The following is a 56876-nucleotide window of genomic DNA, read 5'->3' as shown; positions in this document are numbered from 1 at the left end:
GGAATCCAGCCACCCTCGGGGCCGATGGCCAACGTCACCGGTTCGCTGAGGGCGCGGGGGCAGGGCGGGAAGTTGCCGGGATGGCCGACCAGGCCGAGGGTGCCTTCGGTGATCGCCGGCAGTCGATCCTCAACGAAAGGCTTGAAGCGCTTTTCGATGACGATCTCCGGCAATACCGTATCGCGAGCCTGTTCGAGCCCGAGGATCAGCTGCTCACGAATCGCTTCCGGCTCCAGAAACGGTGTCTGCCAGAAACTTTTCTCGACGCGGTAGCTGTTGACCAGAATCACCTTGGCCACGCCCATGGTCGCAACGGTCTGGAACACCCGGCGAAGCATTTTCGGCCGGGGCAGGGCCAGTACCAGGGTCAGCGGCAGCTTGGCCGGCGGTGGCTGATCGAGGCTGACACGCAGTTCCGCTTCGCCTGCCTCCAGGCGCAGCAACTCGGCCGAACCCATCAGCCCGTTGATGCGCCCGACACGCAGGCTGTCACCGACTTCCGAGCGATGGACTTCCTGCATATGGGTCAGGCGGCGATCGCGCAGGACCACGCGGTCGGCCGCAATGAAGTCGGCCTCTTCGAGCAGCAGCAGGTTCATGCCTGGGTCGCTGGCGGCTGGTCGTTGTGGTCGTCGGCCGGGGTTTCGTCCGGGCGTTCGCGCTTGCTGACCAGCGCGCCGAAGAGGATGCCGATCTCGAACAGCATCCACATCGGCACGGCCAGCAGAGTCTGCGAGAAGATGTCCGGCGGGGTGAGGATCATGCCAACCACGAAGCAGCCGATGATCACGTACGGGCGGATCTTCTTCAGGTATTTGACATCGACCACGCCGATCCACACCAGCAGCACCACGGCCACCGGAATCTCGAACGCCACGCCGAAGGCGAAGAACAGCGTCATGACGAAATCGAGGTAGCTGGCGATGTCGGTCATCATCTCCACGCCGGCCGGGGTGGCGGCGGCGAAGAATTTGAAAATCAACGGAAAGACGAAGTAATAGGCGAACGCCATGCCGATGTAGAACAGCAGGATGCTGGAGATCAGCAGCGGTACCGCGACGCGTTTTTCATGCTTGTACAGGCCCGGCGCGATAAAGCCCCAGATCTGGTGCAGGATCACCGGAATCGCGAGGAAAAGCGAAACCATCATCGTCAGTTTCAGCGGCGTCAGGAACGGCGACGACACGTCGGTGGCGATCATTGTCGCGCCGACCGGCAGGTACTGGCGCAACGGCGTCGAGACGAAGGTGTAGATCTGCTGGGTAAAGGCGAACAGCCCGGCAAAGATAATGAAGATCGCCGCCACGCAACGCAGCAGGCGGGTGCGCAACTCGGTGAGGTGCGAAACCAGCGGCATGTGCTGGTCGTTTTCCGGAAGATCGCTCATGGGGCTCGCGGCGGCAAAGTGGTGTCGTGAGGCGCAGGTGTAGTCGGCGCGGCGGTGGGAGCTACGTGTTCAACCGATGTGTCCGCGGCAACCGGCACCGGTGCTGGCGGTGTTACAACCGGTGCAGGTGCAGGTGCAGGTGCAGGTGCAGTCGGAGCGGCAGCGCTGTGAATTGTCTGCTCGCCCACAGGCTCAACCGGCGTTGGCTCCTGCTGGTTCGGATTGAAGATCTTCCGCGCCTCCTGCTCCAGCGACAGAATATGTTCGTTGTGCAGTTGCCGACGGATCTCGTCGGCGCCGATTTCACGTTCAACTTCCTGCTTGATCGCGTTGAAGCTGCGCTTCAGGCGCCCGACCCACAGACCGGCGGTGCGCGCAGCGCCCGGCAGACGCTCGGGGCCGAGCACCAGCAGGGCAACGAGGCCGACGAGCAGCAGTTCAGAGAAGCTGATACCAAACATTAGTCAGTGCTCACACGTCTTTGCGGATCGGCTCTTCGACTTTCTGCGCCTGCACGTCGATGGTGTGCGGCGGGTTGGCCTGAGCGGTGGTTTGCGGCTGCACCGGTGGCACTGGCTGCGCTGGCGGGGTCACGTTCGGCTCGGTCGGTTTTTCGTCGTCATTCATGGCTTTGCGAAAGCCTTTGATCGACTCGCCAACGTCGGTGCCGAGGTTTTTCAGTTTCTTGGTACCGAACACCAGCACCACGACAATCAGAATGACGACCCAGTGTTTCCAGTCAAAAATGCCCATGTGGCGATTCCTCTCTAAAAGTTGTTCAGGCGGACGGACGCGAGGCTTTCTCGACGTGTCCGGACAGGCCGAAGCGACGGTCCAGTTCATCCAGCACGGCCTGCGGATGCTGCCCCAGTTGGGCGAGCATTACCATGCTGTGGAACCACAGGTCGGCGGTCTCGTAGATCACATCACTGCAGTCGCCGCTGATGGCGGCATCCTTGGCGGCAATAATGGTTTCGACCGACTCTTCGCCGACTTTCTCCAGAATCTTGTTCAGCCCCTTGTGATACAGGCTGGCGACATACGAACTGTCGGCGGCTGCGCCTTTGCGCTCTTCGAGCACTTCAGCCAGACGGGTCAGGGTGTCACTCATGTGTGTGTCCTGCGGAATAAATGGCGTGCGGATCTTTCAGTACCGGGTCGACCGTTTTCCAGTCGCCGTTTTCGAAGAGCCGGTAAAAGCAGCTTTGCCGGCCGGTATGGCAAGCGATGTCGCCGATCTGTTCAACCATCAGGATGATCACGTCGGCGTCACAGTCCAGACGCATTTCATGCAGGGTCTGCACATGGCCGGACTCCTCGCCCTTGCGCCACAGCTTGCCACGGGAACGTGACCAGTAGATTGCACGATTCTCCGCTGCGGTCAGTTCCAGCGCATCGCGGTTCATCCAGGCCATCATCAATACGCGCCCGGTCTTGTGATCCTGGGCAATCGCCGGCACCAGGCCGTCGGCGTCCCACTTGATCTCGTCCAGCCAGTTTTTCATCTTCAGTTCCTGACAGAAGCAGCTTCGAGTTGCGAGCTTCAAGCTGCAAGTAAAAGCAGTTGCGGTGTGCTTGTAGCTTCAGGCTTGCAGCTGGCAGCTTATAACTTGCAGCCGATTCGTGCTATCGGCGAACGACCAGATACAAGCCGACCGCCAGCATGATTCCGGCGGGCCAGTGCGCCCAATCGGTCAGCGGGCCACCCGCAGCGAGGATCGCGCCGCCGGCCAGATGCGCGCAACCGAGCAGGCGCAGGAACCAGTCGTCCTTGCGTTTGCGCCATGGCGGCGGTGGATCTTTGGCATGGGGTTGTGACATGCGTTCGAGCAGATCGCGGGCCATGTTCGACAGGTGCGGAATCTGCTCCAGCTGGCTCTGCACGTTGCCCAGCAGGGCTTTCGGGCTGACGCGCTCGCGCATCCAGCGCTCGAGGAACGGCTGCGCGGTGTTCCACAGATCCAGATCCGGGTACAGCTGACGACCGAGGCCTTCGATGTTCAGCAAGGTCTTCTGCAACAGCACCAGTTGCGGCTGCACTTCCATGTTGAAGCGGCGCGCGGTCTGGAACAGGCGCATCAGCACCTGGCCAAATGAAATATCTTTTAACGGTTTTTCAAAGATCGGTTCGCACACGGTACGGATCGCCGCTTCGAATTCGTTGAGTTTGGTTTCCGCCGGCACCCAGCCCGAATCGATGTGCAATTGCGCGACACGACGGTAGTCACGCTTGAAGAAGGCGAACAGGTTGCGGGCCAGGTAATCCTGGTCTTCCGGGGTCAGGCTGCCGACGATGCCGCAGTCGATCGCAATGTACTGCGGGCTCCACGGATTGACCGTGCTGACAAAGATGTTGCCCGGGTGCATGTCGGCGTGGAAGAAGCTGTCGCGGAACACTTGAGTGAAGAAGATCTCCACGCCGCGCTCGGCGAGCATCTTCATGTCGGTGCGCTGGTCAGCGAGGGTCGCCAGGTCAGTGACCTGGATGCCGTAGATGCGCTCCATGACCAGCACTTTCGGTCGGCACCAGTCCCAATAGACTTGCGGTACATAAAGCAGCTGCGAGCCCTCGAAGTTGCGGCGCAACTGGCTGGCGTTGGCCGCCTCGCGCAACAGATCGAGTTCGTCGTAAATGGTTTTTTCGTAGTCCTGCACCACATCGACCGGGTGCAGCAGGCGCGCGTCGGCGGAGAATTTCTCGGCGGCGCGGGCGAGGATGAACAGCCACGCTAGATCCTGCGCGATGATCGGCTTCAGTCCCGGGCGAATGACCTTGACCACCACTTCTTCGCCGCTTTTGAGCTGCGCCGCATGCACCTGCGCCACCGAGGCCGAGGCCAGCGGCTCAACGTCGAAGCGGCTGAACACTTCACTGATTTTCTTGCCCAGCTGTTCTTCGATCAGCTTGACCGACACCTGCGAATCGAACGGCGGCACGCGGTCCTGGAGCAGCATCAGCTCATCGGCGATGTCCTCCGGCAACAGGTCGCGGCGGGTCGAAAGAATCTGCCCGAACTTGATGAAGATCGGCCCCAGATCCTGCAATGCCAGACGCAAGCGCGCGCCACGGTTGAGCTCCAGCGGCTTGCGCGGCAGCCAGCGCCACGGCAGCAGAAAGCGTACTGCCAAGAGAAACCAGGGCAGCGGCAGATCGAACAGCAGGTCATCGAGGCGGTAGCGGATCACGACGCGCTGGATGCGCAACAGACGGCGGACGGCAAGCAGCTTCATGCGTTATCGCTTGGGTCGAGGGATCGGGAAAGGCGCTCGAAACGCGCCTCGAGTCGTTCCAGATCAAGTTTGATCCGGTCCAGTTCGCTGAACCGCGCTTCGGCTTCGCGCTGCCCGACAAGGGTGCGTGATTCTTCGGCGAGGTATTCGGCAAGATTCTGGTTGAGGCTGGCAAATCCTTGTTGATACCAGCGCGCGCGGCTGCGCAGATGGCCACCGAGCAACTGCGTGGCGACCGGGCCGAGCCAGCGCGAGAGTTCGTACTCCCAGTCCAGCTCGAGGTCTTGCAGCACGCCGGCCAGTTCCAGTAACACGCCGCTGTCGCCATCGAGCTCGACTTCCGGTGCATGCAGCACGGCGGTCTTGTCTTTGCTCAGGGCCAGTTTCACCAGGCTCGAGGCCGGTGCGCGCAACGTGCAATCGACGTCCGCTGCCCACTGCGCAGCGAGCATCAGGCCTTCGTCACTGGGCAGGATGAAAAGTTGCAGTGCCGGGCTGCGGCAATCGACGGCAATCACCTTGCCGGTCAGATGCGCCAGGCGCGGCAGCGCCGTGCTGTCGAGACGCAGCACCCGGTTGAGGCCGAGTTCGACGCTGGCGAGCAGCCCGGTGAGCAACATCAGGGTTTGATGCCGCGGTGCAGGGCGACGATGCCTGCGGTCATGTTGTGATAGGTCACGCGGTCGAAACCGGCCTCGACCATCATCGACTTCAGGGTTTCCTGATTCGGGTGCATGCGGATCGATTCGGCCAGATAGCGATAGCTTTCCGAGTCATTGGTGATCAGCTTGCCCATCAGCGGCATGAAAGCGAACGAGTAGGCGTCGTAGGCTTTGGACATCAGCGCGTTGGTCGGCTTGGAAAACTCCAGCACCAGCAGGCGTCCGCCGGGCTTGAGCACGCGCAGCATCGAACGCAACGCGTCCTCTTTGTGCGTGACGTTGCGCAGGCCGAAGGCGATCGTCACGCAGTCGAAATGGTTGTCCGGGAACGGCAATTTTTCCGCGTCGGCCTGGACGAATTCGACGTTACCGGCAACGCCCAGATCGAGCAGGCGATCACGGCCAACCTTGAGCATCGATTCGTTGATGTCGGCCAGCACCACCTGGCCGCTCGGGCCGACGAGGTGCGAGAACTTGCGGGTCAGGTCGCCGGTGCCGCCAGCGATGTCGAGCACGCGGTTGCCGCTGCGCACGCCGGAAAGCTCGATCGCGAAACGCTTCCACAGACGGTGCATGCCGCCCGACAGAAGGTCGTTCATCAGGTCGTATTTCGCGGCTACGGAATGGAAAACCTCAGCGACTTTTTCCGCTTTCTGGCTTTCCGGAACGTTTTTGAAGCCGAAGTGAGTGGTGGGTTCGGCATCGCTGCCTTTGCGCTGATCAGTCATATCGCTGTCACCAAAAGAGAATGCGCGACATTCTAATCCCCAAGCCATGCTTTGTCTTGGAATGGCTAAAGGTAAGATGGGCAACCTTCGGGACGATTTGCCGCAGATGCGGTCAAGATTCAACGTCAGCCATTCAATCATCAGGAGTCATTCCATGGCCAAAATCAGTGTTGAGCGCGCCCATACCCTGGGCAAGGAAGCTGCCCGCGAGAAGGCCGACAAACTGGCCAAAAAGCTCAACGAACAGTACGGCCTGGAGCCGCAGTGGTCGGGCGACACCCTGAACCTCAAGCGCTCGGGCGTGAAAGGTGAAGTGCATGTGGCGGACGATTCGATCAGGGTCGATGTCGAACTGGGCCTGATGATGTCGGCCATGAGCGGCATGATCAAAGCCGAGATCGAGAAGGCCCTCGACAGAGCCCTGGCCTGATTTCCAGATTGAAATCCAATCCCCTGTGGGAGCGAGCCTGCTCGCGAAAGCGGTCTTTCAGTCAAATTATCAGTGACTGACAAACCGCTTTCGCGAGCAGGCTCGCTCCCACATTTGTTTAGAGTTGCTCCCGCTTGTTAGGGTGCCCTTTCTAATTTTTCTACCTACTTTGTGCCTGAGCCCGACACTCGTCCGGCAGTTCCTCAAACCTTCTGCGCGTGAGGTGCACCATGGCCAAAGTCATTTTGAAGAAAAAAATCGACGCTCCGACATCCACTCTGAGCGACGTCAAATCCTATGCCCGCAAGATCTGGCTGGCAGGCCTGGGCGCCTACACCAAGGTCGGCCAAGAGGGCAGCGAGTACTTTCAAGAGCTCATCGCCGCCGGTCAAACTGTTGAAAAGAAAGGCAAAAAAGCCGTCAGCGAAAAACTCCTCGCGGCCAACGCCGAGATCGATGACGCGGCCACTCAGGTCAGCTCGTTCAAGGGCCGCGTTGAAGTTCAGCTCGACAAGGTCGAGAAGGCCTTCGACAACCGTGTGGCCAGCGCCTTGAATCGGATCGGCATTCCGTCTAAACATGACGTTGAGGCACTCTCTGCTAAGCTCGATGAGCTGACGGCATTGCTCGAACGCGTCGCGCGAAAATCTTAAGGAGAACGGGATGGCTGGCAAAAAGAACACCGATAAAGAAAGCAGCTCGTGGGTCGGGAAGGTCGAGTCCTACTCCCGCAAAATCTGGCTGGCTGGTTTAGGCGTGTACTCGAAGATCGACACTGACGGCAGCAAACTCTTCGATGCATTGGTCAAAGACGGCGAGAAAGCCGAGAAGCTCACCAAGACTGCGGTCGGCAAAAAAGTCGAGGACTCGACCTCCTCGGCCAAGTCGCGCATCAGCGGCGTGAAAGACCGCGCACTGGGCAAGTGGGACGAGCTGGAGGGGGCTTTCGACAAGCGCCTGAACAGCGCGATTTCGCGCTTGGGTGTGCCGAGCCGCAATGAGGTCAAGGCGCTCAACGCCAAGGTCGATACGCTGACCAGGCAGATCGAAAAACTCACCGGTCTGAAGGCTCAGCCTGTAGCGGCGAAAACCGCTGCGGCGAAACCGGCCACCAAAACTGCGGCGGCCAAACCTGCGGCGAAAACCGCAGCCAAGCCACTGGCCAAAGCGGCGGCCAAACCTGCTGCGAAAGCCGCTGCCAAACCGGCCGCGAAAACCGCGGCAGCCAAGCCTGCGACCAAAGCTGGCGCCAAACCGGTTGCCGCCAAGGCCGCTGCGAAACCGGCAGCTAAGGCGGCGGCAAAACCAGCGGCTAAAACTGCAGCGAAACCAGCGGCCAAGCCAGCAGCGAAAACCGCTGCCGCCAAACCTGCTGCGAAGCCTGCGGCCAAACCGGCTGCGGCGAAAAAGCCGGCAGTGAAAAAACCGGCCGCGCCGAAAGCCGCTGCGCCGAAACCGGCCGCCGCGCCATCGACTGCTCCAACAGCTCCGGCCAACGCGGCAAACTCCGCTGCGGCACCTACGGCAGCAGCTACCCCGACTGCAGCATCGACACCGTCGACGCCATCCAGTCAGTCCTGATTTCAGGGCAAATCAAAAACGCCCGGCCTGTGAAGGTCGGGCGTTTTTGTTTGTGGAGATTATCTCGATCATTGTGAGTTCCTGTGGGAGCGAGCCTGCTCGCGAAAGCGGTGGATCAGTTACACAGGCATCAGCTGAAAGTTTGCATTTCGCGAGCAGGCTCGCTCCCACATTGGATTGTGAGTAGGCGCAGCGCTCGGATCAGTCGTGATCCTCAAGGTATTGCAGGGCCATTCGCTCTGTCGCCACCTTCACCGGCGGCAGCAAATGCGGCGCCACCAGCATCATGATCTGATAAACCACCAACCGAACCTCGCCCTCACGATCGAGAATCCGCTGGTAATCCAGCGAGAACAGCAACGTCATCGTCACCTGCTCCACCAGTTGCCCCAGCGCCTGGGTATCGCTGACCAGTTGCCCGGCAGCCTTCAACCGCGCCAGCAGCGACGCCAGCGTTCTCTTCAACGCGTTAAGCAGATTGCGAATCCCCTTGGCCAGTTTCGGCAGGCGTCCGGCGAGGTTCGACAGATCCTGGAACAGGAACCGATACTGCGCCAGGCGCTCGACGATCAGATGCAAAAACAGCCAGTAATCCTCCGGTGCCAGTTCCACCTCCGGCGGTGGGTCGAGCAGTGGCGCGAGTTCATGCTGGAAGCGTTCGAACAGGCCGAGAATCAGCGGTTCCTTGCCGTGGAAGTGGTAGTAGAGATTGCCGGGGCTGATCCCCATTTCGTTGGCCACCTCCATGGTGGAAACGTTCGGCTCACCCTTTTCGTTGAACAGTTGCAGCGCACATTCGAGAATCCGGTCGCGGGTTTTCATCCAGTCTTCTTAGATAAATTCGGTTGAGCGTCAGCGCACATGCACATAGGTGCCCGGTGCCGCTTCCATCGGTGGATAGTTCGGGCTGCCGAGGGTGGTACGGGTTTCGTGCAGGGCGCCGGAACGCTGTGCGACCCACTCGAGCCACTGCGGCCACCAACTGCCTTCGACATGTCTGGCGTCGTAGTACCAGGCGCGTGGGTCGCTGCTAAGTTTGGCGTTCTCCACGTAGGTCGCTTTCGGGTTGCTCGGCGGATTGAGGATGCTTTGCACATGACCGCTGTTGGACAGCACGAAGCGTCGCTCGCCACCGAGCAGCAGGGTTGAACGGTACACCGCGTCCCACGGTGTGATGTGGTCGTTCATGCCGGCGACGCTGAAGCTGTCGACGTTGACCTTCTGCAGATCGATCGGCGTGCCGCACACTTCGAGGCCGCCAGCGTGGGTCAGTGGGTTGTGCTTGAAGAAGTCCAGCAGATCGCCGTGCAGCGCCGCCGGCAGACGGGTGTTGTCGTTGTTCCAGTAGAGGATGTCGAAGGCTGGCGGCTCTTTGCCCAGCAGGTAGTTGTTGACGAAGTAGCTCCAGATCAGATCGTTGGGGCGCATCCAGGCGAAGACCTTGGCCATGTCGCGACCGTCGAGCACGCCTTTCTGATACGAGCGACGCTTGGCCGCTTCCAGTGTTTGCTCGTCGGCGAACAGCGTGGCCGGGGTGTCGATCTGGCTGTCGAGCAGACTGACCAGATACGTCGCGCTGGCGATCCGACGCAGTTGCCGTTTGGCCTGCAAATGCCCTTGCAGGGCGGCGATGGTCAGGCCACCGGCGCAGGCACCCATCAGGTTCACTTCACGCGCGCCGGTGATCGCCCGGCAGATGTTCATCGCTTCTTCGACCGCTTCGACATAACTCGACAGGCCCCACTCGCGATGGCGCACATCGGGGTTGCGCCAGCTGATCATGAAAGTCTGCAGGCTGTTTTTCAGGGCGTACTGGACGAAGCTGTTCTGCGGGCTCAGGTCGAAGATGTAGTACTTGTTGATTTGCGGCGGCACCACCAGCAACGGCTTGGCGTACTGCTTTTCGCTCATCGATTTGTACTGGATCAGTTCGAACATTTCGTTGCGAAACACCACCGCTCCGCTGGTGGTCGCCACGGTCTTGCCGACCTCGAACGCTTGCTTGGTCACTTGCCGTGGCAGGCCGTCGTTGTGCAACAGATCATCGAACAGATGGCTCAAGCCACGCACCAGACTCTGTCCCCCAGAGTTGAACAACTCCTTGACCGCTAGAGGATTGAGCAGGGTATTGGACGGCGCTACGGCGTCATTGAGCAGGGTGAAAGCGAAGTGCGCGCGGGCGCGATCTTCGGGGCTCATGTCGCCTTCGTCGATCCAGCTCTTGACCTGTTTCTGCCAGGCCAGATACGCCTGCAGACTGCGTCGATAGAACGGGTTGAGGCTCCACGCCGGATCGGCGAAGCGGCTATCTTGCGGATTGGTCGGATGCAGGGTTTCGCCGAGCAGCACGCGGCCCAGCTGTCCGCCGAATTTCAGTGCGTGCCTGGCGCTGTGCAACGGATTGCGCAAGCCGTGGGCGGCGACGCTGCGCAGTGTCGACAGCAGATCCCTGCCGCGCAGACCGGCGATCGCACTCTGGGCGTTGATAAACACGGCGGGGCTGGGCACCACGCCCGTCGCTGGTTTTTCGCGCATGACTCAACACTCCTTCGTCTTCAGGGCAAAAACACACTCACCGAACCAGAACACCATAGACGCTGTTACCGGTTGCTGCCTGCGCGGCGTCCTGCCGCGCGCTTGATTGAAAAATCCTGCATAAAGCCTGCCGCCGCGATCAGCCGCCCAGCGGCGTCGGATGCGGGTGCATCACTGCGCGCAAACGCTCTTCCTCGAGAAACTTCATGATGATCGGCGCCACCGCTTCGGCGCGGGTGATCAGGAACAGATGGCCGTCATCGATGATGTGCAGTTGCGCATTGGGAATACGCCAGGCAAGCACGCGCATGTTGATCAGCGGGATCAGCGGATCGTCATCGCCGGCCAGCACCAGCGTCGGCTGATGAATCTTGTGCAGCCAGTGGATGCTGGTCCAGCCGAGGCCTGCGAACAGCTGCCAGTAGTAACCGAGCTTGCCCGCCGAGCGCACTTTTGCCGCATGGCTGGCAGCCAGCGTCGGGTCGCGGCGGAACGAGCCGCCATAGATCATCGGCGCGATGCGAATCACGTGGGACGGCTGAATGTAGCGGCGCGGGCTGGCCATCATCCACAGCACTTTCGGTTTGCCCGGCACCATCACCGCACCGGCCGCGGTCGCCGCCAGCACCAGTTTCTTGCAGCGCTCGGGGTAGTCGTAGGCGAACTGCTGCGCCAGCGCTCCGCCCCACGACACACCGATCACATTGACCTGACCGTAGTCGAGATAATCGAGCATCCGCGCCGTCAGTTTGGCCAGACCGGGAAAGCGATACGGCCGGTTTGGCGTCGAAGAACCGCCGACCCCGGGTACGTCGAAGGCAATCACTTCCAGATCCGGGTCCAGCGCTGCGACAAACGGAAACACCAGCTCCAGGTTGGCGCCGATGCCATTGAAAATCAGCAGAGGCGTCAAATGAGGCTTGCCGGGACGCACCGCCGTGCGGAGGGTCTGGCCATCCAGATCGACGGTGCGGAATATGAACGGTTGCGGCATGGGTCAAACCCTTCGGGTCAGTTGGGAGCAGCTGCAAGCCGCAAGCTTCAAGCAGAACCCGCTCAGCTTGTCGCTTGCAGCTTGAAGCTTGCCGCTATCTTTCATGTACGTAGGTGCCCGGCGACGCCTCGCCCGCCGGATACGCCTTGTTGCCCAGTTTCGTCGGGGCCTTTTTCAGGTTGCCCGAGCGCTCGGCCAGCCATGCCTGCCAGTACAGCCACCAGGAATCGGTATGTTTGGTCGAGTTTTCCTGCCAGTCATCGGCTGTCGCTGCCATCTCTTCGCCGGTCATGTAGCGCGATTTCGGATTGCCCGGCGGGTTGAGAATGCTCTGGATATGGCCGCTGCTCGACAGCACGAATTCAACCTTTCCGCCGAACAACTGCGCCGACTTGTAGCAGGACTTCCACGGTGTTATGTGGTCGTTGGTCCCGGCCAGCGAGAAAATGTCGGCTGTTACTTGCTTGAGGTCGATCGGCGTGCCGCACACTTCCAGTGCATTGGGGCGGATCAGTGGATTGTTTTTGAACATCTCGATCAGGTCGCCGTGGAACGCAGCGGGCAATCGGGTGGTGTCGTTGTTCCAGAACAGGATGTCGAACACCGGCGGCTCGTTGCCCAGCAGGTAGTTGTTGACCCAGTAGTTCCAGATCAGGTCGTTGGGGCGCATCCAGGCGAAGACCTTGGCCATGTCCTTGCCTTCGAGCACGCCGGCCTGGTAGGAGTGGCGCTTGGCGGTCTCAAGTGTCTGTTCATCAACGAACAGGGCGACGTCGCTGTCCAGGGTGGTGTCGAGCACGCTGACCAGCAGGGTGAGGGCATTGACCTTGTTCTGGCCGAGCGCGGCGTAGTGGCCGAGCAGGGCGGTGCAGGTGATGCCGCCGGAGCAGGCACCGAGCATGTTCACATCTTTGCTGCCGGTGATCGCGGTGACTACGTCGACGGCTTCTTTCAGCGCTTCGATGTAGGTCGACAGACCCCATTCGCGCTGGGCCTTGGTCGGGTTGCGCCAACTGACGATGAAGGTCGGCACGTTATTGCGCAGGCAGAAGCGCGCCAGGCTCTTGTCCGGGCTCAGATCGAAGACGTAGAACTTGTTGATCTGCGGCGGCACTACCAGCAGCGGACGCTCGTGGACCTGCTCGGTGATCGGCCGGTACTGGATCAGCTCCAGTACGTCGTTGCGAAACACCACGGCGCCTTCGGTGACACCGAGGCTCTTGCCGACCTCGAACGCGCCCATGTTGACCTGGCTCGGCATGCCGCCGTTGTGCACCAGATCCTTGGCCAGATGCGAGAGGCCATCGAGCAGGCTCTTGCCGCCGGTTTCGAAGAAGCGTTTGACCGCCGCCGGGTTGGCCGCCGTATTGGTCGGCGCCATGGCTTCGGTCATCAGGTTGATGACGAAGTGGCCGCGAGCGATGTCTTTAGGCGACAGGCTGCTGTCGTCGATCCAGGCATGCAATTCCTTGCGCCAGGCCAGGTAGGTTTGCAGATAGCGTTTGTACAGCGGGTTCTGGCTCCACGCCGGGTCGGCGAAACGGCGGTCGTCGCCGCCCGGTTGCAGAGCGGATTTGCCCAGCAGCACATTCTTCAGCTCAAGGCCGAAATGGGTCACGTGCCTGACGCTGTGAATCGGTTGTCTGATGGCCTGTTTCAGCACCATTCGAGCAGAGGCCAGCAGATCCTTTCCGCGCAGCCCGACGACGGGGTTCAGTCCCAGAGTGTTTTCCGAGGCTTGGTACTTCAGGTCATCGTTATTCTTGTCACTCATCTACGACGCTCCATTGTCCTGAGACGAGTACCCGGTTTCACGCTGTCGCTTCCACAGCCAATGCCGGGTACTACTGCTCGGGTGACCGTTGATTCTGCATGGCTGCTTTACAGTCGTAGAGCACTGCAGGGAACTTGCCAGCTCCATTGGTTACCCGAGTTTAATTTTTTTCGCAAGCGGCCCGTCCTGGGCTGCGTGAGCGGAGCATTCAAACAGATGAAGTTAGAAAATGCCCTCTAATGAGCAAGAGCCACGGGCTAGAGCATCAGCTTGACGAACGACTCGTTCGGATCGCGGGATTTTCCGGCGGCGCGCAGCTCGGCGAGATAATCGTCCCAGAGTTCGGTCTGGCGTTTGCCGAGTTCGTAGAGGTATTCCCAAGTGAACAGGCCACTGTCGTGACCGTCGTCGAAGGTCAGTTTCAGTGCATAGTTGCCGGCGGGCTCGAGCTTGCTCAGGCCAACGTTGAGCTTGCCGAATTGCAGGATCGGTTTGCCATGGCCCTGGACCTCGGCGGAGGGGGAGTGCACACGCAGAAACTCGGCGGGCAGGGTGAATTCCTCGCCGGACGCGTAAGTGAGCGTCAGGGTTTTCGAGGCTTTGTGCAGTTTGATGTCGGTAGGAATCATGAAAAACAGCCTTCAGCTGCAAGCTACAAGCGGCAAGCTTAACTCAGCTTGCCGCTCGTAGCTTGCAGCTTGCAGCTCTACAGAATGTAGCGGGACAGATCTTCGTTCTGCGCCAATTCGCCGAGGTGGCTGTTGACGTAGTCGGCGTCGATCAGGATCGCCTTGTCATCGTGGGCGCTGGCCAGGTCGCCAGCGCTGAACGAGACCTCTTCAAGCAGGCGCTCAAGCAGTGTGTGCAGGCGACGGGCACCGATGTTCTCGGTCTTCTCGTTGACCTGCCAGGCGATCTCCGCCAGGCGCTTGATGCCTTCGGGCTGGAACTGGATGTTCAGGCCTTCGGTTTTCAGCAGCGCGCAGTACTGCTCGGTGAGCGATGCGTGCGGTTCGCTGAGGATGCGCTCGAAATCTTCCGGGCTCAGCGCCTTGAGTTCAACACGGATCGGCAGGCGACCTTGCAGCTCCGGCACCAGATCGCTCGGCTTGCTCAGGTGGAACGCGCCGGAAGCGATGAACAGGATGTGGTCGGTCTTGACCATACCCAGCTTGGTGTTGACGGTGCAGCCTTCGATCAGCGGCAGCAGGTCGCGCTGCACGCCTTCACGGGAAACATCGGCGCCGCCGACATTGCCGCGCTTGGCGACCTTGTCGATTTCGTCGATGAAGACGATGCCGTGTTGCTCAACTGCTTCCAGCGCCTTGGCCTTCAGCTCTTCTTCGTTGACCAGGCGCCCGGCTTCCTCATCACGCACCAGTTTCAGCGCTTCCTTGACCTTGAGCTTGCGCGACTTCTTCTTGCCCTTGCCCATGTTGGCAAACAGCGATTGCAGCTGGTTGGTCATCTCTTCCATGCCCGGCGGCGTGGCGATTTCGATGCCGGAGACTTCGGCGACTTCGATTTCGATTTCCTTGTCGTCCAGCTGACCCTCGCGCAGGCGCTTGCGGAACAGCTGACGCGTGTTGGAATCGGAGCTCGGGGCTTCTTCATTGCTGAATCCCATGCGTGCCGGCGGCAGCAGCGCGTCGAGGATGCGGTCCTCGGCAGCGTCTTCGGCGCGGTGGCGTACGCGGGTCATTTCCTGCTCGCGGAGCATCTTGATCGCAGCATCGGCCAGGTCACGGATGATCGACTCGACGTCACGGCCGACATAACCGACTTCGGTGAATTTGGTCGCTTCGACCTTGATGAAAGGCGCGTTGGCCAGTTTCGCCAGGCGACGGGCGATCTCGGTTTTACCGACACCGGTCGGGCCGATCATCAGGATGTTCTTCGGGGTCACCTCAACGCGCAGCTCTTCAGGCAGCTGCATGCGGCGCCAGCGGTTGCGCAGGGCAATCGCGACGGCGCGCTTGGCATCGTCCTGGCCGATGATATGGCGGTTGAGTTCGTGGACGATTTCGCGGGGAGTCATGGACATAATAATTGACGGTCCTCAAGCAGAAACAAGCCGTGGCACATGGGCCGCAACAGGCTTATTCAGCGAGATCCTGCTCCTCAATGGTCTGGGTGTGGTTGGTGAATACGCAGATGTCGCCGGCGATGCCGAGAGCGGTTTCGACGATCTCGCGCGCCGACAGGTCGGTCTTTTTCAGCAGGGCGCTGGCTGCGGCTTGGGCATAGGCGCCGCCGGAGCCCATGGCGATCAGGCCATCTTCGGGTTCGACCACGTCACCGTTGCCGGTGATGATCAGCGAGGCGTCCTTGTTGGCGACCGCAAGCATCGCTTCGAGGCGGCTCAGGGAGCGGTCGGTACGCCATTCTTTGGCGAGTTCGACAGCAGCGCGCACCAAGTGGCCCTGATGCTTCTCGAGCTGGCCTTCGAAACGTTCGAACAGGGTGAAGGCGTCAGCGGTGGCACCGGCGAAACCGGCGATGACCTGGCCGTGGTACAGGCGACGGACCTTTTTGGCGTTGCCTTTCATCACGGTGTTGCCGAGAGAAACCTGGCCGTCGCCGCCCATGACGACTTTGCCGTGGCGGCGGACTGAAACGATGGTGGTCAAGGGAAGAGTCTCCACGCAGCGGGGCGAAAATGCCTTATGCCCATTCATATGGGGGTGCTGGAGGGGATTTCAACCGCAGGGCGGGAGAGGGGACGAGCGGTGAGCTATCAGGCGAGAACTTCGGTGGCTGTGCCGACGCCTTCGCGAGCAGGCTCGCTCCCACAGGGACAGCGTTAATTCCTGTGGGAGCGAGCCTGCTCGCGAATATTGGCGCCGCGGTGATTCTGACGAACTCAGCGGCTCTGGCGTTGTTGTAACAACAGGTTGCTGAAGCCGGCGCCGGCCAGTTGCTTCTGCGCCGTGGTCAGTTGCTCGCGGTTGCTGAACGGGCCGACCAGCACGCGATACCAGGTTTCATCCTTCACTGTGCCGGACTCAACCGCTACCGCCTGACCGAGCAGAATGATCTGTGCACGAACCTTGTCGGCATCCGTCTCTTTGCGGAACGAACCGGCCTGGAGGAAGAACTTGGTCACTGGCGCGGCCTTGCTCACCGGTGGCGCTGGCGGCGGCGTGATACCGGCGAGGGCAGCCTGGGCGCGCGCCGTGTCGATCTTCGCCGCCTCGGCCGGGGTCACCGGCGTGGTCGGGATCGCCGGCACTTGCGGCGTCGGCAGGGTCTTCTCCGGTACTGCGTCCGGCGGCACGATCACTTCCGATTCCGGCAGCAAGGTGTAGAAGTCGTACTTCGGCTTCACCGGTTGCGTCGGGCTCGGCGGGGTCTTGTTGGCCTCGGCGATCTTCGACGCTTTCTGCTGCTGTTCGACCTTCTCACGCTTGACCGTATCGCTGCCCTTGCCCGGTTCCAGTTTCATCAGGAATACGATGAAGGCGCCGACGGTCAGGCCGATGGCCATCCACAGCCAGCCCGGAATCGGTTGTTTCGCAGGGGCCTGATAGCGGCTGGCGCCGCGTTTGGGTGCAGGTTTTTTCTTGGCGGCCAACTTACATACGCTCCAGAGTTTCCAGACCCAACAGCTCCAGGCCTTGCTTGAGGGTGCGACCGGTCAGTGCGGCAAGACGCAGACGGCTCTGCATCTGCGCCGGGGTGTCGGCGGCGAGGATCGGGCAGTTCTCGTAGAAGCTGGAGAACAGGCCGGCGACGTCGTACAGGTAGGTGCAGAGAATGTGCGGCGTGCCTTTTTCAGCGACGTTGTTCAGCACTTCGCCGAACTGCGCCAGCTTCGCCGCCAGCTCTTGCTCGTGCGCCGCTTCGAGGACGATCTGGCCGTCGACTTCGCTGAAATCCTTGCCCAGTTTGCGGAACACACCGGCCACGCGGGTGTAGGCGTACAGCAGATACGGCGCGGTGTTGCCTTCGAAGTTGAGCATCAGGTCGAAGTTGAAGCTGTAGTCGCTGGTGCGATGCTTGGACAGGTCGGCGTATTTCACCGCGCCGATGCCCACCACCTTGGCGATGTTGCGCAACTCGTCTTCGGCCAGGGTCGGGTTCTTCTCTTTCACCAGGCTGTAGGCGCGTTCCTGAGCTTCGGTCAGCAGGTCGATCAGCTTCACGGTGCCGCCGTCGCGGGTCTTGAACGGACGGCCATCGGCGCCGTTCATGGTGCCGAAACCCATGTGTTCCATTTCCATCGGATGGGTGACGAAACCGGCCTTGCGCGCCACAGCGAACACTTGCTGGAAGTGCAGCGCCTGACGCTGGTCGACGAAGTACAGCGCGCGATCAGCCTTGAGCTTGCCGCTGCGGTAGCGCACGGCCGCCAGGTCAGTGGTGGCGTACAGGTAACCGCCGTCGGCCTTGACGATGATCACCGGCAGCGGGTCGCCATCGGCGTTCTTGAACTCGTCGAGGAACACGCACTGGGCGCCGTTGCTCTCGACCAGCATGCCGGCAGCCTTGAGGTCGTTGACCACATTGATCAAGTCGTCGTTGTAGGCGCTTTCGCCCATGACGTCGGCCATGGTCAGTTTGACGTTGAGCAGTTCGTAGATCTTCTGGCAGTGCGACAGCGAGATGTCCTTGAACTTGGTCCACAGCGCCAGGCATTCGGCATCGCCGGCCTGCAACTTGACCACCAGACCACGGGCGCGGTCGGCGAATTCTTCGGACTCGTCGAAACGCTGCTTGGCGGCGCGGTAGAAGTTTTCCAGATCGGACAGCTCGTCGCTGGTGATCGGGTTTTCCTGCAGGTACGCCATCAGCATGCCGAACTGGGTGCCCCAGTCGCCGACGTGGTTCTGGCGGATCACTTCGTCGCCGAGAAATTCCAGTACGCGGGCCACGCCGTCACCGATGATGGTCGAGCGCAAGTGGCCGACGTGCATCTCTTTGGCCAGGTTCGGCGCCGACAGATCGACCACGGTGCGCTGCGCCGGGCCGGCCTTGCGCACGCCGACATGGGCGTCCGCCAGCGCGGTATCGAGGCGCGAGGCCAGGGCCTGGGTGTTCTGGAAAAAATTGATGAAGCCCGGGCCGGCGATTTCGGCCTTGGTGACGTTCTCGTCAGCGGGCAGTGCGGCGATGATTTTCTCCGCCAGATCCCGTGGCTTCATGCCGGCCGGCTTGGCCAGCATCATGGCGATGTTGCTGGCGAAGTCGCCGTGGGTCTTGTCGCGGGCGTTCTCCACCTGGATCGCCGGCGTCAGGCCTTCAGGCAACACACCTTCGTTGACGAGTTGGGTGAGGGCTTGCTGGATCAGCTGGCGAATGGTGTCTTTCATGGTCTTCTCTTTCGACCGCAAGCGCGGCGGGCGCATCGATGCGCGGGTGGAAAAACTGGGCATTATCCGTTGCGAAGACGGGCTTGCCAACCTTAGCAGGCAGGATGTGGATATGTGGTGACATCTAAGTCAAAAGATCGCAGCCTTCGGCGGCTCCTACAGTGGAATCGGCATTTATCTGTAGGAGCTGCCGAAGGCTGCGATCTTTTGCTCTTTCAGCTCTTCAATACAAATCCACCGGATCAACATCCAGCGACCAGCGCACCGCCCGCCCGCTCGGCATCTGTTCCAGTACCAGCATCCAGCTGGCCAGCAACCTATGCAACGGCGCCCGCGCGGTTGCCTGCAACAACAGCTGCGCGCGATAACGCCCGGCACGGCGCTCCATCGGTGCCGGCACCGGCCCGAGCAATTCGATGCCGCTCAGATTCAATTCGGCCAGCAAGCGATCGGCCTCGCTGCACGCTTCATCGAGAAAGCCTTCCGCCTGCCCCGGCTTGTGCGCTTCGGCGCGCAACAGCGCCAGATGGGCAAACGGCGGCAATCCGGCCGCACGGCGTTCGCTCAAGGCCTGCTCGGCGAAGGCGAAATAGCCCTGCTCGGTCAGTTGCACCAATAAAGGATGGTCGGCGAGGTGGGTCTGGATGATCACCCTGCCCGGCTCTTCAGCCCGTCCGGCGCGCCCGGCGACCTGGACGATCAACTGCGCCATGCGCTCGCTGGCGCGGAAGTCGCCGGAGAACAGGCCGCCGTCGGCATCCAGGATCGACACCAGCGTCACCCGCGGAAAATGGTGCCCTTTGGCCAACATCTGCGTGCCGACCAGAATGCACGGCTGGCCTTTCTGGATCGTCGCGAACAGCTGATTCATCGCGTCCTTGCGCGAGGTGCTGTCGCGATCGACGCGCAGTACCGGGTAATCCGGGAACAGAATCGCCAGACGCTCTTCGGCGCGTTCGGTGCCAGCGCCGACCGGACGCAGATCGACCTTGCTGCATTTCGGACACTGGCGCGGCGTGCGCTCGACGTTGCCGCAGTGGTGGCAGCGCAACTCGCCGTAACGTTGATGCACGGTCATGCGCGCATCGCAGCGCGAGCACTCCGACATCCAGCCGCAATCGTGGCAGAGCAGGGTCGGGGCAAAGCCGCGACGGTTGAGGAACACCAGCACCTGCTGGCGGTTGGCGAGGGTCTGGCCGATGGCTTGCTGCATCGGCCCGGAAATGCCGCTGTCGAGCGGACGGCTTTTCACGTCCAGACGCAGGAAGCGTGGTTGCCTGGCGCCGCCGGCGCGCTCGTTCAGGCGCAGCAGGCCGTAGCGCCCGGTGTAAGCGTTGTGCAGACTTTCCAGCGACGGCGTGGCGGAACCGAGCACAATCGGGATGTTTTCCTGCCGCGCGCGTACCAGCGCCAGATCGCGGGCGTGATAGCGCAGACCTTCCTGCTGTTTATACGAGCCGTCGTGCTCTTCGTCGATGATGATCAGCCCGGGATTTTTCATCGGCGTGAACAGCGCCGAGCGGGTGCCGATAATAATGTCGGCCTCGCCATCGCGGGCGGCGAGCCAGGCTTCCAGGCGTTCGCGATCATTCACCGCCGAATGCAGCAGGGCGATGCGCGCATTGAAACGCTGCTCGAAGCGCGCCAGGGTCTGCGGGCCAAGGTTGATCTCCGGGATCAGTACCAAGGCTTGCTTGCCGGCTTCGAGGGTTTCGCGGATCAGTTGCAGATAGACTTCGGTCTTGCCGCTGCCGGTGACCCCGGCCAGTAGAAACGCATGATAGCTTTCGAAGCCGGCGCGAATCGCTTCGTACGCCGCGCGTTGTTCGCTGTTGAGCGGCAGCTCCGGTTGCGCCAGCCAGTGTTCGTGGCGCGCGCCGGGTGCGTGGCGGCGGATCTCGACTTGCACCAGACCCTTGGCCAGCAGCAGGTCGAGGCTGTCCTTGCTCAGCATCAGTTTGCTCAGCAACTGATGGGCCACGCCGTGCGGGTGCTGGGCCAGCGTGGTCAGCGCCTCGCGCTGGCGTGGCGCACGGGCGACCCGTGGGTCGTCAACGCTCGCGCCCGGGGCAATCGACCAGAAGCGCTCCTGCCGGGCCTCGGCCGGCTCGCCCTGACGCAGCAGCACCGGCAAGGCCCAGTTCAAAGTGTCGCCAAGACTGTGCTGGTAATACTGCGCCGTCCACAGGCACAGCTTGAACAGCGCCGGCGGCAGCGGCGAAGTCGTGTCGAGCAGGGCCAGCGCCGGTTTGAGTTTCTCCGCCGGCACCTCACTGGTGTCGGTGACTTCGACCAGAATCCCGATCATCTCGCGCCGACCGAACGGCACCCGTAAGCGCATGCCCGGCTGCAATTGCTCGCGCCGCACCCCGGCCGGCGCCCGGTAATCGAACAGGCGGCGCAGGGGCGAAGGCAGGGCAAGGCGCAGAATGGCGTCGGGCACGCGGGGGGATCTCGATACGCAAAATGATCGGATATGCATGACCTGTCGGAGCGAGCCTGCTCGCGAAGGCGGTGGGTCAGGCAACACATGTGTCGACTGACCTGGCGTCTTCGCAAGCAGGCTCGCTCCCACAGGGAAGTGCGTTCAAGGCCGGGAGCCTAGCAGACGGTCGGTCTCGGTGACAGCTTGCGTGATTGAAAAGGTCTGGTAGAATCCGCGGCCTAATTACGTGCGGTATTCAACAATAGTGTTGGGTGGCGGCACGCTAGCCTGAGGAAGACACCATGAAAGCCGATATCCATCCGAACTACCCGGAAATTGCTGTTACCTGCAGCTGCGGTAACAAGTTCGAAACTCGTTCGACCTACGGCAAAGCCCTGGCGATCGACGTTTGCAACGAATGCCACCCGTTCTACACCGGTAAGCAGAAGACTCTGGACACCGGCGGCCGTGTGCAGAAGTTCGCAGACCGTTTCGCTACTTTCGGCGTCGGCAAAAAAGCCTGAGGCTGATCATTTTGGAAGGTCGTTTCGACTTCTCCAGACTGATGAAAAAGGCGTCCCTTGCGGGCGCCTTTTTTGTGTCTGCGATTTGGCTGTCCGCCGCCCAGGCGTTCTGCCCCACACCCGCAGGGCTGACCAGCGTCAGCGTGCAGCGCGTGGTTGATGGCGACACCCTGCGCCTGAGCGATGGCCGCAGCGTGCGCATGATCGGCCTCAATACGCCAGAGCTGGGCAAGCAGGGCCGCAGCGACGAACCCTTTGCAGTGGCGGCAAGAAAGCGCTTGCAGGCGCTGGTCGATGCCAGCGGCGGACGCGTCGGTTTGCTGCCCGGCAAGCAAGCCAAAGACCAGTACGGGCGTACGCTCGCGCATATTTACAGCGCCAGCGGCACCAATCTCGAAGCGCAAATGCTCGCCGATGGCCTCGGTTTCCAGGTCGCGGTCGCACCGAACGTCGATCTTGTTGCCTGCCAGCAAGCCGCCGAAGACAGTGCGCGCCAGGCCGGCTTGGGCCTCTGGCGGCAATCACCTGTATTGAAAGCGGAGCAGATCCAGCGCTCGGGTTTCGCCGTTATCAGTGGTCGTGTGAGCAGGGTTCAGCGCAATCGCGGCGGAATCTGGATCGAGTTGCAGGATGCGCTTGTATTGCGCGTTGCACCCAATCTGGTCGGACAATTCGACAATACCCGATTGCAGGCGCTGAAAGGCAAGCAGATCGAGGCTCGCGGCTGGATCGTCGATCGTTCGCGACGCGGTGGGCTGCAATCCGGTCAGTCGCGGTGGTTGCTGCCGCTGACCGATCCTTCGATGTTACAAGTACCGCGCTGAAGAAAATTGTAGACATTTTTTCTGTCGATTGTGAACAGTCAAGCCCTTGTGCGCCGTGGCTCTTGGCCCAAAGTCGTAGGGCAGGGCGCTTGACAGCGGTGACTGCCCAGTCTTGTGGGGACTTTGCGAGGCGCGTATCCTCGCTGACCAGTCTGTCCAACAGTAAAAAAGCGGAATGCCAAAATGTCTGATCTGAAAACTGCCGCTCTCGAATACCACGCCAATCCTCGTCCGGGGAAGCTGAGTGTCGAGCTCACCAAGGCCACTGCTACCGCCCGCGACCTGTCGCTGGCCTACAGCCCCGGCGTAGCCGAACCAGTGCGCGAGATCGCTCGCGATCCTGAACTGGCCTACAAATACACCGGCAAGGGCAACCTGGTGGCAGTCATTTCCGATGGCACCGCGATTCTCGGCCTGGGCAACCTCGGCCCATTGGCTTCCAAGCCGGTCATGGAAGGCAAAGGCGTGCTGTTCAAGCGCTTCGCCGGCATCGACGTATTCGACATCGAAGTCGACTCGGAAAGTCCGCAAGCCTTCATCGACACCGTCAAGCGCATCTCCATCACCTTCGGCGGCATCAACCTGGAAGACATCAAGGCGCCTGAGTGCTTTGAGATCGAACGTGCCCTGATCGAGCAGTGCGATATTCCGGTGTTTCACGATGACCAGCACGGCACCGCGATCGTGACCGCTGCCGGCATGATCAACGCCCTGGAAATCGCTGGCAAAACCCTGCAGGACGCAAAGATCGTCTGCCTCGGCGCCGGCGCTGCCGCCATCTCCTGCATGAAACTGCTGGTGAGCATGGGCGCTCGCATCGAAAACATCTTCATGGTTGACCGTACCGGCGTGATCCACTCCGGCCGTGACGACCTGAACCAGTACAAAGCCGTGTTCGCCCACGCTACCGAGAAGCGCACCCTGGCTGACGCACTGGCAGGCGCTGACGTGTTCGTCGGTCTGTCCGGCCCGAACCTGCTGAGCGCTGAAGGCCTGCTGTCGATGGCGGCCAACCCGATTGTGTTCGCCTGCTCCAACCCTGATCCGGAAATCTCCCCGGAACTGGCGCACGCTACCCGTAGCGACGTGATCATGGCTACCGGCCGTTCGGACTATCCGAACCAGGTCAACAACGTGTTGGGCTTCCCGTTCATCTTCCGTGGTGCCCTGGACGTTCGCGCCAAGCGCATCAACGAAGAAATGAAAGTCGCCGCAGCCAACGCCCTGCGCGAACTGGCGAAACTGCCAGTGCCCCAGGAAGTCTGCGACGCCTACGGCGGCATCAAACTGGAATTCGGCCGTGAGTACATCATTCCGAAGCCAATGGACAAGCGCCTGATCACCCTGATCTCCGACGCCGTGGCCAAGGCCGCGATCGAGACCGGCGTTGCTACCCTGCCGTATCCGAAGAACTACCCGCTGAAAAGCGTGGATGACGTGTTCAACGGTTAAAAGCAGCCGCCCATAAAAAAACCCAGCCTGGTGCTGGGTTTTTTTTATGGGCTGCAAGCTACAAGCCACAAGCCACAAGCCACAAGCTACAAGCTACAAGCTACAAGCTACAGGCGTGCATCGTTCGCGCTTTTGCTTGCCGCTTGTAGCTTGGCGCTTGCAGCTGCTCCCCTAGAACAGATCGATCGGCGCCTGTTCATCCGCCGGCAGCGGGCTGCCCGGCACTGCGCCGTTGCCCAGCTCGTTCACCGACGGCGGCGTGTCTTCAGCCTTGAACAGTTCGAAGTAGGCCCCCGGCGTGCTCGGCGTCGCGGCGCGGCCACTGACCGGATCCACCCGCAGGCTGAGCAGGCCTTCCGGCTCAGGCTGGACATGCGGCGGCTTGTCTTTCAGCGCGGCGGACATGTAATTCATCCAGATCGGCAGCGCCACGGTGCCGCCGAACTCACGGCGACCGAGGCTTTCCGGTTGGTCGAAGCCGGTCCACACCGTGGTCACGTAATCGGCGTTGTAGCCGGAGAACCAGGCATCTTTCGATTCGTTGGTAGTACCGGTCTTGCCGGCGATGTCGCTGCGGCCCATGGCCAGTGCGCGACGGCCGGTGCCGAGTTTGATCACGTCCTGGAGCATGCTGTTGAGGATATAGGTGGTACGCCCATCGACAATCCGCTCGGCCACGGCTGGCGCTTGCGGTACTGCCGGGTTGCCCGGCGCTTCACCGGCAACCGGTGTGGCGTTGACCGTGAACGACTCGGTGGCCGGCGCTGCGATGCCGTCGGTCGCCGATCCACCCTGTGGCACGGTCGGTGGGTTAGCGACGAACAGGGTGTCACCGTTACGACTTTCGATCTTGTCGATGATGTACGGGGTGATCTTGTAGCCGCCGTTGGCAAAGGTGCTCCAGCCAGTGGCGATCTCCATCGGCGTCAGCGTCGCGGTACCCAGTGCCAGCGACAGGTTCGGCGGCAGGTCCTGCTTGTTGAAGCCGAAACGGGTGATGTAGTCGATGGTCTTGCCCACGCCCATGGCCTGCAGCAAGCGGATCGACACTAGGTTGCGCGACTTGTACAGCGCTTCACGCAGGCGGATCGGGCCGAGGAAGGTGTTGGTATCGTTCTTCGGGCGCCAGACCTTGTCCAGGTACTCGTCGACGAACACGATCGGCGCATCGTTGACCAGGCTCGCGGCGGTATAGCCGTTATCCAGGGCGGCGCTGTAAACGAATGGCTTGAAGCTCGAACCCGGCTGACGCTTGGCCTGCAAGGCGCGGTTGTAGTTGCTCTGCTCGAAGGCAAAACCGCCGACCAGCGAACGGATCGCGCCGTTCTGCGGATCCAGCGACACCAGCGCGCCCTGGGCCTGGGGAATCTGGCTGAATTTCAGCGAATTGTCTTGCTGGCGCTGCACGCGAATCAGATCGCCGACCTGGGCGACATCCGACGGCTGGCGCGGGTTGGCGCCCATGCTGTTGGTATTGAGGAACGGCCGCGCCCACTTCATCGTGTCCCAAGCAACGTGCTCTTCACCGGTGCGGGTCAACACCTGCAGGCCAGTTTTATCGACCTGGGTGACGATCGCCGGTTCGAGGCTGCTGATGGTGCGCTGTTTGGTCAGTTCGCTGGCCCACGCCTCGCGGGTCTTGCCTGGCAAGCGTGACTCGGGGCCACGGTAGCCGTGGCGCTGGTCGTAGGTCATCAGGCCTTCGTGCAGCGCGGTGTTGGCCATTTCCTGCAGATTGCTCGGCACCGTGGTGGTGACGCGGAAACCTTCGGTGTAGGCGTCGCTGCCATAACGGCCGACCATTTCGGCACGGGCCATTTCGGCGATGTACGGTGCGTTCACTTCCGGGGTCGGCACGTGGTAGCTGGCGTTCAGCGGCTCGTTGATCGCCGCGGTGTAGTCGGCCTCGCTGATCTTGCCCAGCTTGTACATGCGCCCGAGGATCCAGTCGCGGCGTTCTTTACTGCGCGCCGGGTTGGCCAGCGGGTTGAAGCGCGACGGTGCCTTCGGCAGGCCGGCGATCATCGCCATCTGCGCCAGGCTGACGTCACGGATCGATTTGCCGTAATACACCTGCGCCGCGGCTTCGATGCCGTAGGCGCGGTTACCCAGATAGATCTTGTTGACGTACAGCTCAAGGATCTCGTCCTTGGTCAGCTGCCGCTCGATCTGCAGAGCCAGGAGAATTTCCGTGGTTTTACGCGAGAAGCTGCGCTCGCTGGTGAGGAAGAAGTTCTTCGCCACCTGCATGGTGATGGTGCTGCCGCCGGACTGAATGTGCCCGCTCTTGACCAATTGGGTCGCCGCGCGCATCAGGCTGCTCGGGTCGACACCGTAGTGGTTGGCAAAATTATCGTCTTCAGCACTTAGTAACGCATTAATGAAATTGGGCGGAATGTCGGCGAAACGGATCGGTGTGCGGCGCATTTCGCCAAATTCTGCGATCAACTTGTTGTCGCTGCTGTAGACGCGCAGAGGAATCTGCAACTGAATGCTTCTCAGCGCCTCCACAGACGGCAAACCCGGACTAAGGTAAAGAAAGGCGCCGCTGAGACCTAAGAGCAGTCCGCAGAAAACGGCGACGATGGACCAACCGAAAAATTTCAGCAGACGAATCAAGGCTTTTGGACATCCAGGGCAAAGAATGAATTTGGCACGGGGCTGCGGTTACACACAAAGCCATCCGCGCGGGCAGTAAAAAGCGGAAAAAATCGCTGGGCATTATAAGCACTTTTCCGTCGGAGGCGTCATTGGCGCTTCTGTCAAGACGGGGGTGAAGGAACGCAATGCGTATTACAGAGTCCGTAACTCACGGAAAGTCATAGGGAATTGGTAGTGCTGGGACTCTTCAATAAAAAGACCAATACGTTACTGGGGATCGACATCAGCTCCACGTCGGTGAAGCTGCTGGAACTGAGCCGTCAGGGCGAGCGTTATCGGGTCGAGGCCTACGCGGTAGAGCCGTTGCCGGCCAACGCCGTGGTCGAAAAGAACATCGCCGAACTCGAGGGCGTCGGTCAGGCACTGAGCCGGTTGCTGGTCAAGGCGCGCACCGGAGTCAAGAGCGTGGCGGTGGCGGTGGCCGGTTCGGCGGTGATCACCAAGGTCATCGAGATGGACGCTGGGCTGTCCGACGATGAACTGGAAAACCAGCTCAAGATCGAGGCCGACCAATACATTCCCTATCCGCTGGACGAGGTCGCCATCGACTTCGAGGTCCAGGGCGTCTCGCCGCGCAACCCGGAACGGGTCAACGTGCTCCTCGCCGCCTGTCGCAAGGAGAATGTCGAAGTGCGCGAGGCGGCGCTGGCGCTCGCCGGCCTGACTGCACGGGTGGTCGATGTCGAGGCCTACGCACTTGAGCGCTCGTTCGGCCTGCTGGCGACGCATCTGGCGGCCTCCCAGGAGCGCCTGACGGTGGCGGTGGTCGACATCGGCGCGACCATGACCACCCTCAGCGTCCTGCACAACGGCAAGATCATCTATACCCGCGAGCAACTCTTTGGCGGGCGCCAGCTCACCGAAGAGATCCAGCGCCGCTACGGCCTCACTGTCGAGCAGGCGGGTCTGGCGAAAAAGCAGGGCGGCCTGCCTGATGATTACGTGAGTGAGGTCTTGCAGCCATTTCGCGAGGCGCTGGTGCAGCAGGTGTCGCGTTCTTTGCAGTTCTTCTTCGCCTCCGGCCAGTACAACGCGGTCGACCATATCCTCCTGGCCGGCGGCACCGCTTCGGTACCCGGCCTGGACCGCCTGATCGAACAGCGCCTGAACACGCCGACGCAGGTCGCCAATCCGTTTGCCGACATGGCCCTGGGCAGCAAGGTCAACGCCGGTGCGCTGGCCAGTGATGCGCCCGCATTGATGATCGCCTGCGGGCTCGCGCTCAGGAGTTTCGACTGATGGCGCGAATCAACCTTCTCCCCTGGCGCGAGGAACGTCGCGAAGAACGGCGCAAACGCTTCCTGCTGGTGTTGATCGGCGTGCTGGCCGGTTCGATCGGTGCGGTGCTGATTGCCGATCAGATCATCAGCGCGGCCATCGAGCGGCAGATGGCGCGCAACGATTACATCGGCAAACAGATTGCCGTGGTCGACGAGCGCATCAAGCAGATCAGTGAACTCAAGGCGCGCCGTCAGCAACTGGTCGAGCGCATGCGCATCATCCAGGACCTGCAGGGCAACCGGCAGATCAGTGGGCGGGTCTTCGATCAACTGGCGCGGACGCTGCCGGACGGCGTGTATTTCACCGATGTGAAAATGGCCGGCAAGACCCTGTCCATCAGTGGCGCGGCGGAGTCGAACAACCGGGTTTCCGAGCTCATGCGCAATCTCGACGCGTCCGACTGGTTCGACGCGCCAAGCCTGAATGAGGTCAAGGCCACCAGCGCCGACCAGGTCGAGCAGGCCAACGTCTTCCAGCTGACCGTTCGTCAGACCCAGCCCAAGGTTCTGGAGGACGACCAATGAAAGCCTCCGAGTGGCTGCAAAGCCTGCGCAATATCGATTTCAACGACCTCGACACCAGCAATATCGGCTCGTGGCCGCCTGCGGTAAAAACCCTGTGCGGTGCGCTGGTGATGGTGCTGATCCTTGCGCTTGGCTATTACTTTTTCATCAACGATATGGAAAATCAGCTCGACCTCAAGCGCGAGGAGGAAGTCACTCTCAAGGAGCAATTCGCGAGCAAGGCGCGGCTATCGGCAAATCTTGAGCTGTACACCCAGCAGATGAAGGAAATGGAAAACACCTTCGGCGTGCTGCTGCGGCAATTGCCCAGTGACACCGAAGTGCCGGGCCTGCTCGAGGACATCACTCGCACCGGACTGGGTAGCGGACTGGAGTTCGAAGAAATCAAGCTGCTGCCGGAAGTGACCCAGCCGTTCTACATCGAGTTGCCGATCCAGATCACCGTGACCGGCGCTTATCACGATCTTGCGACCTTCGTCAGCGGCGTCGCCGGGCTGCCGCGAATTGTCACCCTGCACGATTTCGAACTGGCGCCGGCCAATCCCGAGGGCGGGACGAAGCTGCGCATGAGCATCCTCGCCAAGACGTATCGCTACAACGACAAGGGGCTGGAAAAATGACCCCGATTCGTTATCTCGTCCTGCCGATGCTGCTGGCCTTGAGCGGCTGCGGTGGCGGCGATGACTTCAGCGACCTCGACGCTTACCTCAATGAAGTGCGCCTGCGCCCGGCGGGCAAGATTGAACCAACGCCGACATTCCGGTCTTACCCCACATTCACTTACAGCGCCGCCAACCTGCGCAGTCCGTTTTCGCGGCAGGCACGGGTTGATCTGGCCGGGCAGAAGCACGGCTCGCGCAACGTCAAACCCGACCCCAACCGGGTCAAGCAGTACCTTGAAGGGTTCAATATCGAGCAGTTCGAAATGGTCGGCACGATTGCCAATGCCTCGGGCTCGTTTGCGCTGCTGCGCGGCGCGGGCGGAGTGCACCGCCTCAAGGTCGGCGACTATCTGGGCCGCAACGATGGTCGCATCGTCGCCATCAGCGCCACCCAGGTCGATGTCGTCGAGATCGTGCCCGACGGCGCCGGCGCCTGGCTGGAGCGGCCGCGCACCATTCCTTTGAAAGAGCACTCATAGTGGAAGTCGAATAATGAACAGGATTTTCTCCACCCTCGGTTTTTCGCTATGGATAGCGCTGGTGTCACCGATGGTAATGGCGACCAGTCTGAAAGCGCTGGATGTTGCCGCGCTGCCGGGTGACCGTGTCGAGCTGAAGCTGTCGTTCGACGGCCCGCCACCGCAGCCCAAGGGCTACACAACCGAGTCGCCGGCACGCATCGCGCTGGATCTGCCGGGGGTGACCAGCCAGTTGGCCAACAGAAATCTTGATCTGGGCAGCGGCAATGCGCGCACCGCCACGGTAGCCGAAGCCAAGGATCGTACGCGGCTGATTGTCAGCCTGACGCAATTGGCGCCGTACAGCACGCGGGTCGAAGGCAATAATCTGTTCGTGGTGGTTGGTCAGGGCGCCTCCGCGACCGCGCCGCGCCCGGCCGCCGTTGCACCACGTGCCGCCTCGGCCGCTGCGGCGCCCGCGAAATCTTCTGTGCCGCGCAGCCGGGCGATTCGCGGCGTCGATTTCCAGCGCGGCACCGAGGGCGAAGGCAACGTGGTCATCGACCTCTCTGATCCGACCATCGCCCCGGATATCCAGGAGCACGACGGCAAGATCATTCTCAGCTTCGCTCGCACCCAATTGCCGGAAAAACTGCGCGTGCGCCTCGATGTCAAGGACTTCGCCACTCCGGTGCAGTTCGTCAACGCAGCGCTCACCGGCGATCGCACCGTGATCAGTGTCGAGCCCAGCGGCACCTTCGACTATTCCACATTCCAGACCGACAACAAGCTCACTGTGAGCGTTCGTCCGATGAGCGTCGACGACCTGCAAAAGCGCAACGCCGACCGTCAGGCCTACGTCGGCGACAAGCTCTCGCTGAATTTTCAGGACATCGACGTACGCTCCGTGCTGCAACTGATCGCGGACTTCACCAACCTCAACCTCGTGGCGAGCGATACGGTGCAGGGCGGTATCACGTTGCGCCTGCAAAACGTGCCGTGGGATCAGGCGCTGGATCTGGTGCTGAAAACCAAAGGTCTGGACAAGCGCAAGATCGGCAATGTGCTGCTGGTCGCGCCAGCTGATGAAATTGCCGCTCGCGAGCGCCAGGAACTGGAGTCGCAGAAGCAGATCGCCGAGCTGGCGCCATTGCGTCGCGAGCTGCTGCAGGTCAATTACGCCAAGGCGGCGGACATTGCCAAGCTGTTCCAGTCGGTGACCAGTGCCGAGGCCAAGGTCGACGAGCGCGGTTCGATTACCGTCGATGAACGGACCAATAACATCATTGCCTACCAGACCCAGGATCGCCTCGACGAACTTCGGCGGATCGTCGCGCAGCTGGATATTCCGGTACGTCAGGTGATGATCGAGGCGCGCATCGTCGAGGCCAACGTCGATTACGACAAGAGCCTCGGCGTACGCTGGGGCGGCTCGGTGCAGAACAAGGGCAACTGGAACGCCTCCGGGGTCAACGGCTCATCGAGCACCATCGGTACGCCGGGCAGCACCAGCACCAACTCGCCGTTCGTCGACATGGGCACGGTCAACAACACCTCCGGGATCGGTATCGCGTTTATCACCGACAACGTGTTGCTGGATCTGGAGCTGACGGCGATGGAAAAGACCGGCAACGGCGAGATCGTCTCGCAGCCGAAGGTGGTCACCTCGGACAAGGAAACCGCGAAGATCCTCAAAGGCACCGAGATACCGTATCAGGAGGCCAGCTCCAGTGGCGCGACCTCGGTGTCGTTCAAGGAGGCTTCGCTGTCGCTGGAAGTCACCCCGCAGATCACCCCGGACAACCGCATCATCATGGAGGTCAAGGTCACCAAGGATGAGCCCGACTACCTGAACAAAGTGCAGGATGTGCCGCCGATCAAGAAAAACGAGGTCAACGCCAAAGTGCTGGTGAATGACGGCGAGACCATCGTAATCGGCGGTGTTTTTTCAAATACTCAGAGCAAGGTCGTAGATAAGGTGCCATTTCTTGGCGATGTGCCGTATCTTGGCCGCCTTTTCCGGCGTGATGTGGTTTCGGAGAAAAAATCCGAGCTGCTGGTATTTCTCACTCCGCGTATCATGAATAACCAGGCGATTGCTGTGAGTCGTTGATTCTGTGCGAAATTTGATACTTGTAGGACCGATGGGTGCTGGCAAAAGCACCATCGGCCGATTGCTGGCCAAAGAGCTGCGCCTGCCGTTCAAGGATTCCGACAAGGAAATTGAGCTGCGCACGGGTGCCAATATCCCATGGATCTTCGACAAGGAAGGCGAGCCCGGCTTTCGTGACCGTGAGCAGGCGATGATCGCCGAGCTCTGCGCGTTCGATGGCGTGGTGCTGGCGACCGGCGGCGGCGCAGTGATGCGCGATGCCAATCGCAAGGCCCTGCATGAGGGCGGGCGCGTGGTGTATCTGCACGCCTCCGTCGAGCAGCAGGTCGGCCGCACTTCCCGCGATCGCAATCGGCCGCTGCTGCGTACCGCCGATCCGGCGAAAACCCTGCGTGACCTGCTCGAGATCCGTGATCCGCTCTATCGGGAAATTGCCGATCTGGTGGTGGAAACCGACGAGCGGCCGCCGCGCATGGTGGTGCTCGACATTCTTGACCGCCTCGCGCAGCTGCCACCCCGTTAAAGCGTTGCCCGAAATGCGCTATCCTCGGCGTCCTGTCAGCGCCCGCCGAGGGTGTGGCGGATGCCGGGCGAGCGGCGTCATACCGCTACAGGCCGCAGAACACCAATAATTTCAGGGCAGGATGCCTGCTTCCATCTTCACTGTGGGGACACATGCAGACACTCAAGGTCGATCTAGGCGAGCGCAGCTACCCGATTCATATTGGCGAAGGTCTGTTGGATCAGCCGGAACTGCTGGCGCCGCATATCCACGGGCGGCAGGTGGCAATCATCTCCAACGAAACCGTCGCGCCGCTCTATCTCGAACGTCTGACCCGCAGCCTGTCGCAGTTCTCGGTAATCTCGGTGGTGTTGCCCGACGGCGAAGCCTTCAAGAACTGGGAAACCCTGCAACTGATTTTCGATGGCCTGCTGAGCGCCCGTCATGATCGCCGCACCACCGTGATCGCCTTGGGCGGCGGGGTGATCGGCGACATGGCCGGTTTCGCTGCCGCCTGTTATCAGCGCGGTGTCGATTTCATCCAGATTCCTACCACACTGTTGTCGCAGGTCGATTCATCGGTTGGCGGCAAGACCGGCATTAACCATCCGCTGGGCAAGAACATGGTCGGCGCGTTCTATCAGCCGAACGTGGTGCTGATCGATACCGCATCGCTGAAAACCCTGCCCGAACGCGAGTTGTCGGCGGGCCTGGCGGAAGTCATCAAGTACGGCCTGATCTGCGACGAGCCGTTCCTGACCTGGCTGGAAGAAAACGTCGATGCCCTGCGTGCGCTGGATCAAGCCGCGCTGACCTATGCGATCGAGCGTTCCTGCGCGGCCAAGGCTGCGGTGGTCGGCGCCGATGAAAAGGAAACCGGCGTACGCGCCACCCTCAATCTCGGCCACACCTTCGGCCACGCCATCGAAACCCACATGGGCTATGGTGTCTGGCTGCATGGCGAGGCAGTGGCGGCAGGTACCGTGATGGCGCTGGAAATGTCCGCGCGCCTGGGCTGGATCAGCGAGCAGGAGCGTGACCGCGGCATTCGTCTGTTCCAGCGCGCAGGTCTGCCGGTCATTCCACCGACAGAAATGACCGAAGCCGATTTTCTCCAACACATGGCAATTGATAAAAAAGTGATCGACGGTCGTCTGCGCCTGGTGCTGCTGCGCCGGATGGGCGAAGCGGTGGTGACCGACGATTATCCGAAAGAGGTTCTACAGGCCACGCTGGGAGCGGATTACCGCGCCCTGGCTCAGCTTAAAGGTTAAAACGATTCCGATGACTAGTTTGCATGCCGACGAGGCGTTTCTCGGCCATTTCCAGTTAAGTCACGACCCGTTCGCGCCACGGGTGCCGGGCTTCAAATTCTTCCCGGCCCAGCGCAAACCGGTGCTGGGTCAACTGCATCATCTGGCGCGTTACAGCCAGTTGCTGCTGGTGGTCACCGGCCCGCAGGGCAGCGGCAAGACCCTGCTGCGTCAGGCACTGGTGGCCAGCACCAATAAACAATCAGTGCAAAGCGTGGTGGTTTCCGCCCGTGGCGCCGGTGATGCGGCCGGCGTACTGCGCCAGGTGGCGCAGGCGCTGGATGTCGCCCAGGCCGAGGTCGGCGCGATTCTCGAGCAGGTGGTGCAACTGGGTCTGACCGGGCAGGAAGTCTATCTGCTGGTGGACGACGCCGAGCAGCTCGACGAGTCGGCGCTGGAAGCGTTGATGGCGCTGGGTGCGGGCACGCCGGAAGGTCGTCCGCATGTGTTCCTGTTCGGCGAGTCGTCGCTGATCGCTCAGCTCGAGGCGTTGCAGCTCGAAGAAGAGCGTTTCCATGTCATCGAATTGCAGCCGTACACCGAAGAAGAGACCCGCGAATATCTCGACCAGCGGCTGGAAGGCGCGGGCCGCGGTGTCGAACTTTTCACTGCAGATCAGATCTCTGATATTCACGAAAGCTCCGAGGGTTGGCCGGGCAACATCAACCAGGTCGCTCGCGATGCACTGATCGAAGTCATGATTGCCAGCCGCTCTGCGGTCAAGCGTCCAAGTATGGGGTTCAACATGCCGAAGAAACACGTATTGGCGATTTCCGCCGTCGTTGTGGTCGCGGTTGCCGCCGCCTGGCTGATGCCGGGTCGCAGCAAGGCACCGACCACCGGTGCTCCGGCCAATGAACAGGCGCAACTGCCATTGGGTCAGGGTGCAGCGAATGGCGCCAACCCGTCCGTCGAATTCGCCGGCAACACCCAGCCGATGCCGCTGCCATTGGTCGGTAACTCGCAGCCGGTCATGCGTGGCCCGCTGGCCGAAGCCGCCGGTGGCATCACCGAAGGCGACGACGGCGTGCCACTGGAAGGCTCCAGCGATACCCCGCCAACCGTGACCACCTCCGCACCGCCTGCAGGCGTTCCGGCCGGCCCTGCGCCGACGCCGGTTCCGACTCCAGCGGCCAAGCCGGTGCCAACCCCGGCGCCGACGCAGATCGCCACGGCCAAGCCTGCTCCGGCCACCCCAGCGCCAGCCGCGAAACCGGCACCGACTCCTGCTCCGGCCAAACCGGCCACCGCCGCCAACCCTGCCGACAAGCCAGTCACGGTTGCCAAGGCCGCCGGTGGCAGCTGGTACGCCGGTCAGCCGACCAGCAACTATGTCGTGCAGATCCTCGGCACCAGCTCGGAAACCGCCGCGCAGAACTTCGTCAAGGAGCAGGGCGGCGAGTACCGTTATTTCAAGAAAGTCCTCAACGGCAAGCCGCTTTACGTGATCACCTACGGCAACTTCGCCAGTCGTGATGCGGCCGTTTCTGCCATCAAGGCCTTGCCAGCGAAGGTTCAGGCTGGTAAACCTTGGCCTCGCACTGTCGCCAGCGTCCAACAGGAACTGGCAACAACTCGCTGAAGATTCGGCGGCCTTACCCAGGCCGCCTCTCCCGGCACCTCAAAATCTCCACGAGTGCGCGCTTCCTGAAAAGGTCGCGTGCCTTGTGGTGTCTGCGTCACAGTAGTTTTTGAGTCGTTGCGGTCAGAATTTAAAAAAGTTTTGACTAGCACAGCAGATCGCTTTAAACCTTTCACAAATGCGACATGAATTTGCGACAGTTCGTCGTCAAATTTGTGAGCCTCTGTGTCGCTGTGTACAATGACCACCCTTTTGCCCCCGCTAAGCCGGCGTACGTTCGGCGCGGAGCGCAAGTGGTTGAATTGAAAAGAAATTTGCCTCGAGTAGAGGCAGCCTGGTGAGAAAGTGTCTATGAAAGCAGGTCTGTACCAACCAGATGAATTCAAGGATAACTGCGGTTTCGGCCTGATAGCTCATATGCAGGGCGAGCCCAGTCATACCCTTTTGCAAACGGCCATCGAGGCCCTGACCTGCATGACCCACCGCGGTGGGATTAATGCCGACGGCAAGACCGGTGACGGTTGCGGTCTGCTGATTCAAAAACCCGACGCCTTCCTGCGAGCCATTGCCCAGGAGAGCTTCGGCGTCGAAATGCCCAAGCAATATGCAGTGGGCATGGTGTTCTTCAATCAGGATCCGGCCAAGGCCGAAGCTGCTCGCGAGAACATGAACCGCGAGATCCTCGCAGAAGGCCTGCAACTGATCGGCTGGCGCAAAGTGCCGATCGACACCAGCGTCCTCGGCCGCCTGGCCCTTGAGCGCCTGCCGCAGATCGAGCAGGTCTACATTGGCGGCGAAGGCCTGAGCGATCAGGACATGGCAGTGAAGCTGTTCAGCGCCCGTCGCCGTTCGTCGGTGGCCAACGCCGCTGACACCGACCACTACATCTGCAGCTTTTCGCACAAGACCATCATCTATAAGGGCCTGATGATGCCGGCCGATCTGGCCGCGTTCTATCCGGACCTGAGTGACGAGCGCCTGCAAACCGCAATCTGCGTGTTCCACCAGCGCTTCTCCACCAACACCCTACCGAAATGGCCGCTGGCGCAGCCGTTCCGCTTCCTCGCCCACAACGGCGAAATCAACACCATCACCGGTAACCGCAACTGGGCGCAGGCCCGTCGGACCAAGTTCACCAACGATCTGATGGATCTGGAAGAACTCGGCCCGCTGGTCAACCGTGTCGGTTCCGACTCCTCAAGCATGGACAACATGCTCGAACTGATGGTCACCGGCGGCATCGACCTGTTCCGTGGCGTGCGGATGATCATTCCGCCTGCGTGGCAGAACGTCGAAACCATGGACCCGGATCTGCGTGCGTTCTACGAGTACAACTCGATGCACATGGAACCGTGGGACGGCCCGGCCGGCGTGGTGATGACCGACGGTCGCTACGCGGTGTGCCTGCTCGACCGTAACGGTCTGCGCCCGGCGCGCTGGGTCACCACCAAGAACGGTTTCATCACCCTCGCCTCGGAAATTGGCGTGTGGAACTACCAGCCTGAAGACGTGCTCGCCAAGGGCCGCGTCGGGCCGGGTCAGATCTTCGCCGTGGACACCGAAACCGGGCAGATCCTCGACACCGATGCGATCGACAACCGTCTGAAATCCCGTCATCCATACAAGCAATGGCTGCGCAAGAATGCCCTGCGCATTCAGGCGACCATGGAAGACAACGACCACGGTTCGGCTTTCTACGACGTCGATCAGCTCAAGCAATACATGAAGATGTATCAGGTCACGTTCGAAGAGCGTGATCAGGTGCTGCGCCCGCTGGGCGAGCAAGGCTACGAAGCCGTCGGCTCGATGGGCGACGACACGCCGATGGCAGTGCTGTCCCAGCGTGTGCGCACGCCGTACGACTATTTCCGCCAGCAGTTCGCGCAGGTGACCAACCCGCCGATCGACCCGCTGCGTGAAGCGATCGTGATGTCGCTGGAAATCTGCCTCGGCGCCGAGCGCAACATCTTCCAGGAGTCGCCGGAACACGCCTCGCGCGTGATCCTCAGCTCGCCGGTTATTTCCCCGGCCAAGTGGCGCTCGCTGATGAACCTCGACCGTCGGGGTTTCGAACGGGCGATCATCGACCTCAACTACGACGAAAGCGTTGGCCTCGAAGCGGCGATCCGCAATGTTGCCGATCAGGCTGAAGAAGCCGTGCGCGCCGGGCGTACCCAGATCGTCCTCAGCGACCGTCATATCGCTCCGGGCAAGTTGCCGATCCACGCTTCCCTGGCGACTGGTGCAGTGCACCACCGTCTGACCGAAAAAGGCTTGCGTTGCGATTCCAACATCCTTGTGGAAACCGCCACCGCCCGTGACCCGCATCACTTCGCCGTGCTGATCGGTTTCGGCGCCTCGGCTGTCTATCCGTTCCTGGCCTACGAAGTGCTGGGCGACCTGATCCGTACCGGTGAAGTACTGGGCGACCTCTACGAGGTGTTCAAGAACTACCGCAAGGGCATTACCAAAGGTCTGCTGAAGATCCTCTCGAAGATGGGTATTTCGACCATCGCTTCGTACCGTGGGGCGCAGCTGTTCGAGGCTATTGGCCTGTCCGAAGAAGTCTGCGAATTGAGCTTCCGCGGCGTGCCGAGCCGTATCAAGGGCGCGCGTTTCGTCGACATCGAAGCCGAGCAGAAGGCCCTCGCCGTCGAAGCCTGGAGCCCGCGCAAGCCGATCCAGCAGGGCGGTCTGCTGAAGTTCGTCCACGGTGGCGAATATCACGCGTACAACCCGGACGTGGTCAACACCTTGCAAGCCGCAGTGCAGCAGGGCGACTACGCCAAGTTCAAGGAATACACCTCGCTGGTGGACAACCGGCCGGTGTCGATGATTCGTGACCTGTTCAAGGTCAAGACCCTCGACACGCCGCTGGACATCAGTGAAATCGAACCGCTGGAATCGGTGCTCAAGCGCTTCGACTCCGCCGGTATCTCGCTGGGCGCACTGTCGCCGGAAGCTCACGAAGCCCTGGCCGAAGCCATGAACCGCCTCGGCGCGCGTTCCAACTCCGGCGAAGGTGGTGAAGATCCGGCGCGTTACGGCACCATCAAGAGCTCGAAAATCAAACAGGTCGCCACTGGCCGTTTCGGTGTAACCCCGGAATACCTGGTCAACGCCGAAGTGCTGCAGATCAAGGTCGCCCAGGGTGCCAAACCGGGTGAGGGCGGGCAACTGCCGGGCGGCAAGGTCAACGGACTGATCGCCAAGCTGCGTTACGCAGTGCCGGGCGTGACCCTGATTTCGCCGCCGCCGCACCACGACATCTATTCGATCGAAGACTTGTCGCAGCTGATCTTTGACTTGAAACAGGTCAACCCGCAGGCGCTGGTTTCGGTGAAGCTCGTAGCAGAAGCGGGCGTTGGCACCATCGCCGCCGGTGTGGCCAAGGCCTATGCGGACCTGATCACCATCTCCGGTTACGACGGTGGCACCGGTGCTTCGCCGCTGACCTCGATCAAGTACGCCGGAGCACCGTGGGAACTCGGCCTGGCTGAAACCCACCAGACCCTGCGCGGCAATGACCTGCGCGGCAAGGTCCGGGTGCAGACCGACGGCGGCCTGAAAACCGGCCTCGACGTGATCAAAGCCGCGATCCTCGGCGCCGAAAGCTTCGGCTTCGGCACCGCGCCGATGATCGCGCTGGGCTGCAAATACTTGCGCATCTGCCACCTGAACAACTGCGCCACCGGCGTTGCCACGCAGAACGAAAAGCTGCGCAAGGATCACTACATCGGCACCGTCGACATGGTGGTGAATTTCTTCACCTATGTCGCCGAAGAGACCCGTGAGTGGCTGGCCAAGCTTGGCGTGCGCTCCCTCGAAGAGCTGATCGGTCGCACCGATCTGTTGGAAATCCTCGAAGGCCAGACCGCCAAGCAACATCACCTGGACCTGACGCCGCTGTTGGGCAGCGATCACGTCCCGGCGGACAAACCGCAGTTCTGCGGCGTTGAGCGCAACCCGCCGTTCGACAAAGGCCTGCTGGCGGAGAAGATGGTCGAGCTGGCCTCGTCGGCGATCAACGACCTCAGCGGCGCCGAGTTCGAGCTGGACATCTGCAACTGCGACCGTTCGATCGGCGCGCGGATCTCCGGCGAAATCGCGCGCAAGCACGGCAACCAGGGCATGGCCAAGGCGCCGATCACCTTCCGTTTCAAAGGCACGGCCGGGCAGAGCTTCGGTGTGTGGAACGCCGGCGGTCTGAACATGTACCTGGAAGGCGACGCCAACGACTACGTCGGCAAAGGCATGACCGGTGGCAAGCTGGTCATCGTGCCGCCGAAGGGCAGCGTCTATAAAACTCAGGAAAGCGCCATCATCGGCAACACCTGCCTGTACGGTGCCACTGGCGGCAAGCTGTTCGCCGCCGGCACCGCGGGCGAGCGCTTCGCCGTGCGTAACTCGGGTGCCCACACCGTCGTGGAAGGCACTGGCGATCACTGCTGCGAGTACATGACCGGTGGTTTCGTCTGTGTGCTGGGCAAGACCGGTTACAACTTCGGCTCTGGCATGACCGGTGGTTTCGCCTACGTGCTCGATCAGGACAACACCTTCGTTGACCGGGTCAACCACGAACTGGTGGAGATCCAGCGGATCAGCGGCGAGGCGATGGAAGCCTACCGCAGCCACCTGCAGAACGTGCTGAACGAGTACGTCGCCGAAACCGACAGCGAGTGGGGTCGTGAACTCGCCGAGAATCTCGATGATTACGTGCGTCGTTTCTGGCTGGTCAAACCGAAGGCAGCGAGTCTGAAATCTCTGCTCTCCAGTACTCGTGCGAGTCCGCAGTAACGACGCAGCTGCAAGTCACTAGCTTCAAGCGACAAGCTGAAGCTAGTACGCGTTGTACCGGACTAATGTGATTTTCTTGCAGCTTGAAGCTTGTAGCTTGGAGCTGTCGTGTAAGAGGTTTTAGTAATGGCTGAACGTCTGAATAACGACTTCCAGTTCATCGATGTCGGGCGCAAGGATCCGAAGAAGAAACTGTTGCGTCAACGCAAGAAAGAGTTCGTCGAAATCTACGAACCGTTCAAACCCCAGCAGTCGGCCGATCAGGCCCACCGCTGTCTGGGTTGCGGCAACCCGTATTGCGAATGGAAGTGCCCGGTGCACAACTTCATTCCCAACTGGCTGAAACTGGTGGCCGAGGGCAACATCCTCCAGGCCGCCGAGCTGTCGCACCAGACCAACACCCTGCCGGAAGTCTGCGGCCGGGTGTGCCCGCAGGATCGTCTGTGCGAGGGCGCCTGCACCCTCAACGACGGCTTCGGCGCGGTGACCATCGGTTCGGTCGAGAAGTACATTACCGACACCGCGTTCGCCATGGGCTGGCGCCCGGACATGTCCAAGGTCAAACCGACCGGCAAGCGTGTTGCAATCATCGGCGCGGGCCCGGCGGGCCTCGGTTGTGCCGACGTGCTGGTGCGCGGCGGTGTGACCCCGGTGGTGTTCGACAAGAACCCGGAAATCGGTGGCTTGCTGACCTTCGGCATCCCGGAGTTCAAGCTTGAGAAGACCGTGCTGAGCAATCGTCGCGAAGTCTTCACCGGCATGGGCATCGAGTTCCGTCTCAACACCGAAGTCGGCAAAGACGTGACCATGGAACAACTGCTCGGCGAGTACGATGCAGTGTTCATGGGCATGGGCACCTACACCTACATGAAGGGCGGTTTTGCCGGTGAGGATCTGCCGGGCGTTTACGACGCGCTGGATTTCCTCATCGCCAACGTCAACCGCAACCTGGGCTTTGAAAAGTCGCCGGAAGATTTCGTCGACATGAAAGGCAAGAAGGTCGTGGTCCTTGGTGGTGGCGACACGGCGATGGACTGCAATCGCACCTCGATCCGCCAGGGCGCCAAGTCGGTGACCTGCGCCTATCGTCGTGACGAAGCGAACATGCCCGGCTCGCGCAAAGAGGTGAAGAACGCCAAGGAAGAAGGCGTGAAATTCCTCTACAACCGCCAGCCGATCGCCATCGTCGGCGAGGACAAGGTCGAAGGCGTGAAAGTGGTCGAGACCCGTCTCGGCGAACCGGACGCCCGTGGCCGTCGCAGCCCCGAGCCGATCCCGGGTTCCGAAGAGATCATCCCGGCCGACGCCGTGGTCATCGCTTTCGGCTTCCGCCCGAGCCCGGCGCCGTGGTTCGAACAGTTCGAAATCCAGACCGACAGCCAGGGGCGCGTTGTTGCGCCTGAGCAGGGTCAGTACAAGCACCAGACCAGCAACCCGAAAATCTTCGCCGGTGGCGACATGGTGCGCGGTTCCGACCTGGTGGTGACGGCGATCTTCGAAGGGCGCAATGCCGCTGAAGGGATCCTCGATTACCTGGGCGTCTAACCCCGGCGCCTGAGCCAAACGCAATAACCCTGTGGGAGCGAGCCTGCTCGCGAAAGCGGTCTGTCAGCCAACTTCAATGTTGGATGTGCCGGCCTCTTCGCGAGCAGGCTCGCTCCCACAGTTGTTTCTCTGTGTTGCTGATAGCGCATTCCAACGCAATAAATTGACTCGATAGACAAAAGGCTGCCCTGCATCCGTGCCTTTTGCCTCGCGCTCTGAGAAAATGCCCGCACTTTTTTTCCGGATGCCGACATGACTGCCCTGAAGAACGACCGTTTCCTCCGCGCCCTGCTCAAGCAACCCGTTGACGTCACCCCTGTGTGGATGATGCGCCAGGCCGGTCGCTACCTGCCGGAGTACCGCGCCAGCCGCGCACACGCCGGCGACTTCATGAGCCTGTGCATGAATCCGGAATTCGCCTGCGAAGTCACGCTGCAACCGCTCGATCGCTACCCGCAACTGGACGCGGCGATCCTGTTTTCCGACATCCTCACCATCCCCGATGCCATGGGCCAGGGCCTGTACTTCGAGACCGGTGAAGGCCCGCGCTTCAAGAAAGTCGTCAGCACCCTCGCTGACATCGAAGCGTTGCCGATCCCCGATCCGCACAAAGACCTCGGCTACGTCATGGACGCGGTCAGCACTATCCGCCGTGAACTCAACGGTCGCGTACCGCTGATCGGCTTCTCCGGCAGCCCATGGACGCTGGCGACCTACATGGTTGAAGGCGGTTCGTCGAAAGACTTCCGCAAGACCAAGGCCATGCTCTACGACAATCCGCAAGCCATGCACCTGCTGCTCGACAAGCTGGCGCAGTCGGTGACCGCGTACCTCAACGGCCAGATCATGGCCGGTGCGCAAGCGGTGCAGATCTTCGATACCTGGGGCGGCAACCTGTCGGCAGCGGCGTATCAGGAATTCTCGCTGGCCTACATGAAGAAAATCGTCAGCGGCCTGATCCGCGAGAACGACGGGCGCAAAGTGCCGGTGATCCTCTTCACCAAAAACGGCGGCCTGTGGCTGGAAAGCATCGCCGAAGCCGGCGCTGACGCCCTCGGCCTGGACTGGACCTGCGACATCGGCAACGCCCGCGCCCGCGTCGGCGACAAGGTCGCACTGCAAGGCAACATGGACCCGACGGTGCTCTACGCCAAACCGGAAGCGATCCGCACTGAAGTCGGGCGCATTCTGGCCAGCTACGGCAAGGGCAGTGGCCACGTGTTCAACCTCGGCCACGGCATCACCCCTGAGGTGGATCCGGAACATGCCGGCGCGTTCCTGCGTGCGGTGCATGAGCTGTCGGCGCAGTATCACGAGTGATCAGCGCACAATAAAAAACGCCCGGCTTATGCCGGGCGTTTTCTTTTGCACGATCTAATGTCGTACCCAAGTCAACTGTGGGAGCGAGCCTGCTCGCGAAAGCGGTGTGTCATTCAACACTGATGTTGCCTGACACAGTGCATTCGCGAGCAGGCTCGCTCCCACAGGGTTTTATGTCAGGCTTTGACACCCTGCAACGGCGGCAGCTTCGCCAGCTTCAGTGCCACCAGCAGCGCGATCAGCAACAACGCACCGATAAACAAGCCAATCCCGTTCCACCCGCCCAGATGCCAGAACACCCCGCCCGCCGTCCCGGCAATGCTCGACCCGGCGTAATAACTGAACAGGTACAGCGACGAGGCCTGTCCCTTGGCCGTCAACGCCCGCCGGCCGATCCAACTGCTCGCCACCGAGTGCGCGGCAAAGAAGCCGAAGGTGAACACCAGCATGCCGATGATCACCAGCAACAGAGGCGTGAACATCGTCAGTGCCAGTCCGGCGAACATCAGTGCAATCGTCGCCCAGAGCACTTTGCGCCGGCCCAGTTTGTCTGCCAGCGAACCGATCTTCGCCGAGCTGTAGATACCCGAGAGATAGACCACCGAGAGCAAACCGACAAATACTTGATCGAGGTTGTACGGCGCGGCCAGCAAGCGATAACCGATGTAGTTGAACAGCGTGACAAACGCGCCCATCAGCACAAACGCTTCGAAAAACAGCAGCGGCAGCCCGGCGTCGCGAAAGTGCATGGTGAAGCCATCGAGCAGACTGCGCGGGTGCAGTGAGCGGGAACGGAAGTTGCGCGACTCCGGGAGGATCTTCCAGAACACCGCTGCGGCGATCATTGCCATACCGCCAATCACCAACATCGCCGTATGCCAGCTGACGAAGTCGATCAACACGCCGGTGATCAAACGTCCGCTCATCCCACCGATCGCGTTGCCGCCGATGTACAAACCCATCGCCAGGCCGATGTGCTGTGGATGAATTTCCTCGCTCAGATAAGTCATCGCCACTGCGGCCAGACCGCTCAACGACAGGCCGATCAGCGCGCGCATGATCAGCACGCCGTGCCAGCTCGGCATCATCGAACTGGCGATGGTGCACAACGCGGCAGCGAACAATGCCGCGACCATCACCGGTTTACGGCCGATGCGGTCGGAAATCGGCCCGGTGATCAGCAGACCGAAGGCCAGCATGCCGGTCGCCACCGAGAGGATCAGGCTGCTCTGCGCCGCATTGATCCCGTATTCGTGGGAGAGCAGCGGCATCATCGGTTGCACGCAGTAGAGCAGGGCAAACGTCGCAAAGCCGCCACAGAACAGCGCCAGCACGGTGCGCATGAACGCCGGCGTGCCTTTTTCGATGTAGATCTCCTGCAGCTCGGCGAGGGCATCGTCGCCGGCAGAGGACGGGACTTCGTGGGCAAGGGGCGCGACAGCAGTTTTCACTTCAGACCTCGGAAAGCACAGCCGGGCAGGCAATGAAAAAAATCATATAGCTGGCTAATGTTTCTATCCAATATATTGTTCGACCTGTTTGATAGCTTTTGCGACCTAATGGATATCCAATGGAATTACGTCATCTGCGTTACTTCATCGCCGTCGCCGAAGAACTGCATTTCGGCCGCGCCGCGCAGGTGCTGGGCATCTCCCAGCCACCGCTGAGCCAGCAGATTCAGGCGCTGGAGCAGCAGCTCGGCGCGCGATTGTTCGAGCGCACCAATCGTCGGGTCGAGTTGAGCGAGGCGGGCAGGTTGTTTTTGCAAGAGGCGCGGCTGGTGCTGGCGCAGGTCGACAAAGCGGCGGACGTCGCCCGCCGCGCGCAACTTGGCGAGCTTGGCGAATTGAAGATTGGCTTCACTTCGTCGGCGCCGTTCAACTCGACGATTCCGCAGGCGATTTTCTCGTTTCGCCAGCGCTTTCCAGCTGTGCATCTGAACCTGCGCGAGATGAGCAGCACCATGGTCGCCGATGCCTTGGTCGACGAGTCGATCGAAGTCGGCATCATGCGCCCGCTCGGATTGCCGGATTCACTGAGTGTTGTGGAGCTGATGCGTGAGCCGTTGGTGGCGGTGCTCAGTTCCAAGCATCCACTGGCCCAAGGTAGCGATGAAGGCCTGTTTCTCTCGGCGCTGGCGCTGGAGCCGTTCGTGTTCTTTCCGCGCAGCTACGGCAGCGGGCTTTATGCGCAACTGCTCAGTCTGGCCCGTGACGCCGGCTTCAGCCCGCACTTTGCCCAAGAGGCGGGGGAGGCGATGACTATCATCGGTCTGGTCGCAGCGGGCCTCGGTGTGTCGGTGCTGCCGGCGTCCTACCAACGCATGCGCATCGACGGCGTGGTCTACCGCCCGCTGCTCGATCCCGAGGCAATTTCAGCGGTATGGCTGGTGCAGCGCAAGGACCAGAAATCGCCGATGGCCAGGGCGTTTGTCGAACTGCTTACGTACAAGGTTGAGCCACTGACGGTGTGAAGGCGGCTGGCGCTTTCGCGAGCAGGCTCGCTCCCACAATTGATCTGGGTTTCCACCGAAATTGTGTATGTCTCCCAACTCCTGTGGGAGCGAGCCTGCTCGCGAAGAGGCCGGAAGCAGCACACTCTGTGGTCAGTGATCATTTCTGAATCATACGAAGTTAGGGGGTTTCCTACACCGGTTCCGGAAACCTCTGTCTTGTCGGCATTCCTGATCGTCGCTAATTTGTCTTTCTCGTCACTTCTCGAAGAGAACCATGATCGAAAAATTCACGCGTTGGGACTCCGCCGATTTTTTGCTGACGGATGCGGACCTGAAAGATTATCTGGAGGCTTGTATGGACGAAGCAGGAGATGATGACCGGTTCATTGTCAAAGCGCGTGAAACCATAGAGCGAGCGCATCTTAAAATTATGAGTAACTATCCCGAAAGGGGCTTTTGAGACTCTGAGAATCCTGGGTAACCAGCCTTCGCAGAGCCAGGCAGGTAACCGGCGATGACAAGCCAACCTGTCTGTGAAAGGGCGCCAAACGGCGCCCTTCGTCGTTTTTGGCGTTTACTGAACCTTCGCCAGATCACCCTTCAGCGCAACGCCCGCCATGATCGCGCCGGCGTGGCATTCGTAGGTTTGCGCGTCCTTGCGCTCGTTGCGCTTGTAGAAGCTGACGATGTTGGTCACGGCGTTGGCGCCGGCGTTTTTCGCGGCCTGGTGCAGGCTGATGATTGCCGATTGGGCGACCCACTCGCAGGCGACTTCGTCGGATTTGTTGAAGGCGTTGGTTTTCTTGTTGGTCACGGCGTCGGGGCTGACCACGGTGACTTTGCCGGCCGGGGTGTTGCCGGCCAAATAGAATTTCACGCTGCCATCGATCTTGCCCGAGCGGGTGGCCTCGGCGACGGCTTTGTCGAATGGCAGGTAGACCGCCGTGTCGCGGGCCTGGCTGACTGCTGGCAGGGCGCAAAGCAGCAGGGTGACGGCGGCGAGTTTGTGGAAGTGCATGAAGGTCTCCTTGACCTGGATTGATTCGGTTATGCCCAGCGGCGGAAAATCAACGAAGTGTTGACGCCGCCAAAAGCGAAATTGTTGTTCATCACGTAGTCGTGATGCATCTGGCGGAATTCGCCGCGCAGGTAATCGAGCTTGCCGCAATGCGGGTCGACCTCGTCGAGGTTAAACGTGTGCACGTACTGGTCGCGGTTGAGCATCTCGATGCTGAACCACGACTCCAGCGCACCGCAGGCGCCGAGGGTGTGGCCGAGAAAACTCTTCTGCGAGCTGATCGGCATGTGCTCACCGAACAGGCTGCTGGTGGCCAGTGTCTCGGCAATGTCGCCCTGTTCGGTCGCGGTGCCGTGGCCGTTCACATAACCGATGGCATCCGGGCTGAGGCCAGCATCTTCCAAGGCCAGCTCCATGGCGCGGCGCATCGTGAGCTGTTCCGGGCGGGTCGTGTGCTGGCCGTCAGCGTTGCTGCCGAAACCGACGATCTCGGCATGGATGTGTGCACCGCGGGCGAGGGCATGTTCCAGCTCCTCAAGCACCAGCATGCCGCCGCCTTCGCCGATCACCAGACCGTCGCGGCCCTTGTCGTACGGGCGAGGGCTGGTCTGTGGTGCATCGTTTTTCAGACTGGTGGCGTAGAGCGCGTCGAAGACCATGGCTTCGGTCGGGCATAGCTCTTCGGCGCCGCCGGCGAGCATCAAGGGCAAGCGGCCGAACTTGATCGCCTCGTAGGCGTAGCCGATGCCCTGGCTACCGCTGGTGCAGGCGCTGGAGGTCGGAATCAGGCGGCCGGTAAGGCCGAAGAAAATGCTGATATTGGCGGCGGTGGTGTGCGGCATCATTCGCACGTAGGAGTTGGCGTTGAGCCCCTCGGCCACCGAATTGAGCAGCATGTTGCCGAACGCTTTGATTTCGTCAGTGCTGCCGGTGGACGAGCCGCAGGCGACGCCCATGCGCCCGTCCTTGATCGATTCGTCGCCGAGCAGGCCAGCATCGGCCAGGGCTTGTTCCGCTGCGCCGACGGCAAGGCGCGAAACCCGGCCCATGCTGCGCAGCTGTTTACGGGTCCAGTGCGACGGCACGACAAAGTCATCGATAGGCCCGGCCAGACGCGTGTTGAGTTCAGTGAAGCGATCCCACTCGTCCATACGGCGAATGCCGCTGCGGTTGGCCGCAAAGTTGCCGGCGATGGTCTGCCAGTCGCTGCCCAGCGAGGTGATGCCGGCCATGCCGGTGACGACGACGCGCTTCATCAGCACAGGCCTCCGTTGACCGCCAGGACCTGGCGGGTGATGTACGAGGCTTCCGCCGACATCAGGAAATTCACCGCAGCGGCCACTTCTTCAGGGCTGCCCATGCGCTGTGCGGGGATCATTTTCATCAGTTCTTCCACCGGTACGTTTTCGTCGAGCATGGCTGTGTCGATCAGGCCCGGGGCGACGCAGTTAACGGTGATTTTGCGCTTGCCCAGCTCGATCGCCAACGCCTTTGCCGCGCCGATCACGCCGGCCTTCGAAGCGCTGTAATTGACCTGGCCACGGTTGCCGATCAGGCCCGACACCGAGGTGATGCAGACGATGCGTCCGGCGGCGCGACGACGGATCATCGGCATCATCACCGGGTGCAAAACGTTGTAGAAACCATCGAGATTGGTGCGCAGGACCACGTCCCAGTCGTCATCGCTAAGCGCCGGGAACGCGCCGTCGCGGGTCAGCCCGGCGTTGAGTACCACGCCGTAATAGGCACCGTGGCTTTCGACATCGGCTTCGAGAATGCTTTTGCAGGTTTCGCGGTCGGCGACGTCGAATTGCAGGATGCGCGCCTTACGCCCCAGCGCTTCGATTTCCGCCTGCACCGCTTGGGTTTCGGTCATGCCGCTACGGCAATGCAGGACGATATCGTGCCCGGCCTGCGCCAGACGCAAGGCAATGGCGCGGCCGATGCCACGGCTGGAGCCGGTGACCAGTACGGATTCAGTCATCGTGCGACTCCTTTTTCTGTTGCAGATATTGGTTGGCTTCGGGCGGACGGAACACGTTCAGCCGAGCGCTGGCATGAATGCCATCGCCGTGGATATGGCATTCGAATACGCCCATGCCGTTATCGTCTTCCAGCGAGCGCAGACCATGGATGGTCAGCTCGCTGCCAGGCGCAAAGGCTTCGACATTGCACTCGAATTTACGCGTGCCAAGCAGAAAGCCCAGCTCTGGCGGTTTGCCTTTTTGCCGGGAGTGGCAACCGGCGAAAGCGGCGACGCTCTGCGCCATCAGCTCGACGCCGACCCACGCCGGCAGGCTGCCGTCGGGCAGGTTGAACAGGCCGTCGGGCTTGACCGTCAGGCGTGTGAAAATCTGCTCGTCGTCGAAACGCTCGATCGCGTCGATCAGGATCATGTCGCCGGCATGCGGCAGCAGTTCGGCGAGCGGCCAGTGGCTCATGGGGCGTCTCCGATTATCAGGCTGACGTTGTTGCCGCCGAAGGCAAACGAGTTGCTCATCAGATAGCGCGGTGCAATGGACGTCAGGCGTTCGCTCGCGGTCACCCACTGGAGTGGCGGCAGCGCGGGATCGGCGTGGCCATCCCAGATGTGTGGCGGCAATGCCTGTTCAGGGTTATCGGCGCTCAGGCTCAGCCAGCAGAACGCCGCTTCCAGTGCGCCAGCCGCGCCGAGGGTGTGGCCGGTCAGCGGCTTGGTCGACGAGCAGGCGACGCCTTCGGCAAACAGCGCCGCGACCGCCAGACTTTCCATGGCGTCGTTGTGTTGAGTGGCGGTGCCGTGCAGGTTCAGGTAGTTGATTTGCGCGGCTTGCAGACCAGCGCGGCCGAGGGCTTTTTGCATTGCTTGCAGGGCGCCGCGCCCGCTCGGCTCTGGCGCGGAAATATGGTGCGCATCCGAGCTGGCGCCTGCGCCGAGCAAGGCGATGCCCGGGCCTTCGCCGCGCTGTTTGCTCATCACGAACAGCACCGCTGCTTCGCCGATATTGATGCCGTTGCGGTTGACGGAAAACGGATTGCAGCGCTCGTCGGAAACGGCTTCCAGCGCAGAGAAACCGTTCAGCGTCAGCTTGCACAGACTGTCGACGCCGCCACACAGCACCGCATCGCACAGGCCCAGGTCGAGCAGACGCTGGGCGCTCATCAGCGCGCGGGCGCTGGAGGTGCAGGCGGTGGAGATCACGTAGGCCGGGCCGCTCAGTTGCAGCCATTCGGCAAGGAAGTTGGCCGGGGCGCCAAGTTCCTGCTGGCGATAATCGTATTCGTTGGGAAACTGCTGCTCGCGGATGTAATGCGCCAGACCACGGCTGGCCTCGTCGATGCCTGAAGTGCTGGTGCCGAGCACCACGCCTATGCGTTCGCGGCCGAAGGTCTGGATCGCACGATCGATGTCGTCACGAATCTGCAGGGCGGCTTCCAGCAACAGCTGATTGTTGCGACTGCTGTGCTCGATCAGTTCGGCCGGGATCGCCGCCAGTTCACCGTGCACCGCGGCGACAGGCAGCTCACGCTCGGCTACCCAGCCGGACTCGCGGCGCATCCCCGAGCAGTCACCGGCAAACAGGTTGCGCGCGACTTCAGACTTGTCGCGGCCCAGGGCGCAGATCACGCCGAGGGCATTCAGGTAAGCGGTCATGGCGTCGATTCACCTAACTGGGAAACGCGATAGTGCGGGCCTTGGGGCAGGTTCAATTCGAAGCTCAACGGTTGTGAATAGCGAACGTTCCAGCGCGCCGGCAGTGAACGCTGATCGGATTGTTGCCGGGCGTCGGGATAGTTGCGCAGCAGCTCGGCGGACGGCGTCAGGGCGAACAGCAAAGCGGCGAACAATTCACGGGCCTCCGGGTTCGGTGGCAGCAGACCATCGGCCTGCCAGTGCCCGTTGATCAGTTGCTGACGGGCCTGGGGAATGCCCAGCGGATCCATCATTGACCAGCGCGTGCCGGCGCCTTCGCGCTGGATCACCAGCAGCCAGTCCTGACGCTGTCCGGCTTGCTCACGTTCGATGTGCAGTTGCAGCGGCAGGGGCAGCGTCGGGTTGGCCGCTGGCAGCGGCGGCTGGCTGGCGCAGGCGCTCAACAGCAAGGCTGACAAAACGATCGCCAGCCATGCAGCAAACCCTGTGGGAGCGAGCCTGCTCGCGAATGCAATCTGACATTCGCCACCTTTGCTGACTGATACACCGCTTTCGCGAGCAGGCTCGCTCCCACAGGTTTTCAGGTGTTCAGATCGATAGCCGTACATCAGACAGATTCCTGCAATGGCTTGCGCGCGACGACATTCACCAGCGTCTCTTCGCGCTGTCCGAATGGCTTGGGTTTACTCAAGCCAAACCGCTCCAGCAAGCCGAAATCCTTCGACCGGCTCCACCACAGATACGGGTAGGACACATTGCGCTCGGCAAACTCGAAACCCTGCTCACGAATCATCTGCAGATACCCGGCGGCGCTCTTTTGTACGTGCATCGGATGGCGGAACAGCCAGCGGATCACCCAGGTATCAATGTAAGCCTCGGTGGACTCGGCGAACAGCAGATAGCCGCCCGGTTTCAACACGCGATAGAACTCGGCCAAGGCCTTTTCCTGCTCGATCAGATGATGGAACGTCTGGTGACAGAACAGCAGGTCGACACTGGCGTCCGCGACGTTGAGCGTGGCGCAGTCGCTGCCGATCAGTTCCACCTCCAGGCCAAGGCGCGTGGCCTCTTCGGCGCTGAGACGCAGGCTGTGCGGGTCGGCGTCGACGCCGATCAGTCGCTGCGGGGCAAAGGTCTGGCGCAAGTGAGCGAACGACTTGCCCTGACCGCAACCGGCGTCCAACAGCACCGGGTGTTCCGGCAGCGCTTCACTGAACAGTCCACGCAGATCATTGATCGCCACGCGCAACACATGGTGCTGCCAGGTATGGCTGCGCAGGAACCAGAAACCGAAGCGGGTTTCCTCGACGTAACTGTCGCTCAGGTAACTCATGAGGCGTCCTGCGCGCAGAGTTCGGAAATCATCTTCAGCCGGCGCCGTGCTTCGCTGACGAACGGGTTGCGCTCGTCCCAGGCATAACCGGCGAGGATCGAGCAGATCATCCGGCGAATGTCTGCCTGGCTGTCCTCGTAGAAAATCACGTCCTGGAAGGTCCCGGCGTACCAGCCTTCGACGTAGCAGCGGAAGGTGTCGACGCCGCGTTTCAGCGGCTCGGCAAACTCGCTTTGCCAGTCGACCGTTTCGCCCTGCAACTGACGATGCAGCACGCCGGCGGCCATGCTCGCCGAACGCATGGCGATGGTCACGCCGGAGGAGAACACCGGGTCGAGGAACTCTGCGGCGTTGCCCAGCAGCGCGAAACCCGGGCCGTGCAGGGTTTTCACGTTGGCCGCGTAACCGCCAAGGGTACGCGCCGGAGTGTCCCAGACCGCGTTGTTCAGAACCCCGGCGAGGCTTGGCGTTTCGGCGATGAAACTGCGCAGGCAGGCATCGAGATCGGCGTCACGACCGGCGAAATGCTCGGCGGCAGCCACCACACCCACCGAGCAACGGCCGTTGCTGAACGGGATGGTCCAGAACCACACATCGCGGTGCTCTGGATGGGTGGTGACGAGGATTTTCTCGCGGTCGAACGCCGGGTTGTCGATGTGATCTTCGACGTGGGTGAACACCGCCTGGCGTACCGGAAAGTTCGACGGTGCTTCGAGGTCCAGCAGACGCGAAAGCACGCGGCCGTAACCGCTGGCGTCCAGCACGAATTCGGCTTCGACGCAGTACTCGCTGCCGTCTTCGCGACGCACATCGAGTTGTGGTTTCGCCCGCTCGAAATCGACGCTGACAATCGCATCGCCATAGCGGATCTCCGCGCCTTGCAGCGCCGCCTGATCGGCCAGCAACTTGTCGAAATCGGCGCGCTGCACTTGGAACGTGGTCGGCTTGCCGGCGGTGAAGGTATCGCCAAAATCGAAGGCGCTGTAGCGCTCGCCCCAGGCAAACGCTGCGCCGGTCTTGCGCTGGAAACCAGCGGCGTTGACGGCGTCGAGCATGCCGGCTTCTTCGACGAAATCCAGGCAGTGGCTGAGTAGGCTTTCGCCAATGGAGAAGCGTGGGAAGTGCTGGCGCTCAAGCACCAGCACATCGTGGCCCTTGCGTTTGAGCAGGGCGGCGGCGATAGCGCCGGACGGGCCGGCACCGATGATCACGACCTGACGGGATTCCATTTCAACGATTGGCACGTGAGCTCCGGGGCAAAGGACTGTTCAGATTCAGGGGCGCGCGGTGCAGGCCGATCAGGGCCGGCAGCAGCGTCGCGATCAGGCCCATCAGCATCAGCGCGAAATACAGCGCCGGGGTGATGAGCTGTTGTTGCAACAACAGGTTGAGGAAGACGATTTCGCTCAGGCCGCGAATGTTCAGCAGCACGCTTTCGCGCCAGCGGCTGGCGCCGGCAAACGAGGCGCCGGCCCAGCCGAGACCGAGCCAGTTGCCGAGCAGTTTACTGGCAATCGGCAACAGCAGCAGCGCCGCCCACTGCCCGGCGCCAAGACTGGCCAGGGCGCTGTGCACGTCGATCTGCACTATGCCGAACGTGAGGATCAGCGGGATCGCGATCCACGTCTGCAAGCGGCTCATCCAGCGCGCCGGCAACGGCAGCACCAGCGGCACTTTCAGCAGCGCCATGCACAGCAGATAACCGATGCCGAAAATCAGCGCATTGAGTTTGTAATGCTCGGCCAGCACCAGCAGGGCGAAGAAGCCGAGGCTATAGGTCAGCGGACGGCGCACTCGCAGCAGATACAAGAGCAGCGGCACCCCGGCCATGGCCACCGGCAGCAACAAGCTGCTCAAGTGCAGGCTGCCCTGGGCGAGGCCGAACAGCGTCCAGCAGGTCAGGTCGATGAGGATGGCGGTCTGCACCAGACGCCGGGTGGCTGCGGCTGGGTAATCGATATGGCGCAGATACAGGTACAACACCGGGATTGCGGTAATGGCGAAGACCAGTCCGATCGCCAGTGAGTTGAGCCATGGCTGCGCGGGCAACAGCCAGTACGCTGCTGCCAGACCGCAGGCGAATGGCACGATGAAGCTCGGCAGGGCAATTTTTACGCTCTGGCGATCGAGTTTCAGGTCGATCACATCACTGAGGATGTGCCCGAGCAGCAAGGCGAAGCTCAGGCTGTAGAGATTTTTCAGCCAGTCCGGCGCGATCAGTTGTGCGCCGCTGAGCTGCCAGCCCGGCTCGATCCAGAAGTACATCAGCAGCGGCAAACCGAAGCTTGCCAGCAGCAACTGACTGACGATCGGAATCAGGCCGAAATGGCGGCCGACCCGGGTCGCCAGGGCAAACAGCGCCAGGGCCAGCAGCCAGAAACCGACAACCATCATGCTGCTGTCTCCGCAACCGGTGCATGGCGCCCGGCCCACGGTGCGAGCATGAAGCTGAACGCCAGGCCGAGGCTTACCGACAGGCCGAAGTTGCTCACCGCCGGCGTGCTGGACACCGCCAGCAGGCCGAACGACAGCCAAGTGGTGACGGCTGCGAGGAGGGTGCCGAGCAGACTCACCGCCGCGCCGCCGACCTGTTCACGCATGAGGATTGCGTAGTCGACGCTGATTGCCGTCACCAGCAGCAGGCCGAACAGGCTGAACAGGGTCAGCGGCTGTCCGAGCCAGCCGAGGCTGGCCAGACTGCACAGCGCCGCCAGCAGCGGCAGGGCAACGATACGCAGCGCGCCGGTCAGGCCGAACGGCAGGATCAGCACCAGCACGATCAGCACGCAGGAGGCGAGTTTCAGTTCGGCGGCGCTGATCTGCGTGGCGGCGAACACCTTGTTCAGATCACCGAGGCGATCGACCAGCACCACTCCCGGCAAGTCCAGCGCTTGCACGCGCAGCAACGACGGATTGTTCAAGCCTTGCAGGCTGGTCATCGCCGCAACGCCGTCTTCCGTAGGGCCAAGCCATAGCGTTCGGTACGGCTCGCCGAGCGGGCCGGCCAGCGCGGCATCAATGTCTTCGGCGGGCAGGGTCTGCAACTGTTGCAATTCGTTTTGCAAAGCCGCCGCTGGCACGCCGAGGTCGAGCAGCGGCTGCCAGAACGATGGCAGCGTGTTGAGTGATTCGCGCACTTGCTGTTGCTGGCTCGGCGCGCTGACCAGTTGATCGAGGGCGAGAAAGCCTTGCAGCTTGTCGAGGTTGACCAGTTGCTGCAGACGCTCGCTCAGCGCCGCCTGGCGCTCGAGCAATTGCTCCTGATTGGCGGCGCGGACGAGGAAGAACTGGCTGGTCGGCTGATAGCCAGTAATGCGCGCGATGGTCTGCGCTTCGTCGGTCAGATGCTGCGGCGCACCGACCCATTGGCGGATGTCGTTTTTGCTCTGCAACTGCATCAGGCCGCCGACGCAGAAGGCAATCAGCAGAGCCAGCAGCACGGGCGTGCGCATGCAACCGAGCAGCGCCTCGCGCAGATGAATCAGGCGTTTGGCCAGACGCAGCGGCCACTGCGCCGGGCGCAGTTCGACATTTTTCAGCAGCGCCGGCAGCAGGCAGACCGCTGACAGATAGGCGCCGAGCAAACCGGCGGCGGAGAATACGGCGATCTGCGTCAACGCCGGGAACGGTGTCCACGCCAGCGCCAGATAGCCGATGACGCTGGTGATCAGGCTCAGGGTCAGCCCCGGCAAGGTCAGACGCAGGGCCGGCCAGCTGCGCCACGGCTTGAGGCTCCAGCTCTTGGACAGATAGTGCAGCGGGTAATCGACGGCGACGCCGATCAGGCTCGAACCGAGCACCAGCGTCATCACATGCATGTGGCCGAAAAGCGCCACGCAGGCCGCCGCGCCGAACAGCATGCCGACCAGCACCGGGACAAACGCCAGCAACACGCGCCAGCGACGAAACGCCAACAGCAGCAACAGCAGAATGCCGACCGTGGCACCACCGCCGACCCAGGTCATTTCGCGGGTGGCCTGTTGCTGACCGTTGGCGGCGTAGAGCAGGCCACTGGCGGCGAGCAACTGCACGTCGCTTTGCGCCGCCTGTTCACGGCTGTGCTGGAGCAGATCCGCCACTTGCAGCGGCAGGTTCATGTCGAAAGCATTGCCGGTGGTGCGCGCACGCAGCATCACCCAGCTCTTGCCGTCGGCATCGGCGACCAATGCGCCGCTGCCAATGTCCAGTTGTACGGCGCCGTGTTGCGGCTGGCTGTTCTGGATGCGCCCGGTCAGGCCCAGCCAATCGTCCTGGCTCGGCACCAGGGTAAAGCCGTTGAACGGATCGAACAGCGCCTGCACCCGCTGCTGGATGAACACGTCGGGGTGTTCGCTGAGCAGCTGCCGATCATCCGCCGAGAGCATCGCCAGGCGCCCTTGCAGCAATTGCGTACGCAGCGCCGGCAAGTCGGCTTGCAGGTTCCACTGCACGGTTTCGAATAGACCGCTGGCCTGCCATTGTTCGCCCAGTTGCCGGGCCATGGTCAGCGCTTGCTGGCGATCGGCGTGGCCGACCAGCACCAGCATTTCGCGGTTGAGCGGCTCCTGCATGCGCTGCTCGGCACGCAACTCCAGTGCGTCGGGATTGGTCCCGGGTACCAGCTCCATGAGATTGGCCGACAACGGCGCACCGTCGCGCCACTGCCACGCGGCCAGCGCGATGACGGCCAGCAGCAGGCTCAGAAACAGCCAGGGCAGCCTGCGTTCACTCGGCAAAGTCATGTTGCTCCGCTTCGCTCAAGGGTTGCTCGGCGGTGCTGTCCTGCATGCGCAGCAGGGTGCTGTCGCCCTGGGTTTCCAGCAGCTCGATGGTTTGTACCAGAGCACCGCCGTCGATATTGATTTGCTTGAACACTTGCTTGAGCAGCATCGAGCGTGGGGTCAGGCTCAGTTGCCACTGTTGCGCCGTGCCGCTCAGGGCCAGCTCGAAATCCCGTTGCAAACCGCTGCTGTCACCTTGCAGCACAGCCAGGAACAGACGGTTCTGCTCGGCGCCGGCGCTCTTGTTCGGCAGCAGTTGCCAGCCGTTGGTGTCGCGGCGGGCGATGCCTTTGGCGGTGATGCGGTAATCCTGTTGCAGCGGAGTTTTCAACAACCACAGCAGGCCATGATTTTTCGCGAGGACGAAACTGCCCTTGCTGATCAGCGGCTGCGGCAGGGCGCGCAGGTGTTTTTCCTGAATGAACTGGCCGTGAATCACGTCCGGTTGCGCCAGTTGTTCACTGAGTTGTTGCAGGTCGAAGGCGTTGGCCCATGACGACACGGCCAGCAGCGTCAACACGCCAAGGCTTTTGAAAAACACATTCATCGCAGCATCCTTTCCACGGCATCGGTGAAGACTTTCGGTGAAGCCAGTTGCATCTCGCGGCTGCCGACTTCTACGGCGACCTGCACCGAGCTGGCGCGGGTCAGGCGTTCGCCGCTTTGCAGGTCGGTGATCAGGTAATTGATCTTCAGGCGGTTTTCCCACTCGACCAGGCTGGCGCGCACATTCAGCCGTTGGCCGAACACCGCGCTGCGCACGTAGCGCAGCTGCAGGTCAATGATCGGCCAGGCGTAACCGGACTCGACCATGTGCGTGTAGTTGTGGCCGATCCTGTCCAGCAGCGCGCAACGCGCCACTTCGAGGTATTTGACGTAATGGCCGTGCCAGACCACGTGCATGGTGTCGACGTCGAAGAACGGCACCAGAATCTCGGTATCGGCGTGAAGCACTCCGGCACTACGCATGCAGCCTCCAGTGTTGCGCGGCGATGCGTTGCAGGCACAGGCGCAGTTCGCCTTCCAGCGCGCGGTCTTCGATGACCGGCGGAAAGTCTT

At 61.5% G+C, this 56876-nt stretch carries 54 protein-coding genes (2 of these 54 cut by a window edge); 20 read left to right on the top strand and 34 right to left on the bottom strand.

All coding sequences use genetic code 11. From position 1 onward, the window contains the following. The 9 genes from GXB78_RS01415 to ubiE all read right to left on the bottom strand — a co-directional run. Positions 1 to 599, bottom strand: partial view of a 16S rRNA (uracil(1498)-N(3))-methyltransferase gene (locus GXB78_RS01415; protein ID WP_329513849.1) — the 5' portion only. It extends 109 nt beyond the left edge of the window; 599 of the gene's 708 nt are visible here — the first part of the coding sequence; its start codon is at positions 597 to 599; the stop codon falls past the left edge of the window. Next, the gene (tatC, locus tag GXB78_RS01410) at positions 596 to 1387 is read right to left on the bottom strand and encodes a twin-arginine translocase subunit TatC (RefSeq protein ID WP_016772075.1); all 792 of its coding nucleotides are present in this window, start codon (positions 1385 to 1387) and stop codon (positions 596 to 598) included. Before tatC ends, GXB78_RS01415 begins: the two co-directional genes overlap by 4 nt. Beyond that, positions 1384 to 1848, bottom strand: a complete 465-nt coding sequence (gene tatB / locus GXB78_RS01405; RefSeq protein WP_329513848.1) for a Sec-independent protein translocase protein TatB — start codon at positions 1846 to 1848, stop codon at positions 1384 to 1386. The genes tatC and tatB overlap by 4 nt, the downstream gene beginning before the upstream one ends. 10 nt (positions 1849 to 1858) lie before the next feature. Then, on the bottom strand, positions 1859 to 2140 hold the full coding sequence (locus GXB78_RS01400; protein ID WP_039756649.1) for a twin-arginine translocase TatA/TatE family subunit: 282 nt from the start codon (positions 2138 to 2140) through the stop codon (positions 1859 to 1861). A 25-nt stretch (positions 2141 to 2165) separates the two neighbouring features. Continuing rightward, positions 2166 to 2498 carry a phosphoribosyl-ATP diphosphatase gene (locus tag GXB78_RS01395; RefSeq protein ID WP_007909355.1) on the bottom strand — a complete coding sequence of 111 codons (333 nt, stop codon included), beginning with the start codon at positions 2496 to 2498 and terminating at the stop codon, positions 2166 to 2168. Further along, positions 2491 to 2892, bottom strand: a complete 402-nt coding sequence (gene hisI, locus GXB78_RS01390; protein ID WP_329513847.1) for a phosphoribosyl-AMP cyclohydrolase — start codon at positions 2890 to 2892, stop codon at positions 2491 to 2493. Before hisI ends, GXB78_RS01395 begins: the two co-directional genes overlap by 8 nt. Positions 2893 to 3013: 121 nt before the next feature. Continuing rightward, positions 3014 to 4618, bottom strand: a complete 1605-nt coding sequence (gene ubiB, locus GXB78_RS01385) for a ubiquinone biosynthesis regulatory protein kinase UbiB (protein WP_329513846.1) — start codon at positions 4616 to 4618, stop codon at positions 3014 to 3016. Beyond that, the gene (locus GXB78_RS01380) at positions 4615 to 5238 is read right to left on the bottom strand and encodes a ubiquinone biosynthesis accessory factor UbiJ (protein ID WP_071174136.1); all 624 of its coding nucleotides are present in this window, start codon (positions 5236 to 5238) and stop codon (positions 4615 to 4617) included. The genes ubiB and GXB78_RS01380 overlap by 4 nt, the downstream gene beginning before the upstream one ends. After that, positions 5238 to 6008 carry a bifunctional demethylmenaquinone methyltransferase/2-methoxy-6-polyprenyl-1,4-benzoquinol methylase UbiE gene (gene ubiE, locus GXB78_RS01375; protein WP_329513845.1) on the bottom strand — a complete coding sequence of 257 codons (771 nt, stop codon included), beginning with the start codon at positions 6006 to 6008 and terminating at the stop codon, positions 5238 to 5240. The genes GXB78_RS01380 and ubiE overlap by 1 nt, the downstream gene beginning before the upstream one ends. A 154-nt stretch (positions 6009 to 6162) precedes the next feature. Between ubiE and GXB78_RS01370 the strand changes: the two genes are divergently transcribed. From GXB78_RS01370 to GXB78_RS01360, 3 genes are all read left to right on the top strand, one after another. Then, on the top strand, positions 6163 to 6438 hold the full coding sequence (locus GXB78_RS01370; RefSeq protein WP_329513844.1) for a polyhydroxyalkanoic acid system family protein: 276 nt from the start codon (positions 6163 to 6165) through the stop codon (positions 6436 to 6438). A 230-nt stretch (positions 6439 to 6668) separates the two neighbouring features. Next, positions 6669 to 7091, top strand: coding sequence for a phasin family protein (locus GXB78_RS01365; protein ID WP_329513843.1), 423 nt, complete (start codon positions 6669 to 6671; stop codon positions 7089 to 7091). Positions 7092 to 7101: 10 nt separating this feature from the next. Further along, entirely contained in the window at positions 7102 to 8019 is a 918-nt protein-coding gene (locus GXB78_RS01360) for a phasin family protein (RefSeq protein ID WP_329513842.1), read from the top strand. Between the two features lie 201 nt (positions 8020 to 8220). Here the strand turns inward: GXB78_RS01360 and GXB78_RS01355 are convergent, their stop codons facing one another. The 9 genes from GXB78_RS01355 to argS form a co-directional block, all read right to left on the bottom strand. Continuing rightward, complete coding sequence (locus GXB78_RS01355) at positions 8221 to 8841, bottom strand: TetR/AcrR family transcriptional regulator (protein ID WP_042608683.1); 621 nt, start codon at positions 8839 to 8841, stop codon at positions 8221 to 8223. Between the two features lie 30 nt (positions 8842 to 8871). Next, the gene (phaC, locus tag GXB78_RS01350) at positions 8872 to 10554 is read right to left on the bottom strand and encodes a class II poly(R)-hydroxyalkanoic acid synthase (RefSeq protein WP_329513841.1); all 1683 of its coding nucleotides are present in this window, start codon (positions 10552 to 10554) and stop codon (positions 8872 to 8874) included. A 139-nt stretch (positions 10555 to 10693) separates the two neighbouring features. Further along, positions 10694 to 11548 (bottom strand): poly(3-hydroxyalkanoate) depolymerase, encoded by an 855-nt coding sequence (gene phaZ, locus GXB78_RS01345; protein ID WP_329513840.1) that lies wholly within the window; start codon positions 11546 to 11548, stop codon positions 10694 to 10696. Between the two features lie 94 nt (positions 11549 to 11642). Then, entirely contained in the window at positions 11643 to 13322 is a 1680-nt protein-coding gene (gene phaC, locus GXB78_RS01340) for a class II poly(R)-hydroxyalkanoic acid synthase (RefSeq protein ID WP_329513839.1), read from the bottom strand. Positions 13323 to 13579: 257 nt separating this feature from the next. Further along, positions 13580 to 13951 carry a DUF971 domain-containing protein gene (locus GXB78_RS01335; RefSeq protein ID WP_329513838.1) on the bottom strand — a complete coding sequence of 124 codons (372 nt, stop codon included), beginning with the start codon at positions 13949 to 13951 and terminating at the stop codon, positions 13580 to 13582. Positions 13952 to 14028: 77 nt separating this feature from the next. Continuing rightward, complete coding sequence (hslU, locus tag GXB78_RS01330; RefSeq protein WP_016772060.1) at positions 14029 to 15366, bottom strand: ATP-dependent protease ATPase subunit HslU; 1338 nt, start codon at positions 15364 to 15366, stop codon at positions 14029 to 14031. A gap of 55 nt (positions 15367 to 15421) precedes the next feature. After that, positions 15422 to 15952 (bottom strand): ATP-dependent protease subunit HslV, encoded by a 531-nt coding sequence (hslV, locus tag GXB78_RS01325; RefSeq protein ID WP_003186641.1) that lies wholly within the window; start codon positions 15950 to 15952, stop codon positions 15422 to 15424. A 233-nt stretch (positions 15953 to 16185) separates the two neighbouring features. Beyond that, positions 16186 to 16896: an SPOR domain-containing protein gene (locus tag GXB78_RS01320; RefSeq protein ID WP_016772059.1), complete on the bottom strand. Its 711-nt coding sequence runs from the start codon at positions 16894 to 16896 to the stop codon at positions 16186 to 16188. A 1-nt stretch (position 16897) separates the two neighbouring features. Then, positions 16898 to 18634, bottom strand: a complete 1737-nt coding sequence (argS, locus tag GXB78_RS01315) for an arginine--tRNA ligase (protein WP_329513837.1) — start codon at positions 18632 to 18634, stop codon at positions 16898 to 16900. On the opposite strand from argS, the gene GXB78_RS01310 reads away from it, so the two are divergent. Further along, positions 18633 to 18755 carry a hypothetical protein gene (locus GXB78_RS01310; RefSeq protein WP_016772057.1) on the top strand — a complete coding sequence of 41 codons (123 nt, stop codon included), beginning with the start codon at positions 18633 to 18635 and terminating at the stop codon, positions 18753 to 18755. The genes argS and GXB78_RS01310 overlap by 2 nt on opposite strands. A gap of 102 nt (positions 18756 to 18857) precedes the next feature. On the opposite strand, the gene GXB78_RS01305 is transcribed toward GXB78_RS01310, so the two are convergent. Then, entirely contained in the window at positions 18858 to 21077 is a 2220-nt protein-coding gene (locus GXB78_RS01305) for a primosomal protein N' (protein WP_329513836.1), read from the bottom strand. 284 nt (positions 21078 to 21361) lie between these two features. On the opposite strand from GXB78_RS01305, the gene rpmE reads away from it, so the two are divergent. The 3 genes from rpmE (at position 21362) to GXB78_RS01290 (ending at position 23859) form a co-directional block, all read left to right on the top strand. After that, entirely contained in the window at positions 21362 to 21583 is a 222-nt protein-coding gene (rpmE, locus tag GXB78_RS01300; RefSeq protein WP_041477565.1) for a 50S ribosomal protein L31, read from the top strand. A gap of 41 nt (positions 21584 to 21624) precedes the next feature. Beyond that, a complete protein-coding gene (locus GXB78_RS01295; RefSeq protein ID WP_329514024.1) occupies positions 21625 to 22407 on the top strand; it encodes a thermonuclease family protein in 783 nt (260 codons plus the stop codon). A gap of 183 nt (positions 22408 to 22590) precedes the next feature. Further along, positions 22591 to 23859 (top strand): malic enzyme-like NAD(P)-binding protein, encoded by a 1269-nt coding sequence (locus tag GXB78_RS01290; protein WP_064363273.1) that lies wholly within the window; start codon positions 22591 to 22593, stop codon positions 23857 to 23859. Positions 23860 to 24030: 171 nt separating this feature from the next. Here GXB78_RS01290 and GXB78_RS01285 read toward each other — a convergent pair whose 3' ends face one another. Further along, positions 24031 to 26475 carry a penicillin-binding protein 1A gene (locus GXB78_RS01285; protein ID WP_408005098.1) on the bottom strand — a complete coding sequence of 815 codons (2445 nt, stop codon included), beginning with the start codon at positions 26473 to 26475 and terminating at the stop codon, positions 24031 to 24033. A 219-nt stretch (positions 26476 to 26694) separates the two neighbouring features. Here GXB78_RS01285 and GXB78_RS01280 point away from each other — a divergent pair, with 219 nt between their 5' ends. From GXB78_RS01280 to hemE, 11 genes are all read left to right on the top strand, one after another. Beyond that, positions 26695 to 27759: a pilus assembly protein PilM gene (locus GXB78_RS01280; protein WP_329513834.1), complete on the top strand. Its 1065-nt coding sequence runs from the start codon at positions 26695 to 26697 to the stop codon at positions 27757 to 27759. Beyond that, on the top strand, positions 27759 to 28325 hold the full coding sequence (locus GXB78_RS01275) for a PilN domain-containing protein (protein ID WP_329513833.1): 567 nt from the start codon (positions 27759 to 27761) through the stop codon (positions 28323 to 28325). The genes GXB78_RS01280 and GXB78_RS01275 overlap by 1 nt, the downstream gene beginning before the upstream one ends. Continuing rightward, a complete protein-coding gene (pilO, locus tag GXB78_RS01270; protein WP_329513832.1) occupies positions 28322 to 28945 on the top strand; it encodes a type 4a pilus biogenesis protein PilO in 624 nt (207 codons plus the stop codon). The genes GXB78_RS01275 and pilO overlap by 4 nt, the downstream gene beginning before the upstream one ends. Then, positions 28942 to 29466, top strand: coding sequence for a pilus assembly protein PilP (locus GXB78_RS01265; protein WP_329513831.1), 525 nt, complete (start codon positions 28942 to 28944; stop codon positions 29464 to 29466). Before pilO ends, GXB78_RS01265 begins: the two co-directional genes overlap by 4 nt. A gap of 13 nt (positions 29467 to 29479) precedes the next feature. Continuing rightward, a complete protein-coding gene (pilQ, locus tag GXB78_RS01260; protein ID WP_329513830.1) occupies positions 29480 to 31558 on the top strand; it encodes a type IV pilus secretin PilQ in 2079 nt (692 codons plus the stop codon). A gap of 4 nt (positions 31559 to 31562) precedes the next feature. Continuing rightward, entirely contained in the window at positions 31563 to 32081 is a 519-nt protein-coding gene (gene aroK, locus GXB78_RS01255) for a shikimate kinase AroK (protein WP_024011270.1), read from the top strand. 152 nt (positions 32082 to 32233) lie between these two features. Continuing rightward, positions 32234 to 33334: a 3-dehydroquinate synthase gene (aroB, locus tag GXB78_RS01250; RefSeq protein WP_329513829.1), complete on the top strand. Its 1101-nt coding sequence runs from the start codon at positions 32234 to 32236 to the stop codon at positions 33332 to 33334. A 10-nt stretch (positions 33335 to 33344) separates the two neighbouring features. Next, positions 33345 to 34955, top strand: a complete 1611-nt coding sequence (locus GXB78_RS01245) for an AAA family ATPase (RefSeq protein ID WP_329513828.1) — start codon at positions 33345 to 33347, stop codon at positions 34953 to 34955. Between the two features lie 351 nt (positions 34956 to 35306). Further along, the gene (gene gltB, locus GXB78_RS01240) at positions 35307 to 39752 is read left to right on the top strand and encodes a glutamate synthase large subunit (RefSeq protein WP_329513827.1); all 4446 of its coding nucleotides are present in this window, start codon (positions 35307 to 35309) and stop codon (positions 39750 to 39752) included. Between the two features lie 126 nt (positions 39753 to 39878). Then, a complete protein-coding gene (locus GXB78_RS01235; protein ID WP_008077243.1) occupies positions 39879 to 41297 on the top strand; it encodes an FAD-dependent oxidoreductase in 1419 nt (472 codons plus the stop codon). Between the two features lie 252 nt (positions 41298 to 41549). Further along, positions 41550 to 42617 carry a uroporphyrinogen decarboxylase gene (gene hemE, locus GXB78_RS01230; RefSeq protein ID WP_329513826.1) on the top strand — a complete coding sequence of 356 codons (1068 nt, stop codon included), beginning with the start codon at positions 41550 to 41552 and terminating at the stop codon, positions 42615 to 42617. A 176-nt stretch (positions 42618 to 42793) separates the two neighbouring features. Here hemE and GXB78_RS01225 read toward each other — a convergent pair whose 3' ends face one another. Continuing rightward, on the bottom strand, positions 42794 to 44068 hold the full coding sequence (locus GXB78_RS01225) for an MFS transporter (protein ID WP_329513825.1): 1275 nt from the start codon (positions 44066 to 44068) through the stop codon (positions 42794 to 42796). A gap of 119 nt (positions 44069 to 44187) precedes the next feature. Between GXB78_RS01225 and GXB78_RS01220 the strand changes: the two genes are divergently transcribed. After that, positions 44188 to 45090, top strand: coding sequence for a LysR family transcriptional regulator (locus GXB78_RS01220; RefSeq protein ID WP_329513824.1), 903 nt, complete (start codon positions 44188 to 44190; stop codon positions 45088 to 45090). A 256-nt stretch (positions 45091 to 45346) separates the two neighbouring features. Continuing rightward, positions 45347 to 45532 (top strand): transcriptional regulator, encoded by a 186-nt coding sequence (locus tag GXB78_RS01215; RefSeq protein WP_329513823.1) that lies wholly within the window; start codon positions 45347 to 45349, stop codon positions 45530 to 45532. A gap of 114 nt (positions 45533 to 45646) precedes the next feature. On the opposite strand, the gene GXB78_RS01210 is transcribed toward GXB78_RS01215, so the two are convergent. The 13 genes in view from GXB78_RS01210 to GXB78_RS01150 are tightly spaced (at most 29 nt apart) and all read right to left on the bottom strand, a layout consistent with a single transcriptional unit that may run on beyond the window. After that, positions 45647 to 46090 (bottom strand): hypothetical protein, encoded by a 444-nt coding sequence (locus GXB78_RS01210; RefSeq protein ID WP_064363258.1) that lies wholly within the window; start codon positions 46088 to 46090, stop codon positions 45647 to 45649. Positions 46091 to 46119: 29 nt separating this feature from the next. After that, entirely contained in the window at positions 46120 to 47346 is a 1227-nt protein-coding gene (locus GXB78_RS01205; RefSeq protein WP_329513822.1) for a beta-ketoacyl-ACP synthase, read from the bottom strand. Beyond that, positions 47346 to 48074, bottom strand: coding sequence for a 3-oxoacyl-ACP reductase FabG (gene fabG, locus GXB78_RS01200; protein ID WP_329513821.1), 729 nt, complete (start codon positions 48072 to 48074; stop codon positions 47346 to 47348). Before fabG ends, GXB78_RS01205 begins: the two co-directional genes overlap by 1 nt. Next, complete coding sequence (locus tag GXB78_RS01195; RefSeq protein WP_329513820.1) at positions 48067 to 48531, bottom strand: hotdog family protein; 465 nt, start codon at positions 48529 to 48531, stop codon at positions 48067 to 48069. Before GXB78_RS01195 ends, fabG begins: the two co-directional genes overlap by 8 nt. Beyond that, on the bottom strand, positions 48528 to 49724 hold the full coding sequence (locus tag GXB78_RS01190; RefSeq protein ID WP_329513819.1) for a beta-ketoacyl-[acyl-carrier-protein] synthase family protein: 1197 nt from the start codon (positions 49722 to 49724) through the stop codon (positions 48528 to 48530). The genes GXB78_RS01195 and GXB78_RS01190 overlap by 4 nt, the downstream gene beginning before the upstream one ends. Continuing rightward, entirely contained in the window at positions 49721 to 50332 is a 612-nt protein-coding gene (locus GXB78_RS01185; RefSeq protein ID WP_329513818.1) for a hypothetical protein, read from the bottom strand. Before GXB78_RS01185 ends, GXB78_RS01190 begins: the two co-directional genes overlap by 4 nt. Continuing rightward, entirely contained in the window at positions 50332 to 51057 is a 726-nt protein-coding gene (locus GXB78_RS01180; protein WP_329513817.1) for a class I SAM-dependent methyltransferase, read from the bottom strand. Before GXB78_RS01180 ends, GXB78_RS01185 begins: the two co-directional genes overlap by 1 nt. Then, complete coding sequence (locus GXB78_RS01175; RefSeq protein WP_329513816.1) at positions 51054 to 52301, bottom strand: NAD(P)/FAD-dependent oxidoreductase; 1248 nt, start codon at positions 52299 to 52301, stop codon at positions 51054 to 51056. The genes GXB78_RS01180 and GXB78_RS01175 overlap by 4 nt, the downstream gene beginning before the upstream one ends. After that, a complete protein-coding gene (locus GXB78_RS01170) occupies positions 52288 to 53451 on the bottom strand; it encodes a cation:proton antiporter (RefSeq protein WP_329513815.1) in 1164 nt (387 codons plus the stop codon). Before GXB78_RS01170 ends, GXB78_RS01175 begins: the two co-directional genes overlap by 14 nt. Next, a complete protein-coding gene (locus tag GXB78_RS01165) occupies positions 53448 to 55778 on the bottom strand; it encodes an MMPL family transporter (RefSeq protein WP_329513814.1) in 2331 nt (776 codons plus the stop codon). Before GXB78_RS01165 ends, GXB78_RS01170 begins: the two co-directional genes overlap by 4 nt. After that, the gene (locus tag GXB78_RS01160) at positions 55762 to 56364 is read right to left on the bottom strand and encodes an outer membrane lipoprotein carrier protein LolA (protein ID WP_329513813.1); all 603 of its coding nucleotides are present in this window, start codon (positions 56362 to 56364) and stop codon (positions 55762 to 55764) included. The genes GXB78_RS01165 and GXB78_RS01160 overlap by 17 nt, the downstream gene beginning before the upstream one ends. Beyond that, positions 56361 to 56786: an acyl-CoA thioesterase gene (locus tag GXB78_RS01155; RefSeq protein ID WP_329513812.1), complete on the bottom strand. Its 426-nt coding sequence runs from the start codon at positions 56784 to 56786 to the stop codon at positions 56361 to 56363. The genes GXB78_RS01160 and GXB78_RS01155 overlap by 4 nt, the downstream gene beginning before the upstream one ends. Then, a protein-coding gene (locus tag GXB78_RS01150; protein ID WP_329513811.1) for an HAL/PAL/TAL family ammonia-lyase crosses the window boundary here: on the bottom strand, positions 56779 to 56876 show its 3' portion. The gene runs 1447 nt beyond the window's last position; 98 of the gene's 1545 nt are visible here — the last part of the coding sequence; its start codon lies beyond the right edge, outside the window — the gene reads right to left on this strand; the stop codon is at positions 56779 to 56781. The genes GXB78_RS01155 and GXB78_RS01150 overlap by 8 nt, the downstream gene beginning before the upstream one ends.

The organism is Pseudomonas moraviensis subsp. stanleyae (genome assembly GCF_036283065.1).
Classification (GTDB): domain Bacteria; phylum Pseudomonadota; class Gammaproteobacteria; order Pseudomonadales; family Pseudomonadaceae; genus Aquipseudomonas; species Aquipseudomonas stanleyae.
This window is presented reverse-complemented; position numbering and strand designations above follow the sequence as displayed.

Bases quoted from the DNA above. Each gene is read 5' to 3' on its own strand.
- ubiE (WP_329513845.1), bottom strand. From the start codon at position 6,008: ATGACTGATCAGCGCAAAGGCAGCGATGCCGAACCCACCACTCACTTC.
- phaZ (WP_329513840.1), bottom strand. From the start codon at position 11,548: ATGCCGCAACCGTTCATATTCCGCACCGTCGATCTGGATGGCCAGACC.
- GXB78_RS01275 (WP_329513833.1), top strand. From the start codon at position 27,759: ATGGCGCGAATCAACCTTCTCCCCTGGCGCGAGGAACGTCGCGAAGAA.
- hslU (WP_016772060.1), bottom strand. From the start codon at position 15,366: ATGTCCATGACTCCCCGCGAAATCGTCCACGAACTCAACCGCCATATC.
- GXB78_RS01235 (WP_008077243.1), top strand. From the start codon at position 39,879: ATGGCTGAACGTCTGAATAACGACTTCCAGTTCATCGATGTCGGGCGC.
- GXB78_RS01185 (WP_329513818.1), bottom strand. From the start codon at position 50,332: ATGTACGGCTATCGATCTGAACACCTGAAAACCTGTGGGAGCGAGCCT.
- phaC (WP_329513839.1), bottom strand. From the start codon at position 13,322: ATGAGTGACAAGAATAACGATGACCTGAAGTACCAAGCCTCGGAAAAC.
- hisI (WP_329513847.1), bottom strand. From the start codon at position 2,892: ATGAAAAACTGGCTGGACGAGATCAAGTGGGACGCCGACGGCCTGGTG.
- rpmE (WP_041477565.1), top strand. From the start codon at position 21,362: ATGAAAGCCGATATCCATCCGAACTACCCGGAAATTGCTGTTACCTGC.
- GXB78_RS01190 (WP_329513819.1), bottom strand. From the start codon at position 49,724: ATGACCGCTTACCTGAATGCCCTCGGCGTGATCTGCGCCCTGGGCCGC.
- GXB78_RS01160 (WP_329513813.1), bottom strand. From the start codon at position 56,364: ATGAATGTGTTTTTCAAAAGCCTTGGCGTGTTGACGCTGCTGGCCGTG.
- GXB78_RS01155 (WP_329513812.1), bottom strand. From the start codon at position 56,786: ATGCGTAGTGCCGGAGTGCTTCACGCCGATACCGAGATTCTGGTGCCG.
- GXB78_RS01245 (WP_329513828.1), top strand. From the start codon at position 33,345: ATGACTAGTTTGCATGCCGACGAGGCGTTTCTCGGCCATTTCCAGTTA.
- phaC (WP_329513841.1), bottom strand. From the start codon at position 10,554: ATGCGCGAAAAACCAGCGACGGGCGTGGTGCCCAGCCCCGCCGTGTTT.
- GXB78_RS01295 (WP_329514024.1), top strand. From the start codon at position 21,625: ATGAAAAAGGCGTCCCTTGCGGGCGCCTTTTTTGTGTCTGCGATTTGG.
- GXB78_RS01310 (WP_016772057.1), top strand. From the start codon at position 18,633: ATGGTCTTCTCTTTCGACCGCAAGCGCGGCGGGCGCATCGATGCGCGG.
- GXB78_RS01395 (WP_007909355.1), bottom strand. From the start codon at position 2,498: ATGAGTGACACCCTGACCCGTCTGGCTGAAGTGCTCGAAGAGCGCAAA.
- pilO (WP_329513832.1), top strand. From the start codon at position 28,322: ATGAAAGCCTCCGAGTGGCTGCAAAGCCTGCGCAATATCGATTTCAAC.
- hemE (WP_329513826.1), top strand. From the start codon at position 41,550: ATGACTGCCCTGAAGAACGACCGTTTCCTCCGCGCCCTGCTCAAGCAA.
- GXB78_RS01265 (WP_329513831.1), top strand. From the start codon at position 28,942: ATGACCCCGATTCGTTATCTCGTCCTGCCGATGCTGCTGGCCTTGAGC.
- GXB78_RS01220 (WP_329513824.1), top strand. From the start codon at position 44,188: ATGGAATTACGTCATCTGCGTTACTTCATCGCCGTCGCCGAAGAACTG.
- GXB78_RS01165 (WP_329513814.1), bottom strand. From the start codon at position 55,778: ATGACTTTGCCGAGTGAACGCAGGCTGCCCTGGCTGTTTCTGAGCCTG.
- tatB (WP_329513848.1), bottom strand. From the start codon at position 1,848: ATGTTTGGTATCAGCTTCTCTGAACTGCTGCTCGTCGGCCTCGTTGCC.
- tatC (WP_016772075.1), bottom strand. From the start codon at position 1,387: ATGAGCGATCTTCCGGAAAACGACCAGCACATGCCGCTGGTTTCGCAC.
- GXB78_RS01170 (WP_329513815.1), bottom strand. From the start codon at position 53,451: ATGATGGTTGTCGGTTTCTGGCTGCTGGCCCTGGCGCTGTTTGCCCTG.
- GXB78_RS01195 (WP_329513820.1), bottom strand. From the start codon at position 48,531: ATGAGCCACTGGCCGCTCGCCGAACTGCTGCCGCATGCCGGCGACATG.
- gltB (WP_329513827.1), top strand. From the start codon at position 35,307: ATGAAAGCAGGTCTGTACCAACCAGATGAATTCAAGGATAACTGCGGT.
- aroB (WP_329513829.1), top strand. From the start codon at position 32,234: ATGCAGACACTCAAGGTCGATCTAGGCGAGCGCAGCTACCCGATTCAT.
- GXB78_RS01290 (WP_064363273.1), top strand. From the start codon at position 22,591: ATGTCTGATCTGAAAACTGCCGCTCTCGAATACCACGCCAATCCTCGT.
- GXB78_RS01355 (WP_042608683.1), bottom strand. From the start codon at position 8,841: ATGAAAACCCGCGACCGGATTCTCGAATGTGCGCTGCAACTGTTCAAC.
- GXB78_RS01380 (WP_071174136.1), bottom strand. From the start codon at position 5,238: ATGTTGCTCACCGGGCTGCTCGCCAGCGTCGAACTCGGCCTCAACCGG.
- GXB78_RS01370 (WP_329513844.1), top strand. From the start codon at position 6,163: ATGGCCAAAATCAGTGTTGAGCGCGCCCATACCCTGGGCAAGGAAGCT.
- GXB78_RS01215 (WP_329513823.1), top strand. From the start codon at position 45,347: ATGATCGAAAAATTCACGCGTTGGGACTCCGCCGATTTTTTGCTGACG.
- pilQ (WP_329513830.1), top strand. From the start codon at position 29,480: ATGAACAGGATTTTCTCCACCCTCGGTTTTTCGCTATGGATAGCGCTG.
- GXB78_RS01205 (WP_329513822.1), bottom strand. From the start codon at position 47,346: ATGAAGCGCGTCGTCGTCACCGGCATGGCCGGCATCACCTCGCTGGGC.
- GXB78_RS01180 (WP_329513817.1), bottom strand. From the start codon at position 51,057: ATGAGTTACCTGAGCGACAGTTACGTCGAGGAAACCCGCTTCGGTTTC.
- GXB78_RS01360 (WP_329513842.1), top strand. From the start codon at position 7,102: ATGGCTGGCAAAAAGAACACCGATAAAGAAAGCAGCTCGTGGGTCGGG.
- GXB78_RS01335 (WP_329513838.1), bottom strand. From the start codon at position 13,951: ATGATTCCTACCGACATCAAACTGCACAAAGCCTCGAAAACCCTGACG.
- GXB78_RS01210 (WP_064363258.1), bottom strand. From the start codon at position 46,090: ATGCACTTCCACAAACTCGCCGCCGTCACCCTGCTGCTTTGCGCCCTG.
- GXB78_RS01400 (WP_039756649.1), bottom strand. From the start codon at position 2,140: ATGGGCATTTTTGACTGGAAACACTGGGTCGTCATTCTGATTGTCGTG.
- GXB78_RS01365 (WP_329513843.1), top strand. From the start codon at position 6,669: ATGGCCAAAGTCATTTTGAAGAAAAAAATCGACGCTCCGACATCCACT.
- fabG (WP_329513821.1), bottom strand. From the start codon at position 48,074: ATGACTGAATCCGTACTGGTCACCGGCTCCAGCCGTGGCATCGGCCGC.
- argS (WP_329513837.1), bottom strand. From the start codon at position 18,634: ATGAAAGACACCATTCGCCAGCTGATCCAGCAAGCCCTCACCCAACTC.
- ubiB (WP_329513846.1), bottom strand. From the start codon at position 4,618: ATGAAGCTGCTTGCCGTCCGCCGTCTGTTGCGCATCCAGCGCGTCGTG.